This window comes from Dactylosporangium cerinum (assembly GCF_042653625.1).
In the GTDB taxonomy this organism is placed as follows: domain Bacteria; phylum Actinomycetota; class Actinomycetes; order Mycobacteriales; family Micromonosporaceae; genus Dactylosporangium; species Dactylosporangium cerinum.
In genome coordinates, this window is the sequence record NZ_JBHSIU010000013.1 from 341,544 (window position 1) to 394,217 (window position 52,674).

General features: G+C 70.3%; 47 protein-coding genes, 1 tRNA gene and 1 pseudogene (1 of these 49 cut by a window edge). 30 read left to right on the top strand and 19 right to left on the bottom strand.

What is annotated here, in order from left to right; all coding sequences use genetic code 11:
- Both ACFPIJ_RS13745 and ACFPIJ_RS13750 read left to right on the top strand, forming a co-directional pair.
- Positions 1–630, top strand: partial view of a TAXI family TRAP transporter solute-binding subunit gene (locus ACFPIJ_RS13745; protein ID WP_380115153.1) — the 3' portion only. Its footprint begins 342 nt before the window's first position; the window shows 630 of its 972 coding nt (coding positions 343–972); its start codon lies off the left edge, out of view; its stop codon occupies positions 628–630.
- Between the two features lie 73 nt (positions 631–703).
- Positions 704–1,663 (top strand): threonine ammonia-lyase, encoded by a 960-nt coding sequence (locus ACFPIJ_RS13750; RefSeq protein WP_380115155.1) that lies wholly within the window; start codon positions 704–706, stop codon positions 1,661–1,663.
- A 1,180-nt stretch (positions 1,664–2,843) separates the two neighbouring features.
- Here the strand turns inward: ACFPIJ_RS13750 and ACFPIJ_RS13755 are convergent.
- The gene (locus ACFPIJ_RS13755; protein WP_380115213.1) at positions 2,844–4,919 is read right to left on the bottom strand and encodes a S9 family peptidase; all 2,076 of its coding nucleotides are present in this window, start codon (positions 4,917–4,919) and stop codon (positions 2,844–2,846) included.
- Positions 4,920–5,109: 190 nt separating this feature from the next.
- Between ACFPIJ_RS13755 and ACFPIJ_RS13760 the strand changes: the two genes are divergently transcribed.
- Together ACFPIJ_RS13760 and ACFPIJ_RS13765 are read left to right on the top strand one after the other, a co-directional pair.
- Positions 5,110–6,087 (top strand): alpha/beta hydrolase family protein, encoded by a 978-nt coding sequence (locus tag ACFPIJ_RS13760; protein WP_380115156.1) that lies wholly within the window; start codon positions 5,110–5,112, stop codon positions 6,085–6,087.
- 224 nt (positions 6,088–6,311) lie between these two features.
- The gene (locus ACFPIJ_RS13765) at positions 6,312–7,532 is read left to right on the top strand and encodes an FAD-binding oxidoreductase (RefSeq protein WP_380115157.1); all 1,221 of its coding nucleotides are present in this window, start codon (positions 6,312–6,314) and stop codon (positions 7,530–7,532) included.
- Here ACFPIJ_RS13765 and ACFPIJ_RS13770 read toward each other — a convergent pair.
- A complete protein-coding gene (locus ACFPIJ_RS13770) occupies positions 7,529–8,020 on the bottom strand; it encodes a GNAT family N-acetyltransferase (protein WP_380115158.1) in 492 nt (163 codons plus the stop codon). The genes ACFPIJ_RS13765 and ACFPIJ_RS13770 overlap by 4 nt on opposite strands.
- Positions 8,021–8,137: 117 nt before the next feature.
- Here ACFPIJ_RS13770 and ACFPIJ_RS13775 point away from each other — a divergent pair, with 117 nt between their 5' ends.
- The 6 genes from ACFPIJ_RS13775 to ACFPIJ_RS13800 all read left to right on the top strand — a co-directional run bounded on the left by ACFPIJ_RS13775 (position 8,138) and on the right by ACFPIJ_RS13800 (position 14,263).
- Positions 8,138–8,383 carry an acyl carrier protein gene (locus ACFPIJ_RS13775; protein WP_380115159.1) on the top strand — a complete coding sequence of 82 codons (246 nt, stop codon included), beginning with the start codon at positions 8,138–8,140 and terminating at the stop codon, positions 8,381–8,383.
- Entirely contained in the window at positions 8,367–9,116 is a 750-nt protein-coding gene (locus ACFPIJ_RS13780) for an SDR family NAD(P)-dependent oxidoreductase (RefSeq protein ID WP_380115160.1), read from the top strand. The genes ACFPIJ_RS13775 and ACFPIJ_RS13780 overlap by 17 nt, the downstream gene beginning before the upstream one ends.
- Before the next feature lie 112 nt (positions 9,117–9,228).
- Positions 9,229–10,845: an AMP-binding protein gene (locus tag ACFPIJ_RS13785; RefSeq protein ID WP_380115161.1), complete on the top strand. Its 1,617-nt coding sequence runs from the start codon at positions 9,229–9,231 to the stop codon at positions 10,843–10,845.
- Entirely contained in the window at positions 10,842–11,888 is a 1,047-nt protein-coding gene (locus ACFPIJ_RS13790; RefSeq protein WP_380115163.1) for a LuxE/PaaK family acyltransferase, read from the top strand. The genes ACFPIJ_RS13785 and ACFPIJ_RS13790 overlap by 4 nt, the downstream gene beginning before the upstream one ends.
- Entirely contained in the window at positions 11,885–13,189 is a 1,305-nt protein-coding gene (locus ACFPIJ_RS13795; protein ID WP_380115164.1) for an acyl-CoA reductase, read from the top strand. Before ACFPIJ_RS13790 ends, ACFPIJ_RS13795 begins: the two co-directional genes overlap by 4 nt.
- A 99-nt stretch (positions 13,190–13,288) precedes the next feature.
- Entirely contained in the window at positions 13,289–14,263 is a 975-nt protein-coding gene (locus ACFPIJ_RS13800) for a glycosyltransferase family 2 protein (RefSeq protein ID WP_380115165.1), read from the top strand.
- Here the strand turns inward: ACFPIJ_RS13800 and ACFPIJ_RS13805 are convergent.
- The 5 genes from ACFPIJ_RS13805 to ACFPIJ_RS13825 are packed head-to-tail and all read right to left on the bottom strand — an operon-like array spanning position 14,235 to position 20,400.
- A complete protein-coding gene (locus ACFPIJ_RS13805; protein ID WP_380115166.1) occupies positions 14,235–14,684 on the bottom strand; it encodes a GtrA family protein in 450 nt (149 codons plus the stop codon). The two genes, ACFPIJ_RS13800 and ACFPIJ_RS13805, sit on opposite strands and share 29 nt — an antisense overlap.
- Positions 14,681–15,838: a dTDP-4-amino-4,6-dideoxygalactose transaminase gene (rffA, locus tag ACFPIJ_RS13810; protein WP_380115167.1), complete on the bottom strand. Its 1,158-nt coding sequence runs from the start codon at positions 15,836–15,838 to the stop codon at positions 14,681–14,683. Before rffA ends, ACFPIJ_RS13805 begins: the two co-directional genes overlap by 4 nt.
- Before the next feature lie 27 nt (positions 15,839–15,865).
- Positions 15,866–18,232: a hypothetical protein gene (locus ACFPIJ_RS13815; protein ID WP_380115169.1), complete on the bottom strand. Its 2,367-nt coding sequence runs from the start codon at positions 18,230–18,232 to the stop codon at positions 15,866–15,868.
- Between the two features lie 34 nt (positions 18,233–18,266).
- A complete protein-coding gene (locus ACFPIJ_RS13820; protein WP_380115170.1) occupies positions 18,267–19,085 on the bottom strand; it encodes a MaoC/PaaZ C-terminal domain-containing protein in 819 nt (272 codons plus the stop codon).
- Position 19,086: 1 nt separating this feature from the next.
- A complete protein-coding gene (locus ACFPIJ_RS13825; protein ID WP_380115172.1) occupies positions 19,087–20,400 on the bottom strand; it encodes a 3-oxoacyl-ACP reductase in 1,314 nt (437 codons plus the stop codon).
- 89 nt (positions 20,401–20,489) lie between these two features.
- Here ACFPIJ_RS13825 and ACFPIJ_RS13830 point away from each other — a divergent pair, with 89 nt between their 5' ends.
- The 7 genes from ACFPIJ_RS13830 to ACFPIJ_RS13860 all read left to right on the top strand — a co-directional run bounded on the left by ACFPIJ_RS13830 (position 20,490) and on the right by ACFPIJ_RS13860 (position 29,311).
- Positions 20,490–21,764 carry an acetyl-CoA C-acetyltransferase gene (locus tag ACFPIJ_RS13830; protein ID WP_380115174.1) on the top strand — a complete coding sequence of 425 codons (1,275 nt, stop codon included), beginning with the start codon at positions 20,490–20,492 and terminating at the stop codon, positions 21,762–21,764.
- A 33-nt stretch (positions 21,765–21,797) separates the two neighbouring features.
- Positions 21,798–23,402: a sugar ABC transporter permease gene (locus tag ACFPIJ_RS13835; protein ID WP_380115175.1), complete on the top strand. Its 1,605-nt coding sequence runs from the start codon at positions 21,798–21,800 to the stop codon at positions 23,400–23,402.
- 98 nt (positions 23,403–23,500) lie between these two features.
- Entirely contained in the window at positions 23,501–24,919 is a 1,419-nt protein-coding gene (purB, locus tag ACFPIJ_RS13840; protein WP_380115176.1) for an adenylosuccinate lyase, read from the top strand.
- A gap of 174 nt (positions 24,920–25,093) precedes the next feature.
- Entirely contained in the window at positions 25,094–25,354 is a 261-nt protein-coding gene (gene purS, locus ACFPIJ_RS13845; RefSeq protein ID WP_363514747.1) for a phosphoribosylformylglycinamidine synthase subunit PurS, read from the top strand.
- Positions 25,351–26,031 carry a phosphoribosylformylglycinamidine synthase subunit PurQ gene (gene purQ / locus ACFPIJ_RS13850; RefSeq protein WP_380115178.1) on the top strand — a complete coding sequence of 227 codons (681 nt, stop codon included), beginning with the start codon at positions 25,351–25,353 and terminating at the stop codon, positions 26,029–26,031. Before purS ends, purQ begins: the two co-directional genes overlap by 4 nt.
- On the top strand, positions 26,028–28,553 hold the full coding sequence (purL, locus tag ACFPIJ_RS13855) for a phosphoribosylformylglycinamidine synthase subunit PurL (protein ID WP_380115179.1): 2,526 nt from the start codon (positions 26,028–26,030) through the stop codon (positions 28,551–28,553). Before purQ ends, purL begins: the two co-directional genes overlap by 4 nt.
- Before the next feature lie 2 nt (positions 28,554–28,555).
- Entirely contained in the window at positions 28,556–29,311 is a 756-nt protein-coding gene (locus ACFPIJ_RS13860; RefSeq protein ID WP_380115180.1) for a 2-phosphosulfolactate phosphatase, read from the top strand.
- A 127-nt stretch (positions 29,312–29,438) separates the two neighbouring features.
- Here ACFPIJ_RS13860 and ACFPIJ_RS13865 read toward each other — a convergent pair whose 3' ends face one another.
- Positions 29,439–31,424, bottom strand: coding sequence for a carboxypeptidase regulatory-like domain-containing protein (locus tag ACFPIJ_RS13865; protein WP_380115181.1), 1,986 nt, complete (start codon positions 31,422–31,424; stop codon positions 29,439–29,441).
- Between the two features lie 300 nt (positions 31,425–31,724).
- Here ACFPIJ_RS13865 and ACFPIJ_RS13870 point away from each other — a divergent pair, with 300 nt between their 5' ends.
- The 5 genes and pseudogenes from ACFPIJ_RS13870 (at position 31,725) to amcA (ending at position 36,503) form a co-directional block, all read left to right on the top strand.
- Positions 31,725–32,078 carry a sterol carrier family protein gene (locus ACFPIJ_RS13870; protein ID WP_380115182.1) on the top strand — a complete coding sequence of 118 codons (354 nt, stop codon included), beginning with the start codon at positions 31,725–31,727 and terminating at the stop codon, positions 32,076–32,078.
- Between the two features lie 183 nt (positions 32,079–32,261).
- Positions 32,262–33,821 (top strand): amidophosphoribosyltransferase, encoded by a 1,560-nt coding sequence (purF, locus tag ACFPIJ_RS13875; RefSeq protein WP_380115183.1) that lies wholly within the window; start codon positions 32,262–32,264, stop codon positions 33,819–33,821.
- Positions 33,822–33,878: 57 nt separating this feature from the next.
- Complete coding sequence (gene purM / locus ACFPIJ_RS13880) at positions 33,879–35,033, top strand: phosphoribosylformylglycinamidine cyclo-ligase (protein WP_203849286.1); 1,155 nt, start codon at positions 33,879–33,881, stop codon at positions 35,031–35,033.
- A 197-nt stretch (positions 35,034–35,230) separates the two neighbouring features.
- Positions 35,231–36,332, top strand: a pseudogene (gene amcB / locus ACFPIJ_RS13885) (cyclophane-forming radical SAM peptide maturase AmcB); the annotation flags it as partial.
- Between the two features lie 33 nt (positions 36,333–36,365).
- Positions 36,366–36,503, top strand: a complete 138-nt coding sequence (gene amcA / locus ACFPIJ_RS13890) for a multiple cyclophane-containing RiPP AmcA (protein WP_380115214.1) — start codon at positions 36,366–36,368, stop codon at positions 36,501–36,503.
- 138 nt (positions 36,504–36,641) lie between these two features.
- On the opposite strand, the gene ACFPIJ_RS13895 is transcribed toward amcA, so the two are convergent.
- Positions 36,642–36,872, bottom strand: a complete 231-nt coding sequence (locus tag ACFPIJ_RS13895) for a DUF3073 domain-containing protein (protein WP_203849284.1) — start codon at positions 36,870–36,872, stop codon at positions 36,642–36,644.
- A 196-nt stretch (positions 36,873–37,068) separates the two neighbouring features.
- Positions 37,069–38,127, bottom strand: a complete 1,059-nt coding sequence (locus ACFPIJ_RS13900) for a Glu/Leu/Phe/Val dehydrogenase dimerization domain-containing protein (protein ID WP_380115184.1) — start codon at positions 38,125–38,127, stop codon at positions 37,069–37,071.
- Between the two features lie 97 nt (positions 38,128–38,224).
- On the opposite strand from ACFPIJ_RS13900, the gene ACFPIJ_RS13905 reads away from it, so the two are divergent.
- Positions 38,225–39,064, top strand: a complete 840-nt coding sequence (locus ACFPIJ_RS13905; RefSeq protein WP_380115186.1) for a DUF8083 family protein — start codon at positions 38,225–38,227, stop codon at positions 39,062–39,064.
- A gap of 665 nt (positions 39,065–39,729) precedes the next feature.
- Entirely contained in the window at positions 39,730–39,939 is a 210-nt protein-coding gene (locus tag ACFPIJ_RS13910) for a BldC family transcriptional regulator (protein WP_033365012.1), read from the top strand.
- Positions 39,940–40,058: 119 nt separating this feature from the next.
- Here the strand turns inward: ACFPIJ_RS13910 and ACFPIJ_RS13915 are convergent, their stop codons facing one another.
- A complete protein-coding gene (locus ACFPIJ_RS13915; RefSeq protein ID WP_203849281.1) occupies positions 40,059–40,439 on the bottom strand; it encodes a PPOX class F420-dependent oxidoreductase in 381 nt (126 codons plus the stop codon).
- Between the two features lie 102 nt (positions 40,440–40,541).
- Here ACFPIJ_RS13915 and ACFPIJ_RS13920 point away from each other — a divergent pair, with 102 nt between their 5' ends.
- Both ACFPIJ_RS13920 and soxR read left to right on the top strand, forming a co-directional pair.
- Positions 40,542–41,240 carry a glycosyltransferase family 2 protein gene (locus tag ACFPIJ_RS13920; protein WP_380115187.1) on the top strand — a complete coding sequence of 233 codons (699 nt, stop codon included), beginning with the start codon at positions 40,542–40,544 and terminating at the stop codon, positions 41,238–41,240.
- Positions 41,241–41,245: 5 nt separating this feature from the next.
- Positions 41,246–41,692 carry a redox-sensitive transcriptional activator SoxR gene (gene soxR / locus ACFPIJ_RS13925; protein WP_380115189.1) on the top strand — a complete coding sequence of 149 codons (447 nt, stop codon included), beginning with the start codon at positions 41,246–41,248 and terminating at the stop codon, positions 41,690–41,692.
- Here the strand turns inward: soxR and ACFPIJ_RS13930 are convergent.
- Together ACFPIJ_RS13930 and ACFPIJ_RS13935 are read right to left on the bottom strand one after the other, a co-directional pair.
- Positions 41,673–42,629, bottom strand: coding sequence for an NAD(P)H-quinone oxidoreductase (locus tag ACFPIJ_RS13930; protein WP_380115190.1), 957 nt, complete (start codon positions 42,627–42,629; stop codon positions 41,673–41,675). The genes soxR and ACFPIJ_RS13930 overlap by 20 nt on opposite strands.
- Positions 42,630–42,644: 15 nt before the next feature.
- On the bottom strand, positions 42,645–43,229 hold the full coding sequence (locus ACFPIJ_RS13935; protein WP_380115192.1) for a PT domain-containing protein: 585 nt from the start codon (positions 43,227–43,229) through the stop codon (positions 42,645–42,647).
- Between the two features lie 207 nt (positions 43,230–43,436).
- Between ACFPIJ_RS13935 and ACFPIJ_RS13940 the strand changes: the two genes are divergently transcribed.
- Positions 43,437–43,524, top strand: a tRNA-Ser gene (locus ACFPIJ_RS13940).
- A 776-nt stretch (positions 43,525–44,300) separates the two neighbouring features.
- Here the strand turns inward: ACFPIJ_RS13940 and ACFPIJ_RS13945 are convergent.
- The 5 genes from ACFPIJ_RS13945 to ACFPIJ_RS13965 form a co-directional block, all read right to left on the bottom strand.
- Positions 44,301–44,474 (bottom strand): hypothetical protein, encoded by a 174-nt coding sequence (locus ACFPIJ_RS13945; RefSeq protein WP_380115193.1) that lies wholly within the window; start codon positions 44,472–44,474, stop codon positions 44,301–44,303.
- Positions 44,475–44,637: 163 nt separating this feature from the next.
- Entirely contained in the window at positions 44,638–45,144 is a 507-nt protein-coding gene (locus ACFPIJ_RS13950) for an NUDIX domain-containing protein (protein WP_380115195.1), read from the bottom strand.
- 208 nt (positions 45,145–45,352) lie between these two features.
- Complete coding sequence (locus tag ACFPIJ_RS13955; protein ID WP_380115196.1) at positions 45,353–46,276, bottom strand: anti-sigma factor RsbA family regulatory protein; 924 nt, start codon at positions 46,274–46,276, stop codon at positions 45,353–45,355.
- Positions 46,273–47,145: an MEDS domain-containing protein gene (locus tag ACFPIJ_RS13960; RefSeq protein WP_380115198.1), complete on the bottom strand. Its 873-nt coding sequence runs from the start codon at positions 47,143–47,145 to the stop codon at positions 46,273–46,275. Before ACFPIJ_RS13960 ends, ACFPIJ_RS13955 begins: the two co-directional genes overlap by 4 nt.
- Before the next feature lie 26 nt (positions 47,146–47,171).
- A complete protein-coding gene (locus ACFPIJ_RS13965) occupies positions 47,172–47,999 on the bottom strand; it encodes an IucA/IucC family C-terminal-domain containing protein (RefSeq protein ID WP_380115199.1) in 828 nt (275 codons plus the stop codon).
- Between the two features lie 347 nt (positions 48,000–48,346).
- On the opposite strand from ACFPIJ_RS13965, the gene ACFPIJ_RS13970 reads away from it, so the two are divergent.
- Positions 48,347–49,900 carry a peptide deformylase gene (locus ACFPIJ_RS13970; RefSeq protein WP_380115201.1) on the top strand — a complete coding sequence of 518 codons (1,554 nt, stop codon included), beginning with the start codon at positions 48,347–48,349 and terminating at the stop codon, positions 49,898–49,900.
- Between the two features lie 13 nt (positions 49,901–49,913).
- On the opposite strand, the gene ACFPIJ_RS13975 is transcribed toward ACFPIJ_RS13970, so the two are convergent.
- Entirely contained in the window at positions 49,914–50,363 is a 450-nt protein-coding gene (locus ACFPIJ_RS13975; RefSeq protein ID WP_380115202.1) for a pyridoxamine 5'-phosphate oxidase family protein, read from the bottom strand.
- 247 nt (positions 50,364–50,610) lie between these two features.
- Between ACFPIJ_RS13975 and ACFPIJ_RS13980 the strand changes: the two genes are divergently transcribed.
- Complete coding sequence (locus ACFPIJ_RS13980) at positions 50,611–51,723, top strand: globin domain-containing protein (RefSeq protein ID WP_380115203.1); 1,113 nt, start codon at positions 50,611–50,613, stop codon at positions 51,721–51,723.
- Between the two features lie 55 nt (positions 51,724–51,778).
- Complete coding sequence (locus ACFPIJ_RS13985; protein WP_380115204.1) at positions 51,779–52,519, top strand: CPBP family intramembrane glutamic endopeptidase; 741 nt, start codon at positions 51,779–51,781, stop codon at positions 52,517–52,519.
- Positions 52,520–52,674 lie beyond the last annotated feature (155 nt).

Here is a 52,674-nt window from a genome sequence, read left to right on the forward strand (position 1 = left end):
GTCGTGGCCCTCGCCCGCCTGTATCGCAGCTACGCCCAGGTCGTGATCCGCAACAGCGCGCACATCACGAAGTTCGCCGACCTGCGCGGCAAGCGGATCTCCACTGGGTCCGCCGGTTCGGGCGCCGACGTCTTCGCCGGCCGGCTGCTCTTCGCCGGCGGGATCAACCCCGACACCGACATCGTCCGGCAGCGGCTGTCCCTGCCGGAGACGACCAAGGCCATGCAGGCCGGCGCCCTCGACGCGCTCGTCTTCACCGGCGGCCTGCCCACCCCCGGCATCGCCGACCTGCTGGCGAGCGCTCCCGGGCAGTACTCCCTGCTGCCGCTCGACGAACTGCTCAAGCCGCTCACGTTCCGGTACGGCGCCGTCTACGCGGCCGGCAAGCTGTCCAAGTCGGTCTACCAGACCGCCACCGACATCGACACGATCGTGATCGGCAACCTGCTGCTGGTGTCGCCGGACATGCCCGAACAGCTGGCCCACGACCTGACGAAGGTCCTGTTCGACTACCAGCTCGAGCTGAGCCGGGTGCACCCCGAAGGCGCCAACTATGACAAATCGGGTGCTTCGGGCACCGATCCGGTGCCGCTGCACCCCGGAGCCGCAAGGTTCTACAGCTCCGGCTGACCTGACGTTATGGATCTCTCATTCGCCGGATGCGAGGAGGGTGATCATGCCCGTGGACTGTCAAGATGACCCCGTGACCGCCACCCAGCAAGACCTCGTTCGCCTGGACGACATCCGCGACGCCGCCGCGCGGATCTCCGGTCTCGTGGTCCGCACCCCGCTGCTGCCGTGCTCCTGGGCCGACGAACTGTGGCTGAAGCCCGAGAGCCTCCAGCCGATCGGCGCGTTCAAGCTCCGCGGCGCGACGAACGCCCTGCACCGCCTCGACCTCGACCACCGCCGCGCCGGTGTGGTCACCCACTCCTCCGGCAACCACGGCCAGGCCCTCGCCTACGCCGGCCGCGCCCTCGGCATCCCCGTCACCGTCGTCATGCCCGACGTGTCCACCCCGCTGAAGATCGAGGCGACCCGAGGCTACGGCGCCGAGGTCATCCTCGTCCCGCAGGCCTCCCGCGAGACGGTGGCCAAGCAGTTCGTCACCGAGCGGGGCATGAGCCTGATCCCGCCCTACGACCACCCCGACATCATCGCCGGCCAGGGCACCGTCGGCCTGGAGATCTTCGAGGACCTCTCCAACGTCGACGTCGTCGTCGTCCCCGTCGGCGGCGGCGGCCTCTCCTCCGGCGTGGCCACCGCGATCAAGGCCCTCGCCCCGCACGTCGCCGTGATCGGCGTCGAGCCGGCCGTCGCCGCCGACGCGGCGGAGAGCCTCGCCGCCGGCGTCGTGCGCATCTGGCCCGAGCAACGCATGCTCAGCACCGTCGCCGATGGCCTACGGACCCCGCTGTCGGAGCTGACCCTCGCGCACCTCAGCGCCCACCTCGACGCGATCGTCACCGTCGCCGAGGACGAGATCCTCGACGCGGTGAAGGTCCTTGCCCGCCGCGGCCGCCTCATCGCCGAGCCGAGCGGCGCCGCCGCCACCGCCGCGGTCCTGCACCACCGCGACGAACTCCCCGCGGGCCGCACGGTCGCCGTCGTCAGTGGCGGCAACATCGACCCCCGCCTGGCCGCCACCCTTTTCACCGACTAGCAGTTATCCACAGGCTGTGGGTAACACCTGTGGGCATCGCCACCTTCTCCCGCTCACAGATCGACCCCTGTCCCCACCGTTTGCGTGACAACCAGGCAACACGCAGGTGGATCCCGGGCGTACTCCACGTGGTTATCCACAGGGGCGCCCGCGCTCATCCACAGGTTTCGGCGTTGTTATCCACAGCTGGGGACATCTCGCTGTGGACATCCGTCAGGCTTGTCCCCACCCCCAACCTCATCCCTCTCCGGGACGCCCGTCACGACTCGCCCGACATGCCCCGACCGCGCCGTTTCGCACCGGACACCACCGCCGAGGCCCAGAACTTTGATCACCAGGTGCGGCGGCTTTGACGGGTCCAACAAAGAGAACGAAACGGACCTGCACCTCCGAGCCAGCCGATGCGCCTCCGGAGATGCCGATGTGGGGATCTTGCGACATGCCGCCCAGTGCGGCACTCGTCAGGGCGCCGTCCTGTCCCCTTCGCGAGGCCTGTCTGGATGTCCGCCCCGCCGCAGCGTGATCGAGGTCGCGTGCCGGCCGTGTGGATAACCAGGATGCGACTTCGATCATCGACAAGATCCACTTCTGGAGCGGAACAGCGCGCGAAACGCCTGTCTTGCCGGCGTGCCGTCTGGCTCGAACGCTGCCAGGGTGTCGTTCCGTCCGCTTTGTCGGCTCTGTTTCGGCGTCCGTGCTGTCGTGACGTGATCGAAGTTGTGTGCTGGCTGCGTGGATGGCCAGGACGCGACTTCGATCACCGGAAGTATTCACTCCCGAAGCGGAGCAAGCGTGCAAAGACGCCTTTCCGGTCAGCGACAACGCCGATTCCGCCACACCAGCGAGCCGTGACACGGTGGCCCCGCCCACGATGCGGGCTCATCTGTGATGCCGGGCGTAGCGGCCGCCGAACCGCTGGTGTGCCGGGCTCGTCCGTAATGTCTGGCCTGCCCGTGGTGCCAGACCCGTGGTGCCGGGCCTGCCCGTGGAGCCGACCAGTGGCGCCGGGCGTGCTCGTGACGCCGGGCCCGTGACGCCGGGCCCGTGATGCCGGGCCCGTGATGCCGGGCCCGTGATGCCGGGCCCGTGATGCCGGGCGGGGCTGGGCCGCCGGCCCGCCGGTGTGGCGGGCTCGGCGGCGGCCGTGCTGGCGCTCAGTCAGGCTGAAGGGCGTGGCTGGTCAGGCGAGGCCGACCCGATCCAGGACCCAGGCCGTGATGAAGGCCTCCTCCCGCCAAGCGTCATACCGCCCGCTCGGCCCACCATGACCGGCCCCCATCTCCGTCTTCAGCAGCACGTCGGAGTTGGGGGAGAGGGTGCGCAGGCGGGCGACCCACTTGGCCGGCTCGTGATACAGGACCCGGGTGTCGTTGAGGCTGGTCACGGCCAGGATTGCCGGATATGGGCGGGCCGTGAGGTTCTCATAGGGCGTGTACGACTTCATGTACGCATACACCTCAGGGTCCTCGAGCGGGTTGCCCCACTCCTCCCATTCGGTGACGGTCAGCGGGAGGGACGGGTCGAGGATGGTGTTGAGCGCGTCGACGAAGGGGACCTGGGCGACGATGCCGGCGAAGGCCTCCGGGGCGAGGTTGGCCACAGCGCCCATGAGTAGGCCGCCGGCGGAGCCGCCGCGGGCGACGAGCTTGTCCGACGAGGTCCAGCCGGCCTTGACCAGGTGCTCGGCGGAGGCGACGAAGTCGGTGAACGTGTTCTTCTTGGCCAGGAGCTTGCCCTCGTCATACCAGCGGCGGCCCATCTCGCCGCCGCCGCGGATGTGGGCGACGGCGAAGACGACGCCGCGGTCGAGCAGCGACAGGCGGGCGATCGAGAACCAGGGGTCCATCGAGGCCTCGTAGGAGCCGTAGCCGTAGATGACGGCGGGGGCCGAGCCGTCGCGGGGGGTGCCGGCGCGGGCCACGATCGAGATCGGGACGCGGGTGCCGTCCTCGGCGAGGGCCCACTCGCGGTGCTGCTCGTAGCGGGCGGGGTCGAAGTCGCCGAGGACCGGCTTCTGCTTGCGCAGGGTCAGCTTGCCGCTGTCGAGGTTGCAGTCGAAGACCGAGTCGGGCGTGACGAGCGAGACGTAGTGCAGGCGGAAGGAGGTGGTGTCGTATTCGAGGTTGGCCTCGGGGCCGGCGGAGTAGATCGGCTCGGGGAAGGCGATGTCATACGGCGCGGCGCCGTGCAGCGGCACGACCCGGATGCCGGTGAGCCCGTCGCGGCGCAGCGAGACGACCAGGTGGCCGGAGAACGCGTCGACGCCGAGCAGGCGGGTGCCGGGCTCGTGCTCGATGAGCGTGATCCAGGCGCCGGGGGCGTCGGCGGAGGTGTAGGACAGCGCGAAGTCCTCGGCGCCGTCGTTGTGCAGGATCAGGAACCGGTGGCCGTGGTGCTCCACCGAATACTCGACGCCCTGCCGGCGGGGCGCGATCGACAGCGGCGGGCTGGTCGGGGCGTCGGCCGGGATGACCAGGACCTCGCTGGTGATCTTGCTGTGGATGTCGATGAGGATGAAGCGCTCGGAACGGGTCAGGTCGACGCCGACCCAGAACCGCTCGTCGGTCTCCTCGTGGACGATCACGTCCTCGCCGGTGGTGCCGAGGGCGTGCCGCCAGATCCGGTTGGGCCGCCACGCCTCGTCGACGGTGATGTAGAACAGCGTCGAGCCGTCGCCGGACCACGCGGAGCCGTAGAACGCGTCCTCGACCGTGTCGGGCAGCAGCTCGCCGGTCTCGAGGTCCTTCACCCGCAGCGTGAAGCGCTCGTCGCCGGCGAAGTCGGTGCTGTAGGCCAGGCGGCGGCCGTCTGGGCTGATGTCGAACGTGCCGAGCGCGAAGAACTCGGAGTCGCCGGCCAGCTCGTTGCCGTCGAGGAGGATCTGCTCGTCGGGCAGGGCACCGCCGTCGCCGAGCTCGGGCGGGGTGGTCTGGCCCGCGGCGGCCGGGACCCGGCAGTGGATCCCATACTGCTTGCCCTCTTCGGTGCGTGTGTAGTACCAGAAGCCGCCCTTGCGGGTCGGCACCGAGAGGTCGGTCTCCTTGGTGCGGGACTTGATCTCGTTGAACGCGGTCTCGCGCAGACTCGCCAGGTGCGCCGTCGCCGCGGTGGTGAACGCGTTCTCGGCCTCGAGATAGGCGACCGTGTCTGGGTCTTCCTTGTCCTGGAGCCAGAAGTATTCATCGACCACGGTGTCGCCGTGGTGCGTCCGCTCGTGCGGAACCTGCTTCGCCGTCGGCGGCTGAACGCCCGTCACACCTGAAGTCACGCTCAAGACGTTACCCGCACCCCCCGACACTTTCCGGCGCGTCCGTCCCCAGAAGACACCCCACGAAAAACAGAAACACGAGCAACCAAGGGGCGAACCCGGCGGTCTGTCCTGTAGGAGAAAGCGACACCGGTACCGTCATGGTCTCGAAGTTCGGGCGAGCCCATGGAGGAGTGCGGTGCGGCGTCGCGGGGTGTTGCACATCGGGGTGGCGGGACTGGCAGGAATGCTGGTCCAAGCGTGCGCCGGGGAGTCGAATGCACCTGACGTGAAGGGCGGCGCGGCGCCGGGCTCCTCCGGCGCGGTCCAACCGTCCTCCACGTTCGACCCCTCGGTGTACGTGCCCGTCCCCGTGCCGGTCGCCGAGCTCAAGAAGCTCTTCAACTACGACGCCAAGGCCACGCTCAATGCCCAGTTGACGGACAAGCGGACCGGCGACGGCGTGATCCTCGAGGACATCACGTACTCCGACACCAGGGGCCGCGAGGAGATCCCGGCCTACGTGGTCGGTCCCGAGAAGTTCACCGGCCGGCTGCCCGCCGTGGTCTACGCGCACGGCAGCGACGGCAACCGCGACACGCTGCTCAACGAGGCCATGGCGGTGGCGCGGCTGGGTGTGCTCGTGTTCGTGCCGGAGCTGCCGCTCAAGCCGTCGGGCGATCCGGTCGCGGACAGCAAGGTGGTCGCCGACTCGGTGGTTGCCCTGCGCCGCGGCTTCGACCTGCTGATCCGCCGCACGGACTGCGACGGATCGCGGGCTGGGTTCGCCGGGCACAGCTGGGGTGCCGTGCTGGGCGCCGTGCTGTACGGCGTGGACTCCCGCATCACGGCGAGCGTGCTCGCCTCCGGCACCAGCCGGATCTCCAGATGGATGGTCAGGCAGCCACCGGTCCCGGCGGACTGGCACGCCTACCTGGATGCATTGTCCAGATTCGATGCGACGCCATATGTCGCGGTGACCGGCCGCAAGCCGGTCCTGCTGCAGTTCGGCAAGCAGGACACGGTGATCCCGGAGGCCGAGCGCGCGGAACTCGCCAACGGCGTCGCCGGGCCGAAGGAGCGCAAGGACTACGACACCGGTCACGACCTCGTCGGGTTCGACGCGGCGAGCGCCGATCGGGTGGCATTCCTGCGGAAGCAGTTGCGGCTGAAGTAAGGACCGACTACGCTTTCGAACACATGTTCGATGTCGCTTGATGCACCATGTGCATCGTTCCGGCGCTCGATCATTGTTGAACGCGTCGTTGGGAAAGCCTGGAGCGTGCCCTCACCGGTCTGCCCTGGCTGCCGCGAATCCCGCCGGCGAGCACTTCCCCGTGTGGTCGTCTCGTCGGACGGTCCAGCTGGTGCTGGACCGTGAGCAGGGAAGCGTGGGCTGCGGTGAGCGTGATCGAAGTGCTGGCGGAGGCGTGCGGGCCGGAGCACGTGTGGGAGGCCGGCCCCGCCGACAGGGTGGACGGCGTTCCGGCCAGCTGGGTGGTGGCGCCCGGCACCGCCGAGGAGGTCTCCGGCGTGCTGCGCGCCGCGGCCGCGGCGGGGCTGTCGATCGTGCCGTCGGGCGCCGGCACCAAACTCGACTGGGGACTCCCGCCCGCGCACGTCGACGTCCTGGTGGACCTCGGCCGCCTGACCGGCGTGCTCGACCACGCGCCCGACGAGCTCGTTGTGACAGTCGCCGCCGGCACCCCGATGCGGGCGTTGCGGGCGTACCTGATGCGAGAGGGTCAACGGCTCCCGCTCGACGTCGCCTCGCCCGGCGCGACTCTCGGCGGAGTGCTCGCCACCAATGAGGCCGGCCCGCTGCGCCACCGGTTCGGCTCGCCCCGTGACCTCGTCGCCGGGGTGCGGGTCGCGCTGGACGAGGGCAGCCTGGAGCGCCAGGTCGACGGGCACGACCTGGCCCGGCAGATCTGCGGGTCGTTCGGCACGATGGGCGTGATCACCGAGGCGACCGTCCGGCTGGAGCCGCTGCCCGCGGCCAGGGCCTGGGTGGTGCGCCCGGTGTCGACCCCGCGCGAGGTGCAGCAACTGACCGAGGCGCTGGTCTCCTCGTCGCTCGGCGCCGCCGGCATCGAGGCCGACCTGCCCGGCGGCGCCGGCCGACCCGCCGAGATCGCCGCCCTGTTCGAAGGCAGCCGCGCCGGCGCCACCGCCCGCGCCGAGGCCGCCGCCCGGTTACTCGGGGGCGGCGCCGCCGTGGAACAGGCGCCGCCCGACTGGTGGGGGCGCTACCCGTTCGACGCCGACGACGTGACGTTGAAGATCTGGGGTCAGCCCAGCGAGCTGTTCGCCGTCGTGTACGCACTGCGCGACGCCGCCGGCATCCCGGTGCCCGTCCGCGGCTCGGTCGGGGCGGGCATCGCCCACGTGGCCCTGCCCGGCAGCATCGCGGCGGAGCGGCTCGCGGGGATGCTCACCGCCGCCCGGACCGTCCTGATGGCCCGCGGCGGCGGTGGTTGCACGTTGCTGCGCGCCCCGGCCGACCTGCGCGAACTCGTGGAGACCTACGGCCCGAGCCAGCTGTCGGACGCGACCGTCCGGCTGAAACTCGCCCTGGACCCCGAGGAGCGCATGGCCCCGGGAAGGCTGCCGGCGTGTTAGCGGGACCTCTCCGTCCAGACCACTAGCTGGTCGACCCCGTCGATCTCGGTGGTGTACCGCCGTGCGGGCACCTCGACGAAGCCGAAGCGCCGGTGCAGGGCGATGACCTGCTTGTTCCACGCGAGGGTACGGCCACCGACGGACGTGAGCTTCATCTCGTCGAAGGCGTACGCAACCGAGGCCTTCTCCAGCTCCATCCATGCGGGCAGCAGCTCGCCGCGCGCCTCCAGCCCGTCAACGTCGAGAAAGAACCCCCACTCGGCAGTGCCGGAGACCTCGTCGTGGTCGTTGAACGTCACGACACCGCAGTCATGGCCGTTGTACGAGAAGACGAGCACCCGGCGGGACGGGTCCGACTGGACCTTTGCCCACCACTGAGCGTGACCCTCTGGGGTGATGAATGCGGTGTGGATACTGGCACCGCGGGTCTTCGGGTGATTTCGCCAGCGGCGGATGATTTCGACGTCCGATTCGTCGGCTTCGCGCATCACCTGGAAACCTCCCATTGGGCGGCGTGAGTCATTAAAAGACCGGACAACGGTACAAACGGTACACTTGCCGCGGATGTCAGCCGTGCTTTCCCGATCGAACAGGACCCCGAGCTGATGAGCAATCTCGATCGACTTCGTGTCGCCTTCCGCACCGCGTTGGCGCTGCCCGAGGAGTATGACGTCGACAAGCTCGAATATCGTGGCATCGAGAAGTGGGACTCGCTGGCACACCTTTCCCTGGTCGGCGAGATCGAAGACGCGTTCGACGTCATGATTGACACCGATGAGGTGATCGACCTCAGTTCGTTCGACCGGGCCGTCGAGATTCTCGGAAAGCACGACGTTGCATTCTTCGACTGACGCCAGGGTCGCGCTCGTCACGGGATCCTCACGGGGGATCGGCCGGGCGGTGGCGCGGAAACTCACTACCGAGGGTTACCAGCTGGTCCTCCATGGCATGCGGGAGGGCTCGGCCAAGACCACGGCCGACGAACTGGCCGCCGACTTCGGCGCCGAGCCGCTCGTCGTGCACGGCGACGTCGGCGACGCCGCCGAGGTCAAGACGATGCTCCGGCTGGTCTTCGAACGGCACCGCCACCTCGACGCCGTGGTCGTCAACGCCGGCATGCACGAGGCCGGCCTGCTCGGCATGATGGGCGACGCCGCCATTGAGCGGCTGTTCGCGGTCAACGCCGTCGGCGCCGTCCACACCGTCAACGGCGCGATAAAACTGCTGCGCCGCGGCAAGGCGCCCGCCATTGTGCTGCTGTCCTCCGTCATGGGCACCGCCGGTGCCGCCGGTCAGGTCGTGTACGGCGCGACCAAGGCCGCCGTCGCCGGGTTCGCCCGCGCCGCGGCCAAGGAACTCGGCCCGGCCGGCATCCGGGTCAACGCGGTCGCGCCGGGATTCATCGCCACCGAGATGCTGGAGTCCCTCGATGAGGCCGGTCGCGCCGAGCGGGTAGCGTCGACAGCACTGCGCCGCCTCGGTGAGCCCGAGGACGTCGCCGACGTGATCGCGTTCCTGCTCTCCGACGCGGCGAGGTTCGTCACCGGCCAGGTGATCGGTGTAGACGGTGGCCTGGTCGTATGACACAACGTGATGGCGTCGTATACGGCATTTCGGACAGTTTTTTCGGATGCTGTACGGTGAGGAAAGTCCGTGTCCACCTCGACGACGCCAGTGCGTTTGTGGGGGTGACGGCATGACCTTGCTGCATCCCGATGCCAGGTTGATCGATGCCGCGACCGGCGCCGAGCTCAGTGGTGTGCCGTTGCGGGAAGCCGTCCACGCCGCCGTCGTCGGCTTCGCCGAGCTGGTCCCGGGCGTGGTGTTCCTGCGGACCCCGACGACCGTCCAGGCGATCGTCCGCTACATCGGCGCCTTCGAGGCGGGACGGCCCCTCGCGCTGCTCGACCCCGGCCTGCCCGCCGAAACCCTCGCCGACTTCGTGGACCGCTTCGAGCCCGCCGCCGTCTGCGGGCCGCCCCCGTCGGGCGAGGGCAGGGGCCCGTCGGGCGAGCGCACAGGCCCGGACGAGCGCAGGAGCCCGGACGAGCGCAGGAGCTCGTCGGGCGAACACGCGGGCCCGTTGGCTGAACACACGGGCCCATCGGACGAGCGTAGGAGCCCGGACGAGCGCACGGGCCCGTTGGATGAGCACAGGAACCCGTCGGGCGAGCTCAGGAGCCCGTCGGGCGAGCTCAGGAGCCCGTCGGGTGGGCACCGGGGGTACACCCGCCGCAATGACGAATTGTGGGAGCGGGACGAGCCGTCGAGCGTCGTCGCGCACCCCGGCCTCGCGACGCTGCTGGCGACGTCCGGCTCCACCGGCAACCCGAAGCTCGTCCGGCTCTCGCGGGCCGCGATCCTGGCCAACACCACGGCGATCATCGAGGCGCTCGGCATCACCGGTGCCGACGTCGCGGTCAGCAGCCTGCCGTTCTACTACAGCTTCGGCATGTCGGTGCTCAACACGCACCTCGCGGCCGGCGCGACCGTCGTGGTGGAGTCCGGGGGGCTGGTCGCCCGGTCGTTCTGGCCGGCGGTCACCGAGCACAAGGTGACCTCGCTGGCGCTGGTGCCGTCGCAGTACGAGATGCTGCGCCGCCTGCGCTTCGACCCGTGGCGCTACCCGAGCCTGCGCACCCTGACGCAGGCCGGCGGCCGGCTGCGGGCCGAGCTCGTCCGGGACTTCCACGACCGGATGGCATCCGCCGGCGGCCGGCTGTTCGTCATGTACGGGCAGACCGAGGCCGCCCCGCGGCTCACCACGCTGCCCGCCGACCGGCTCGCGGAGAAGCTCGGCTCGGTCGGGCCCGCGGTGCCCGGCGGCCGGCTCACCGTGCGGCTCGAGGACGGCACCGAGACCACCGAGCCCGGCGTCGTCGGCGAGGTCCTCTACCGGGGGCCCAACGTGATGATGGGCTACGCCGAGACCGCCGCCGACCTCGCCCGCGGCGACGAGCAGGGCGGCCTGCTCGAGACCGGCGACCTGGGCCACCTCGACGAGGAGGGGTACCTCTTCATCGACGGCCGGCTCAAGCGCTTCGGCAAGGTGTTCGGCGTGCGGCTCAACCTCGACGACATCGAGCGGCTCGCCGCCGCGGGGGGACCGGGCGCGGTCGCCGCGATCGCCGGCGATGACAAGGTCGTCGTCTTCGTCGAGGGGGCCACCGCCGAGGAGCTGGCCGCGCGGGTGAACGTGCTCGCGGACCGGCTGAAGCTGCACTGGTCGGGCCTCGAGCTGCGCGGCGTCCCCGCGCTGCCGCTGCTCAGCAACGGCAAGGTCGACTACCGAGCGTTGGAGTCCGCACGATGAGCGTGTTCACCCTGCCGCAGCCGGACCGCGAGGCGCAGCTGCTGCCCCGCCTGGTCGAGCTGACCGAGCGGCACCGGGCGCGGAGCGCGGCGTACGCCAACATCCTCGCCGCGACCGGCAACGGCCCCGGCCGCCACTATGCGCGGATCAGCGACCTGCCCTGGCTGCCGGTCCGGCTGTTCAAGACCCACGAGCTCAAGAGCATCCCCGACGACGAGGTGTTCAAGGTCCTGACCTCCAGTGGTACCACCGGCGACGTCAGCCGCATCCACCTGGACAGGGCGGCCGCGGCGGCGCAGACCAGGATGCTCGGCCAGACCCTGCAGTCGGTTCTCGGCCCGAAACGGCTGCCGATGCTCGTCGTCGACACCACCGCGATCATCAGGAACCGCCGTTCGTTCAGCGCCCGCGGCGCCGGCGTGCTCGGCATGATCACGTTTGGCCGGGACCACGTCTGGGCCCTCGACGAGGACGGTCGGCCCGACCTCGAGGCGGTCCGTGGCTTCCTCGCGAGGCACGGCGGCCGGCCGTTCCTGGTCTTCGGGTTCACGTTCATGGTGTGGCTGCACCTGTACGCACTCGCGCGCGCCAACTGCCTCGACCTGAGCAACGGGATCCTGGTCCACTCCGGCGGCTGGAAGAAGCTGGCCGATCAGCAGGTCGACAACGCCGAGTTCCGCCGTGCGTTCCGGGTCGACACCGGGCTGACCCGCATCCACAACTTCTACGGCATGGTCGAGCAGATCGGCGTCGTGTACCTCGAAGGCCCCGAGGGCACCTCGCTGTACTGCCCCGACTTCGCCGACGTCGTGATCCGCGACCCGCAGACATGGGAGCCGCTGCCGCCGGGCCGGCCGGGGCTCGTCGAGGTGATCAGCACGCTGCCGGAGTCGTACCCCGGCCACCTGCTGCTCACCGAGGACCTGGGCGTGATCGACGGCATCGACGACGGCGCCTGGCCCGGCAAACGCTTCTCCATCCTGGGCCGGCTGCCCCGCGCCGAGGCCCGGGGCTGCAGCGACACGTTGGTGGGTGCGTCGTGAAGAGCGTCTTCCCGATCGCCGCCGCCGACGATGTCGCCGCCGAGCGGCTCCTGGCCGAGATCACCGACGAGCCCGCCGGCGGCCGGCTGACCGTCGGCGACGAGCGGGTCCGCGACTTCCTGATCGCGTTCTCCCGGCGGCTGCTCAAGCCCGACCTCGCCCGCCGCCACCCGGAGCTCGGCTCGCTGGGCTTCTTCCTGCGCAAGGGTGAGCTGGCCCGGGCGGTGGAGCGCCTCGGCGACGGCGTCGCCGGCCAGCGCCGCGCGCCGCGTGGCCTCGTCCTGCATTTCCCGCCGGCGAACGTCGACACGATCTTCGTGTACTCGTGGGCGCTGTCCGCGCTCGCGGGCAACCACAACATCGTGCGGGTCTCGGCCCGCGCCGCCGGCGCCGCGCAGACCGTCCTCGAGGCGCTCAACGACGTCCTCGCCGTCGCCCACCCGGCGATCGCCCAGACCCAGCGCATGATCACGTACGACCGGGACGACGCGGTCACCGGTGCCCTGATCGGCGCCTGCGACCTGCGGGTGCTGTGGGGCGGCGACCAGTCCGTCAACGAGCTGCGCAGACACCCGATCCGGCCCCTGGCCAGGGACCTCGCGTTCCCGGACCGGTCGTCGTTCGCCGCGATCTGCGTCGCCGGCTGGCAGGCGTCCACGCAGGAGCAGCGGCGGGCGGCGGTCGACGGGTTCGCCAACGACCTGTACTGGTTCGACCAGGCCGCCTGCTCCTCGCCCCGGAACCTGTTCTGGATCAGCCCCGCCGCAGTGAAGCCCGACGCGGTGAAGCCAGACACGGCGACGGCAGACGCGGTGAAGCCAGACACGGCGACGGCAGACACGGTGACGGCCGCCCGTGCCGAGTTCGACGAGCTGCTCGCCGAGGTCGTCGCGCGGCGCGGCTGGGACGTCGACCCCGCAATGGCCGTCGAGAAGCACGTCGCCACATACGGCCTCGCCGCGTCCGGCGCCGCCACGAAAGTGCTGTTCAACGGCAACGCCGTCGCCAACGTGTCCCTGCGCGGCCTCGGCGACGTGCAACGGCGCTGGCTCGGCGCCGGCACCATCTGCCACGTCACCGTCGACTCTCTCGCCGAGCTCGCCCCGGCGATCCAGCGCAAGGATCAGACGCTCAGCCAGTACGGCTTCACCATGTCGGAGCTCGACGACTTCGTCACCACCCTGGCCGGCCGCGGCCTCGACCGGATCGTGCCGTTCGGTCAGGCGTTGACCTTCGCGGGCACCTGGGACGGCCTCGACCTGCTCCACGAGTTCACCCGCATCATCACGATCCAGGCCTGACGGAACGGTCCAGGCTGACGGAAACGGTCCCAGGCCTGACGGAAACGGTCCAGGCCGTCCGGATCACGCTCGTTGTACGTCTGTGAGGAGCTCAGCACCGTGTCACTGTCCGTCGTCGTTCCGTGCTATCGCTCCGCACGCATCCTTCCGACGCTGGTGGAGCGGCTCAACGGCGTGCTGCCCGGCATCACGCCGGATCACGAGGTGATCCTGGTCGTCGACAGCACCGACGACACCTGGGACGCCGCGAGCCAGCTCGCCGTCAAGTACGAGCACGTCCAGGCGATCCGCATGGCCCGCAACTACGGCCAGCACAACGCGCTCATCGCCGGCATCCGCGCCGCCTCGTTCGACCGCATCATCACCATGGACGACGACCTCCAGCACCCGCCGGAGGAGCTGCCCAAGCTCGTCGCCGCGCTCACCGACGACCTCGACGTCGTCTACGCGGTCTCCGAGCAGGAGGAGCACGGCGCCTTCCGCAACATCACGTCGTGGGGCGCGAAGAACCTGGTCCTGGGCGGCACGATGGGCATCCCCAACGCCGACGTGCTGGGTGCCCTGCGCATCTTCCGCACGTTCCTGCGCGCCGGCTTCGACCAGGTCAACGGCCCGCACGTCTCCGTCGACATCGTCCTGTCCTGGACCACGACCCGCGTCGGCTCGACGACGGTGCGCATGGACCAGCGCACCGACGGACGGTCGGGGTTCACGTTCCGGTCGTTGCTGAAGCACGCCGTGAACATGATCCTCGGGTACTCGACGAAGCCGCTGCGGCTGGTCACGTACCTGGGGTTCCTGATCGGCATCTGCGGTCTCGCGCTGACGAGCCGGCTGATCTACCTGTACTTCGTCGGCGACACGACGGTGGCCGGTTTCACGACGATCGCGTCGCTGGTGACGGTGTTCTCGTCGGCGCAGCTGATCGGGATCGGGGTGCTCGGCGAGTACCTGGGCCGGGTGCACGCGCACGGCATGGGGCGGCCGACGTACGTGATCCGCGAGCACGTGAACGGGGCGACCCGAATGCGGGAGCTGACCGACGTCAGCGGCGGAACGCCCAGAGCTTGCTGAGCTGGTAGTTGATCAGCGGGGCGGCCACGATCAGGATGAGCTGGGCGATCAGGACCGGCACGTGGCACACCTCGACGAGCAGGGGCAGCCCGAACATGGTGAACCCCAGCGCCCACAGGCAGATCACGTAGAACCGCAGGAACCCGGAGATGACCGGGCCCGTCGACTGGAACACGAACTGCCGTTGCAGCGGATACGTGACGACGGCGCAGACGAGGTTGGCGATGATCGTCAGGATCAGGTAGTGCACGTGATCGCGGGTCAGCAGGTACGCGCCGGCGAAGAACCCGTAGTAGGAGACCGCGGACACGCCGCCGACGGCGAGGTATCGCACCCGGCGGTCCTGGCAGAGCGTGACCGCGGTGCGCACCGGCCACGACCGGGTCGCCGGCGGGACGGCGGGGTCCAGGATCTTCGTCATCCGCGGGGGTGGAACGACTCGACGGCGCCGATGACCAGGTCGATGTCGGCGTCGGCCATGCCGCCGTAGAGCGGCAGCCGCAGCAGGCGGTCCGCGACGTCCTCGGTGACGGGGCAGCCCTCCGGGCCTGTGCGCCCGAACTTCATGCCGGCCGGCGAGAGGTGCAGCGGCTGGTAGTGGAACGTGCCGAGGACGCCGTGGCCGAGGAGGTGCTTGAGCATCCGCTGCCGGCTGTCGAGGTCGGGCAGGAGCAGGTAGTAGAGGTGCGCGGGATGCTCCCGGTCGTCGGGGACCGAGGGCTGGGCGACCCCCTGCTCGACGGCCCAGGTGGCGAGGCGCTGGTGGTAGCTGTTCCAGATGTGCTTGCGGCGGCGCTGGATGTCGGTGAAGTGCTCCAGCTGCGCGGTGAGGAACGCGGCGAGCAGGTCCGAGGGCAGGTACGACGAGCCGATGTCGATCCAGCGGTACTTGTCGACCATGCCGCGGAAGAACTGGCCGCGGTTGGTGCCCTTCTCGCGGATGATCTCGGCCCGCTCGAAGTAGGTGTCGTCGTTCAGGATGAGGGCACCGCCCTCGCCGCACTGGACGTTCTTCGTCTCGTGGAAGCTCTGGGTGGCCATCGCGCCGATGGAGCCGAGCTTGCGGCCGCGGTAGGTGCCGCCGATGCCGTGCGCGTTGTCCTCGATGACGACGAGGCCGTGCTTGCGGGCGATCGCCTCGATCGCGTCCATCTCGACCGCGACGCCGGCGTAGTGCACGACCACGATCGCCTTGGTGCGCCCGGTGACGGCGGCCTCGACCTGGCGTTCGTCGAGGTTGAGTGTGTCGGGGCGGCAGTCGACGAAGACCGGCACGGCGCCGCGCAGGGCGCAGGCGTTGGCGGTCGAGCAGAACGTGAACGACGGCACGATGACCTCGTCGCCCGGCTCGAGGTCGAGCAGCAGCGCGGTCATGTCCAGCGCGTGCGTGCAGGAGGTGGTCAGCAGCGAGTGCTTCGCCCCCAGGATCTGGGTGAGCAGGGCGCTCGCGCGCTTGGTGAACGGACCGTCCCCGGTGAGTGGCCCGCCTTTCATCGCCTGCTTCATGTAGCTGGTCTCGTTACCAGTGAGATAGGCCTTATTGAATGGAACGCTGAGCTGATTGGTTCGGGTCACTGCTGGAGCCTGCCTCGCGGTGAGCGGTCATGCCGACGGCAGTTCATACACCGCGGCGACCCCTGACCGATAACGCTCGGTAGCAAATTCCGGCAGCCGCGGCGAAACGTTGTCCTGACTCTCATCAACGAAAAGCCAGCGTATCCCGTAACGGTCCCGCAGCAGACCTACCCGCTGGGGTGATGGGTCACGGAACGCTGCGTCATTGTCGGCGAGGATCTCGTGGCGCCAGTAGGGCACGTGGCCGACCCAGGTGCCGAGCCGGGCCGCCTCGGCGTGCGCGGTTGTGGTGAAGCCCCAGCCTTCCACGAGCATGCGCCGTTCGCTGTACGCGGACATCGAGAAGTGCAGATTCGTGCACTCCTTGTTCCACCGCTGGCAGTGCGCATTGGTGGCGACGAGGTCGTCGGGGTCGGAGTGGTCGCGCAGCCATCGGCCGGCCTCCAGGACGCCGTCGGCGACGATCTCGTCGCCCTTGACCACGTTCTTCCAGCCGGCGTGCGTCGAGTCCCGCAGGATCGTGACGTAGTTCTGGAGGCTGGCGTTGCTGCCGTACCCCGCGAGCAGGGCCACGACCAGCGCCACCACCATGCCGCGCACGGCCGGCACGCGGCGCCGGGCGAGCATCAGCGCGGCGGTGACCGCGACCGCGACGGCGGCGAGCGCCGCGTAGGGCAGCACGACGGCGCGGGTCAGCGCCGCATACGAGCCGGTGTTGCCGACGGTGGGCAGGTGATCGCTGCCGCCGGCCTGGATCACCTGGGTGACCACCACGCCGAGCGCGACGAACCCGATCAGCGCCCACGCCCGCCGGGCGGTGAACCGGCCGGCGGGCAGCAGCGACCACAGTCCGACGATCGCCGCGACCGACAGGTAGGGCCGGGCCGCCTCGATGAAGAACCGCTGGCTGTCACCGGACTGGCCGGTCAGGAGGGTGGCGCCGGCACCGGCGACCCCGATGCCGATCATGGTCACCACGGCGGGCTCCGGCAGGCGGCGGCGCAGCAGGCCGGCCAGGCCGGCCCAGATGCACGCCCAGCAGCACAGCAGCAGCACGAGCAGCACGAGCAGCCGGCCGGTGACCTCGCCCGCGGCATAGCCGGTGCTGCCGCCCAGCCCCCCGGTGATGAGCGTGGTGAGCGGCTTGAACGCCGTGCCCTGGCTGGTGCCGCCGAACAGCACGACCTGCGAGAAGACCAGCCCGGCGGCGGTGATGCCGAGCCCGGTCAGGGCGCCGCGGTGCAGCGTGCGGTGCCGCAGCAGCTCGGCCCCGACGGCCAGCAGCAGGCCGCAGCCCAGCAGCGGCAGATAGGTGGCCTTGGCGCCCATGACGCCGGCGAGCAGGACCGCGAACAGCGCCCAGCCGCGGCCGTCGCGCCGCTCCCGGAGGCGGTCGATGAGCACGATCATCAGCGGCACCATGAGCAGCGCGCCGAAGGTCTGGGTCGGCCCGCTCCACACCGTGAGCCGCAGCGACGAGCCGTCCTCCAGGGCGCTGAACGCGAGGTTCGTGTAGAACTCCCCGGTGACCCACTGGTAGGGGTTGGGCGACAGCACGAACAGCGTCAGCGCGCTCGCCGCGACCCCGCTCCACCAGCCGCCGGTCACCTTGCGGGCCAGCACGGCCACGAGCACGGCGAACGCCATCAGCATCGGCAGCATCGACAGGCGCAGCAGCAGGACCTGCGGCTCGATCCCGGTCACCCAGCTGGACGCGGCGATCTCCGGGTAGACGAACCAGTGATACCAGAGCGGCTCGCCGGTGATCCACGGGACCATCATCGGCATGTGGTGCCTGGCCTCGCCGACGAGTGCGAGGTGGAAGGTCGAGTCGGTGTCGGGGGTCGAGTTGTACGGGTACCGCAACCCGTACAGCCGGTAGAACTTGAAGCTCCACAGCAGCGTCATCCCGGCGATCGCCGTCAGGGACCAGCGCCACAGCAGGGGTGGCACGGGCGCGTCGGCGGCGCCGCGCCAGTGCCGGCGCAGCGACGGGATCACCAGGAACGCCGCGACGGTCCCGACCGGCCAGGCGAGCACCAGCAGCGGCAGGCCGAGCAGCCGGGCGCCGACGTAGACGAAGACCTCGCCGATGTAGCCGAGCGCGAGCCCGGCCGCGACGTCGGCGACGAAGAACCCGCCGCCGCGGCCGAGGAACCGCCACCACAGCGTGCCCGGCAGCGCGACGCCGAGCGTCAGGTAGAGCGTGAACACGATCGTCGTGGTGGGCGGGACCTCGAAGAACCACAGCGCGGCGGTGGTCGCGACCCACAGCAGCCCCACGGGCAACCAGCCGGACCTCAGCCCGCGCCGCAGCGGGCCGCGGTGCGGCGCCACCCGCGCCGGGACGGTGTCCGTCACGTCGGGGTCGGCGGCTTCGGTCGGCGTCTGCACGGTCTTGCCTCCCGAAACGCCCGGCTGTGGCTGGTTACCTGACGAGCCCGGTCAGATGTGGTCTGCCGGAACGCTCATCATGCACCCCGAAATCCCAGCCACTACCCTGCGCCACAGCGCTGAAGCCCACCGTTGCGGGCAGCAGGACGGGCAGTTTGAAGGCCACATCGACGCTGTACGTGTCGGGCAGCCGGCCTTCGAGGGCCGCGAGGCAGCGGGCCTTCGTCCACATACCGTGCGCGATCGTGCGCGGGAAGCCGAACACCTTGGCGAGGACCCGCGACGTGTGGATCGGGTTGCGGTCCCCGGAGACCCGCGCGTAGTCGGTCCCGACCCGCCGCGGCACCCGCCACACCGCGTTCGGCGCCGGCGGATCGGGCAGGGCACCCTTCTCGGCCGGGGCGCCGGGACCGCGCCGCAGATACGTGGACGTGTCCCGCCACACGAGCGCCCCGTCGACCGTAGCCGTCGTGACCACGTCGAGCTGCGTGCCGCGGGGGTGCGGGCGCAGCGCCTCGGCCCGTACCCCGAACGCGAAGGACGCGGAGGACTGTAGCGGACCGAGGACCTCGATGCGGTTGGCCACGTGGATCAGGCCCAGCAGCGGAAACGGGAAGTCCCGCCCCGTCATCAGCGCCATGGCCAGGGGGAACGCCACGACGTGCGGATAGGTGGCGGGCAGTTCGTCGCGCAGGCGGAAGCCGCAGACCCGGCTGTAGCCGGCCAGGTGCGCCCGGTCGACGGTCACCCCGTCGACGGTCACCTCGCGCGACGGCAGCGCGGGGTCGGCCGCGACCCCGCGCCGCAGTGCCGCCGCCCGGTACAGCGGCCCCAGCCTGGGCATTTCTGACATGTCAGGCACCCAGCAGGCTCTGCCCGCAGACCCGCACGACGTTGCCGTTGACCCCGCCGGACGCCGGGTGGGCCAGCCACGCGATCGTCTCGGCCACGTCGACGGGCAGGCCGCCCTGCGAGAGGCTGTTCATGCGGCGGCCCGCCTCGCGGATGAGCATGGGCATCGTCGCGGTCATCTTCGTCTCGATGAAGCCGGGCGCGACCGCGTTCAGGGTCAAGCCGGCCGCGGCGAGCGCCGGGGCGTGGGCCTGGACGAGGCCGATGACGCCGGCCTTGGACGTGGCGTAGTTGGTCTGCCCGCGGTTGCCCGCGATGCCGGACACGGAGGAGACCGCGACGATCCGCCCGTTGCCGCCGAGGAGGTTCTCCGCGAGGAGCACGTCGTTGATCCGTTCCTGGCTGCCGAGGTTGACGTCGAGGACCGACTGCCACTGGTCGGCGTCCATCCGGGCCAGGGTCTTGTCCCGGGTGATCCCGGCGTTGTGGACGAAGATGTCGGCGTGCACGTGCCGGGTGGCGATGAAGTCGGCGAGCCGGCGCGGCGCGTCCTCGGTGGTCAGGTCGAGCTGCAGCGCGGTGCCCTTCAGGTCGTTGGCGACGCGGGTCAGGTCCTCGCCGGCGGCGGGCACGTCGAGGCAGACCACGTGCGCGCCGTCGCGGGTGAGCACGGCGGCGATGGCGGCGCCGATGCCGCGGGCCGCGCCGGTGACGATCGCGGTCCGGCCGACGAGCGGCTGGTCCCAGTCCTCGGGGACGTCGACGGCGGCCGGGCCGACCCGGACGACCTGCCCGGACACGTACGCCGAGCGCGCCGACAGCAGGAACCGCATCGTCGACTCGATCGCCTCCTCGGCGCCGGGCGCGACGTAGACCAGCTGCGCAGTGCCGCCCCGGCCGATCTCCTTGCCGACCGAGCGCACGAAGCCCTCCAGGGCCCGCTGGGCGGTGGCCTCACGGGCGGTCGCGCACAGCTCGGGCGGGCTGCCGAAGACGATCACCCGGCCGCTGGAGCGCAGGGTGCGGATCAGCGGGTGGAAGAAGTCGTACAGGGCGCGCAGGCCGTCGATATCAACGATGGCGGTGGCGTCGAACACGAGGGCGGCGGTAGGTCCCTCCAGTGGCGCGCCGAGTTTCTCCAGCAGTTTGCGGACCGGTTCGACCAGGCGCCCGCCGCCGTTGACGAGGACCTGTCCGTCGATGAGCGGTGTGTTCGGATCGTGCCGGCGCAGCTTCGGCGGGTCGGGCAGGCCGAGTCGTCTGATGAAGAACTTCCCGGCGCCCGAGTGGGCGAAGTTGGCGTAGCGATCGGTCATTGCAGTGCCTCCCCAGTCACAACAAACGCGCTAACCTACTCACGAGTAGGGTAGCGCCAGGCTGCCCTGTCGCACTGAAGGAGACTCCGATGGCCCCGGTACGAGTGGCGATCGTCGGCGGTAATCGCATCCCCTTCGCGCGCTCGGGCAGTGCCTACGCCACTGCATCAAACCAGGACATGCTGACGGCCGCTATAGATGGCTTGGTAGCACGATTTCGGCTGGCAGGGGAGCGACTCGGCGAGGTCGCGGCCGGTGCGGTGCTCAAACACAGCCGCGATTTCAACCTGACGCGTGAATCCGTGCTCGGGTCCCGCCTCGACCCACGGACTCCGGCGTACGACGTCCAGCAGGCCTGCGGAACCGGTCTCGAGGCCGCCATCCTCGTCGCCAACAAGATCGCCCTCGGGCAGATCGAGGCGGGCATCGCCGGCGGCGTCGACACCACCTCCGACGCGCCGCTCGGCGTCAACGAGGACATGCGGCGGGTGTTCATGGAGCTCAACCGGGCCCGGTCGCTCGGCGCCAGGCTCCGCGCCGTGAGCAAGCTGCGCCCCACCCAGCTCAAACCGGACATCCCGCGCAACTCGGAGCCCCGTACCGGGCTGTCGATGGGCGACTCGGCGGCGCTGACCGCCCTGGAGTTCGGCGTGACCAGGGCCGAGCAGGACGAGCTGGCGTTCGCCTCGCACCAGCACCTCGCCGCGGCGTACGAGCGTGGGTTCTTCGACGACCTGGTCACGCCGTACCTGGGCCTCCAGCGCGACCAGAACCTGCGGGCGGACACGTCCCTGGAGCGCCTCGCCGCGCTGAAACCCGTCTTCGGTCGCGGCCCGTCGGCGACCATGACCGCCGGCAACTCCTCACCCCTGACCGACGGCGCGGCGGTGGTGCTCCTGGCGTCCGAGTCGTGGGCCAGGTCGAGGAACCTGCCCGTGCTCGCCTGGTTCGACACGGCGCAGACCGCGGCGGTCGACTTCGTCCACGGTGGCGACGGCCTGCTCATGGCCCCGACGTACGCCGTGCCGGCGATGCTCGACCGGGCCGGCCTGAAGCTGCAGGACTTCGACTTCTACGAGATCCACGAGGCGTTCGCCTCGCAGGTCCTCGCCACCCTGAAGGCCTGGGAGGACCCGACGTTCTGCAAGGAGCGCCTCGGCCTCGACGAGCCGCTCGGCGCTATCGACCGCTCCCGGCTCAACGTCAACGGCTCGTCCCTTGCCGCCGGCCACCCGTTCGCCGCGACCGGCGGCCGGATCGTGGCCACCCTGGCGAAGCTGCTCGCCGAACGCGGCTCGGGCCGCGGCCTCATCTCCATCTGCGCCGCGGGTGGACAAGGGGTGACCGCGATCCTCTCCCGATAGGCGCGTGGCCGGATTTATCCATATCGTTGACGGATGACGATCCAGCCGACGATGCTCCGGCCCGCACCGCCCCGTCCCGGCTGGCAGGTCGCCGTCGGGCTGGTCCTCACCCTGCCCGCGCTGGTGCTCCTGCTCACCTCCTACGTCGAGCCGCTGTACTGGACGGTCACCTCCAGCTTCCGCAAGTTCAGCGGGATCCGGCTCACGGGCGGCGAGGGCGTCGGCTGGGACAACTACGACGCGGCGTACTCGCAGGGTCTCGCCGACGCGCACTGGTTCGCCCTCAGCCTCGCCGTCGTGCCGCTCCTGCTGGTCCTGCTGCTCGCGCCGGCCCTCGCCTGGGCCGCGCACGCCGGCGGCACCTGGGCCCGCTGGGTCGTCCGGATCGCCCTCGCGCTGCCGATCGCCGCGTTCGTGCCGGTCGCGATCGCGCTCAGCCTGCACGGGTCGTCCGTCCGGGTGGCGTACTGGCTGGGCACGTTCGGCCTGGTGATGGCCCTGGCCGCGACCGCGTACCTGGCCGCGCTGCGCCGCCGCACCCTGGACTCGACCCGCAGCCCGGTCCCCGCCGCGCTCGTCGTCGCCGGCCTGGCCGTCCTCACCGTCCTCGCGGCCACGCTGCAGGACTTCACGTACTCCTTCGTCGGCGGGTTCGGCTCCCGGGACGACGTCACGCCGGCCCGCATCATGTACGAGACCTCCTTCGCCATGATGCGCTTCGGCGTCGGCGCGGCGACCTCGATGACCCTCCTCGTGCCCCTGATCCTCCTCGGCGTGATCGCGACGCTCCTGGTGATCCTGCCCGGCACCCGCCTGGAGGTGGACCCGGCACCGCCGTCGTCCCCGCCGGCATCGAAGGGCGGCCCGCCGCTGGTCGCCTGGATCGTCGGCGGCGTCCTGCTGCTCGGCACGCTCGGCGCCGTCTGGTCCGGCCTGTCGCCGTGGCTGTCCAGCATCACCGACAGCGGCCGCGACGGCGTCCAGTCCACCTGGGTCAACACCTGGCTGCCGCCCGTGATCTCCACCCTGATCGGAGTCACCGTCGCCGCCCTGGCCGCATTCGGCATCAGCGGCCTGCGCCCCCTCGGCCGGCACAGCGAGTGGCTGCTGATGCCCTTCGGCCTCTTCCTGTTCGTCGGCGCCGCACCGCTCGCCCTGCGCAACTTCGCCGCCGGCGCCACCGCCGACCGGCTGAACTCCTTCCTCGGCCTGATCCCGCCGTCCCGGATCGCGATCCCGGCACTGTTCATCCTGGCGCTGCTCTTCCGCGGCCAGGCCCAGCGCCGCGAGGTGCTGCTGCAGGAGGGTCACCGCGCCCCGTGGACCGGCGTCCTGCTGCCGGCACTGCCGATGCTGGGTCTGGCGTACGTGGCGACGTGGCTGGTCCAGTCCCAGAACCTGATCTGGCCCCTGATCACCGGCAGCGGCGACCACTCGACCGCGCAGGGCGTGCTGCTGCAGGAGTACACCCGCCGGGCCTACAACCCGGCAACCGACAGCCTGCCATTCGCGCAACTGATGCCCGTGTGGCTGCTGATCCTGCTCGTCCTGGGCGTGATCGCCGCGCAGTTGCTCTATCTGGACCGCGTGGCCCTGCGGGTCGGCCTCCCGGAACGCGACCACCCCCCGCGCACCTGACCAACTTGCACACCTTGCAAGGCAATGTGCAGGGTGTGCAAGGAGGCCGGGGTGCGGCTGCTTTCACGGCCGGTGGGGCGCCGGGGGAGAATTGGTCCGTGATTCCTAATGTGCTTGCTGGTCGGTACGCGTCGCCTGAGCTCGTGGCGATCTGGTCGCCCGAGGAGAAGGTCCGGTTGGAGCGGCGGCTGTGGCTCGCCGTGCTCACCGCGCAGCGGGACCTCGGGGTGGCGGTGCCGGACGGGGTGGTCGAGGACTACCGGCGGGTGCTCGACGACGTGGACCTGGGCAGCATCGCCGAGCGGGAGCGGGTCACCCGGCACGACGTGAAGGCGCGGATCGAGGAGTTCTCCGCGCTCGCCGGGCACGAGCACATCCACAAGGGCATGACGTCGCGGGACCTGACGGAGAACGTCGAGCAGCTGCAGATCCGCAAGTCCCTCGAGCTGGTCCGGGACCGGATCGTCGCGGCGCTCGCCCGGCTCGCGGCGCGGGCGAAGCAGTATGACGACCTGGTCATGGTCGGGCGGTCGCACAACGTGCCGGCGCAGGCGACCACGCTCGGCAAGCGGTTCGCGAGCGCGGCGGAGGAGCTGCTCATCGCGTATCAGCGGCTGGAGAACCTCCTCGAGCGCTATCCGCTGCGCGGGATCAAGGGCCCGGTTGGCACCGCGGCGGACCAGCTGGACCTGCTCGGCGGCGACGAGAGCAAGGCCGCGGAGCTCGAGCGGCGGGTGGCGGAGCACCTCGGGTTCGGCAACGTGCTCATCAGCGTCGGCCAGGTGTACCCACGCTCGCTGGACTTCGACGTGGTGTCGGCCCTCGCCCAGGCCGTCGCGGGACCGTCGAGCCTGGCGACCACGATCCGGCTGATGGCGGGCTACGAGCTCGCCACGGAGGGCTTCAAGCCGGGGCAGGTCGGCTCGTCGGCGATGCCGCACAAGATGAACACGCGCTCCTGCGAGCGGGTCAACGGGCTCGCCGTGATCACCCGGGGATACCTGTCGATGGTCGGGGAGCTGGCGGGGGACCAGTGGAACGAGGGCGACGTGTCGTGCTCGGTGGTGCGCCGGGTGGCGTTGCCGGACGCGTTCTTCGCCGTCGACGGGCTGTTCGCGACGTTCCTCACGGTGCTGGACGAGTTCGGGGCATATCCGGCGGTCGTCGCCCGGGAGCTGGACCGCTACCTGCCGTTTCTTGCCACGACGCGGGTCCTGGTGGCCGCCGTCGGTAAGGGGGTCGGCCGTGAGGATGCTCACGAAGCGATCAAGGAGCACGCCGTCGCAGTGGCGCTCGCCATGCGCGAAAAGGGCATCCAGGACAACGACCTCCTGCAGCGGCTGGCCGGCGACGAGCGGTTGCGGCTGTCCCAGGGCGAGATCGACGTCCTGGTGGCGGACCCGCAGCAGTTCGTCGGGGCGGCATCCTCGCAGGTCAGCGCCATTGTCTCGGCCGTCGCCGAGATCACCGCGAAGCACCCGGAGGCAGGTGGCTACGTGCCGCCGCCCATCCTGTGAGCGGCGGATCTTGATCCCGGGGCGGGCGGCTAAGATGCGTGTCGGGCGATGTTTCAGGGCAGCGTTCAAGATCGGCTCCGGCGGCTCCATAGCCGGTGATCTGCGGCGTTGCCCCGCCCGGTAGGCTCGTGTCGCTCGCCCTCGAGCGCCCGACTCAACTGTCAGGAGTGCCCCGTGGCCCGCGTCGTGGTGGACGTCATGCTCAAACCGGAGATCCTGGACCCCCAGGGTCAGGCGGTCGCGAACGCGCTGCCACGTCTCGGCGTCGCCGACGTGGCATCCGTGCGCATCGGCAAGCGGATCGAGATCGAGTTCGACGGCGCCGCCGACCTCGACCGGGCCCGTGAGATCGCCGACAAGCTCCTCGCCAACCCGGTGATCGAAGACTTCACCCTGCGGGTCGAGGAGACGCCGGCCGAGAGCGGGGACCAGTGACCGCCCGGATCGGTGTCGTCACGTTCCCCGGGTCGCTCGACGACCGCGACGCCGCCCGTGCCGTGCACCTGACCGGCGCGGCGCCGATCTCACTCTGGCACGCCGACCCCGAGTTGTACGGGGTGGACGCCGTCATCCTGCCGGGTGGTTTCTCCTACGGGGACTACCTGCGCGCCGGCGCCATCGCCCGGTTCTCCGCGGTCATGGAGTCGATCATCAAGGCGGCCGGTGACGGCCTGCCCGTGCTCGGCATCTGCAACGGCTTCCAGGTGCTGTGCGAGGCCCACCTGCTGCCGGGTGCGCTGACCCGCAACCAGCACCTGCACTTCCGCAACCGGGACCAGGCGCTGCGCGTGGAGAGCACCACGACCGCGTGGACGGGCGGCTTCCAGCAGGGCCAGGAGATCGTCATCCCGGTCAAGAACGGCGAAGGCTGCTACATGGCCGACGAGCGCACGCTCGACGAGCTCGAAGGCGAGGGTCGGGTCGTCGCGCGGTACATCCGCGGCAACCCCAACGGCTCGCTGCACGACATCGCCGCGATCACCAACGCTGCCGGCAACGTCGTCGGGATCATGCCCCACCCGGAGCACGCCGTCGAGGTGCTGACCGGTCCGTCGATCGACGGGCTGGGCATCTTCACGTCCGTGCTCGCACACCTGGGAGCTCGTGTATGACCGCCACAACGGGTTTCGACACCGTCTCGCACGCCACCGAGACTCCTGACGAGGAGCAGCCCTACGAGGAGCTCGGCCTCCGCGAGGACGAATACGAGCGGATCAAGGAGATCCTCGGCCGCCGGCCGACCTCGTCCGAACTCGCCATGTACTCGATCATGTGGAGCGAGCACTGCTCGTACAAGAGCAGCAAGGTCCACCTGCGGCAGTTCAGCGAGAAGGCGCCCGCCTCGGACCTGATGCTGGCCGGGATCGGGGAGAACGCCGGGGTCATCCGGATCTCCGACGAGATCGCGGTCACGTTCAAGGTCGAGTCCCACAACCACCCCAGCTTCGTCGAGCCCTACCAGGGCGCGGCCACGGGCGTCGGCGGCATCGTCCGCGACATCCTCGCCATGGGTGCCCGCCCGGTCGCCGTGATGGACCCGCTGCGCTTCGGCGCCGCGGACCACGAGGACACCAAGCGGGTCCTGCCCGGCGTCGTCGCCGGCGTCGGCGGCTACGGCAACTGCCTCGGCCTGCCCAACATCGGCGGCGAGGTCGTCTTCGACCCCTGCTACCAGGGCAACCCGCTGGTCAACGCGCTGTGCGTCGGCGTGCTCCCGGTCAACCGGCTGCAGAACAAGGAGGCACACGGCCCCGGCAACGTGGTCGTGCTCCTGGGCGCCAAGACCGGCCGGGACGGCATCGGCGGCGTGTCGGTGCTGGCCAGCGCCACCTTCAACAGCGACGGCCCGGCCCGCCGGCCGTCGGTGCAGGTGGGTGACCCGTTCATCGAGAAGCTGCTCATCGAGAGCTGCCTGGAGCTGTACGAGCGGGAGCTCATCGTCGGTGTGCAGGACCTCGGCGGGGCCGGGCTCACCTGCGCGCTCACTGAGACCAGCGCGTCGGCCGGCACCGGCATGGACGTCAACCTGAACCTGGTGCCGCTGCGCGAGGCGTCGATGGACCCGCAGGAGGTCCTCGCCAGCGAGTCGCAGGAGCGCATGCTGCTCATCGTCGAGCCGGCCAAGCTCGACGAGGTGCTCCGGGTCGCCGAGCGCTGGGGCGTGATCGCCACCGCGATCGGCCGGGTCACCGACGGCGGCCGGCTGGTCATCAGCTGGCACGGCGAGGTCGTCGTGGACGTCCCGCCCGGCTCGCTCGTCGACGACGGCCCGGTCTACGCCCGGCCGATGCGGGAGCCCGCCGACCTGATCCTGCTGCAGGCCGACCGCGCGGAGACGCTGCCCCGCCCGCGGACGGGGGTGGAGCTGCGCGAGACGCTGCTGCGCCTGGCGGCCAGCCCCAACCTGTGCGACAAGAGCTGGGTCACCGAGCAGTACGACCGCTATGTGCAGGGCAACACGATCCTCGCTCAGCCGGAGAACTCCGGCGTCATCCGCATCGACGAGCAGAGCGGCCTCGGCATCGCGCTGTCCGTCGACGGCAACGCCCGGTTCGCGCGGCTCGACCCGTACAACGGCGCGAAGCTCGCCCTCGCGGAGTCCTACCGCAACGTGGCGGCCTCCGGCGCGACGCCCCTCGCGGTGACCAACTGCCTCAACTTCGGCTCGCCGGAGGACCCGCAGGTCATGTGGCAGTTCGCCGAGGCGGTCCGCGGACTCGCCGACGGCTGCCAGGAGCTGGGCATCCCGGTCACCGGCGGCAACGTCAGCTTCTACAACTCGACCGGCTCGCAGGCGATCCACCCGACCCCGGTCGTCGGCGTCCTCGGCGTGATCTCCAACGTCGGCGCCCGGGTCCCGATGGGCTTCGGCGGCGACAGCGACGTGATCATGCTGCTCGGCGAGACCGGCGAGGAACTGTCCGGCTCCGAGTGGGCCTGGGTGACGCACAACCACCTCGGTGGCCAGCCGCCCCGGGTCAACCTGGTCCGCGAGCGCATCCTCGCCTCCGTCCTCACCGAGGCGGGCGAGCGCGGCCACCTCTCCTCCGCGCACGACCTCTCCGACGGCGGCCTGGCCCAGGCCCTGGTCGAGACGACGCTGCGCTACGACAAGGGCGCCAACATCACGCTGCCGGAGGGGCTCAACCCGTTCGTCGCGCTGTTCTCCGAGTCGACCGCCCGCGCGCTGGTCTCGGTGCCGCGCGGCCACGAGAAGGCGTTCACCGCGCTGTGCGTCCAGCACGGCCTGCCGGCCGTGGTCCTCGGGAGCGTCGACGGGCGCAGCCGGGCCCTGGACGTGCGGGGACAGTTCACGATCTCGCTCGACGAGCTGCGGTCGGCCTGGAAGGGCACGCTGCCGGCGCTGTTCGGCGACGTCTCCACCGAGCCGCCGTCCTACGCGTCGACCGACGCCGCTGCTCCGTCGCCCGCCACCGCCGAAGACGCCGAGGGCACCGAAAACGACGGTGACGCCGACGCGCCGGTCTCCGGTGGCGGGATCTTCGACGCGGTCGACGCGCCGGAGGTGCCCGAGGTGCCGTCTGCGGCGTCGGTCTCCGGGCCGCCCGCCGTGGACATCTCCAAGGACACTGCAGCCTCCACGGATGCGCCGCCCCGCGATCCCGACGCCTGACGATGACCGAAGGCGTCTTCAGCCAGCCCGGCTCCGGCGCCCGCTTCGACTGGGGGCCGGCGGGCGCCGCTGAGCTGGCGCGCGTCTGCTCGGTCCTGGTCGTCGTCGACGTCCTGTCGTTCTCCACCGCGGTCGACATCGCCGTCGGCCGCGGCATGCGGGTCCACCCGTTCCCCTGGAGCGACCAGGCCCGCGCCTACGCCGACCGGATCGGTGCCGCGGTCGCCGTCGGCCGCCAGCAGATCTCCGACGCGTCGCCATGGTCACTCTCCCCGGCGGCGCTGCAGAGCGCACCCTTCGTCGCGGAGCTGGTCCTGCCCTCGCCCAACGGCGCGTCGATCTGCTCTGCCGCCGCTTCCACCGGGGTACCGGTGGTCGCGGCCTGCCTGCGTAACGCGCCCGCGGTCGCCCGCTGGCTGCACGGCCAGGGCCACGGCACCGCGACCAGCCCGATCGGGGTGGTCGCCGCCGGCGAGCTGTGGCCCGACGGCGCGCTGCGCCCGTGCGTCGAAGATCTGCTGGGTGCCGCGGCCGTCCTGGACGGGTTGTCGATGCTGGGGGTACCGCTGTCGGTCGAGGCCGCGGTCAGCCTGGCCGCGCTCGCCTCGGTCCGCAACGTGCCGGCCGCCGTCCGGCGGTGCGTCAGTGGCCAGGAGTTGATCCTGCGCGGCTTCACCGACGACGTCCGGCTCGCCGTCCAGACCGGCGTCTCGCACACCGTCCCGGTGCTGACCGGCCAGTCCTTCGCCCCCGCCTAGCCCGCCCTCATGATCCGGAAGACCTCGTGCATCCAGGAGTGCACGAGGTCTTCAGGATCATGAGACGGACGGCCCGCACACGAAAACGGCGCCCCGAGGGGCGCCGTTGTTCGTCGGGTGCGGTGGATCAGTCGTCGAGCCAGTCCAGCGACCGGCGGTTGTTGCCGGCCTGGCCGCGGGAACCGCCCTGCGGCTCGCCGTAGCCACCGCGCTGCTCGTAGTTGTTGTTGCCGCCCTCGTAGCCGTTGCCGGCCCTCGGCGGCTCCGGCACCCGCTCGTAGCCGTCGCGCTCGTAGCCGGCGGCCGGCTCGTAGCCGCCACGCTGCCCGGCGGCCGGTTCGTAGCCGCCGCGCTGCCCCGAGGCGGGTTCGTAGCCGCCACGTCCGGCGTACGGGCCGTCGTAGTCGCCCTGGCCGCCGCCGCCGTTGTAGCCGTTGCCGGCGCTCGGGCCGTAGCCGCCGCCACCGGCGCTCGGGTAGCCGTCACCGGCGCTCGGGTAACCGTCACCCGCGCCGCCGGCGTAGCCGCCCTGGCCGGCCGACGGGCCATAGCCACCCTGGCCGCCGCCGTTGTAGCCGCCCTGGTCCGCGCCGTACCCGTTGGCGCCGCCGCCGTTGTAGCCACCCTGACCGGCGCCGCCGTTGTAGCCGCCCTGGCCGGAGTCGGCGCCGTACCCGTTGGCGCCGCCGCCGTAACCGCCACCGTTGCTCTGGCCGCCGGCGTAGCCGTTGCCGGCCTCCGGCTCCCAGCGCTGGGTGGAGTCGGCGTACGCGCCGCCCTGAGCGCCACCCGCCGCGCCGTAGCCGCCGCCCTGGTCGTTGTAGCCGTTGCCGCCGCCGGCGCCGTAGTCCGGGCCGTAGGGGTCGACCGCCGGCCGCGACGACGGGCCGTAGCCCGCGCCGGCCGAGGGGGCACCCTGGGCGAAGCCGGCCTGGTCGTTGTAGCCGCCGCCGTTCGCGGCACCGTAGCCCGCACCCGCACCGGCGGCACCGTAGCCCGACCCGGCCCGCGGCAGCGGCGCGGCGTACGGGTCCGGCGGCACGTCGTAGTCGCTGACCCGGCCCGGCCGTACGATCGCGGTCGCGTCGTTGGCGGCGCCCCGGTTGATCATCGTGGGCGAACCGCCCATCGCGCCGACCATCGTCGGGTCGGCCTGCTGCTGCCGGTAGCCGGGGCGCTGGCCCCCGCCGCCACCGCGCCGCGGCGCTGGCTCCTCCTCGAGTTCCTCGTCGTCGTCGTCGTCGCCGCGACGGCGCAGGAGCAGCACGATCGCCACGATGCCGAAGATCACCAGGAGCGCGCCGAGCGCGATCAGGATGTACGACGAGAGGCCGCTGCCGCTGTCGTTCGAGGCATTGGTGGTCTTGTCCGCCCCGGGCGCCGCGGACTGCGAGTCGGCGCCGGCCGGCGCGCTCTCCTCGTCCATCGACGGCGCCACCGGCGTGGCCGTCGAACCGATCGGCACCACCGGGATGTTGACCTTGGTGTTGGCCTTGCCGGCCTGCCCGCCGATGTCCTTCGAGGCGGCGTCGTAGCCGTTCATCGTCACGGACAACTGGAGGTTGCCGGGTGCGATCGGGCTGGTCTCGGTGCCGAGGAAGCGGTACGAACCGGCGTCGTTGGTGGTCGCCTGCCGGCTCTTGCCCGCACCGTCCTCCAGGACGACCGTGGCGCCCTTGACGCCCTTACCGGTCGTCGAGTCGGTCACCGTGCCTGAGACCTCGGTCACCGTCTGCGACGCCGGCGCCGTCTGCGCGGCGGGACCCTTCGCCGTGATGGTGACCTTGCTGTTGCCCTGAGCGTTCGGCGACGTGACGCTGACCTCGGCCTGCTGGCTCGTGCCGGCCGGGATGTTGCCAGGGCTCTTGGCCGACACTTGGAACGAGACGTCCTTGGTGCCGTTGCCGGGCACCGTCACGGCCGCGCATTCGGCCGACGAGCCGCCGGAGTCGCAGCCGGTGACACCGGCGGAGGCAACTCCCTTGACGGACAGGTTGCCGTTGTTGACGCTGACGCCCACCTTGACCGTGTCGGGCTGCCCGTCACTGTTGGTCAGAGTGATGGTGACGTTCTTCGTCTCACCTGGGTTGATTTCGAACGATCCTGTGGACACGCTCGAGGTGACCGCTGCGAACGCTGGCGTCGCCGCCGTTGCGATCAGCGTTCCCGTCACCAGTACGGCCGCTGCCCCTGCACGGAGCAGCAAGGCTCGTCGGTGGGTAGTCACGTCCACACCCCTCCGGATCTTGACTTTTCACCCGAGCGTCTCTGCCGAGCATGTCTGTCGATGGTCCAACATGCGAGCGGGGCTCGCTTTGCATGGTGCGCCGCAGCAAACTATGCCTTGTCCACAGGGGTCGGCGAAAGGCGCAGGGTGTTGCGACCGGCCCACACCGGGTCGTATCGTCCCGTCATGTCCACTCCGCACCGATATTCCGACACGGTGCAAACCGTCCTTTCTGCGTTGAATGCCGGACTCGAACCGGACCGGCTCGCGCTGCGTGACGCCGTGCGCGAACTCCTGGCTGACCTGCGGGCCCGAGTTCCCGGCCGTTCGGTGGAGGTGCGGGTTCCTCCGTACGGTGCGATTCAATGTGTCGAGGGACCGCGCCATACGAGAGGTACGCCACCCAACGTCGTCGAGACCGACCCCGTCACCTGGCTCGAGATCGCCACGGGTCGGAAATCGTGGCACGAAGCAGTCACCACCGGGAAGATCCGCGCGAGCGGGGTTCGGGCTGATTTATCGCCCTATCTACCCTTGTGACTCCGCATCTCATGCGCGACACTGATTACGAACTGCGTGCGAACTGTGGCTGTGCGTCATGGCCAATTCCTCGCGTACACTTTGCCTCGCGAAGGCGACCGAATACCGGCGCCTATCAGGTCGGACTCCCCTCGACCCACACCGCCGACGAATCCCGGCAACTGCGACGACAGGAGCGGCAACGTGCCCCGAGGCGATGGCCGGCTGAGCCACGAGCTCGACCCCCAGCGTCCAGGTCCTCAGGACAAGTGCGGTGTGTTCGGTGTCTGGGCGCCGGGCGAAGAGGTCGCGAAGATGACCTACTACGGGCTGTATGCATTGCAGCACCGTGGTCAGGAAGCGGCCGGCATCGCGGTGTCCGATGGTTCCGGCGTGGTGGTGTATAAGGACCTGGGCCTCGTGTCCCAGGTCTTCGACGAGCCGACCCTGGCGAGCCTGCGCGGCCACATCGCGATCGGCCACGCGCGATACTCGACGACCGGTGGCTCCAACTGGGAGAACGCGCAGCCCACGCTGCGGTCGACCGCCGCCGGTGAGGACCGCGGCGGCACCACGATCGCCCTGGCGCACAACGGCAACCTGGTCAACACGGCCGAGCTGGCCCGTCGCGTCGCCGAGCTCGGCGAGCGCGACCAGATGAACTCCACGAACGACACCGCGCTGGTGACCGCGCTGCTCGCGGCCCGCCCCGACCTGTCCGTCGAGGCCGCCGCCCTGGACGTGCTGCCGACCCTGCGCGGCGCGTTCAGCTTCGTCTTCATGGACGAGGACACCCTGTATGCGGCCCGCGACGTCAACGGCGTCCGCCCGCTCGTCCTCGGCCGGCTCGAGCGCGGCTGGGTGGTGGCGAGCGAGACCGCCGCCCTCGACATCGTCGGCGCCAGCGTCGTGCGCGAGATCGAGCCCGGCGAGCTGATCGCCATCGACGAGCACGGCCTGCGCTCCAGCCGCTTCGGCACCCCGGACCCCAAGGGCTGCCTGTTCGAGTACGTCTACCTGGCCCGCCCCGACACCACCATCGTCGGGCGCAACGTCCACGCCGCGCGCGTGGCGATCGGCCGGACCCTGGCCAAGGAGCACCCGGTCGAGGCCGACATGGTCATCCCCGTGCCGGAGTCCGGCACGCCCGCCGCGATCGGCTACGCGACCGAGTCCGGCATCCCGTTCGGCCACGGCCTGGTCAAGAACGCCTACGTCGGGCGCACCTTCATCCAGCCGTCCCAGACGATCCGTCAGCTGGGCATCCGGCTCAAGCTCAACCCGCTGCGAGACAACGTGCGGGGCAAACGCCTCGTGGTTGTCGACGATTCCATCGTGCGCGGCAACACTCAACGTGCGATCGTGCGTATGTTGCGCGAAGCTGGTGCGGTGGAGGTGCACGTCCGCATCTCGTCGCCGCCGGTCAAGTGGCCGTGCTTCTACGGCATCGACTTCGCCACCAGGGCGGAGCTGCTCGCCAACGGGCTCGACCTGGAGGGGATCCGCCGGTCGATCGGCGCCGACTCGCTCGGCTACGTGTCGCTGCCCGGCCTGATCGCGGCAACGGAGCAGCCGGCCAACCGGCTGTGCAGCGCGTGCTTCGACGGTCAGTATCCGATCGAGCTGCCGACCGACAACGTGATCGGCAAGCACGTCCTGGAAGGTGTGGCGCGTGCGGCGGGGGCCGCTGCCACCACGACGGACGGTGGCGCGGTCAGCGTCGCCGCCAGTCCGGGCGGTTCGGGCGCACTGCTGCGCCCGTGACCCGCCCACCCATAGCAACATGCGGTGGCCGCCGCCGAGGCAATCAAAGGGGAGAAAGTGACGCACGTGGATGAGCGCGCCGACAAGGCCGGTGAGACCGGCCAGGGCAGCACCCCCGAGCGGCAGTTGTGGACCGCCGGCAACGGCAGGAGCCGCAGGCGCACCGTGACGTATGCGGACGCGGGCGTGTCGATCCACGCCGGCGAGAAGGCCGTCGAGCTGCTCCGCACCAAGGTGCACCGGACCCACCGGCCCGAGGTCATGGGTGACATCGGCGGGTTCGCCGGCCTGTTCCGGCTCGATCTCAAGAAGTACAAGAGCCCGATCCTCGCCTCGTCGACCGACGGCGTCGGCACGAAGCTCGCCATCGCCCAGGCCATGGGCATCCACGACACGGTCGGCATCGACCTCGTCGCGATGGTCGTCGACGACCTGGTGGCCTGCGGCGCCGAGCCGCTCTTCCTGCTCGACTACATCGCCTGCGGCGAGGTCGTGCCGGACCGGGTCGCGGAGATCGGCGCGGGCATCGCCGACGGCTGCCGCTACGCGGGCTGTGCCCTGCTCGGCGGCGAGACCGCGGAGCACCCGGGTGTGATGCGCCCCGATGAGTACGACATCTCCGGCACCGGCGTCGGTGTGGTGGAAGAGGACAAGATCCTCGGCCGCGACCGGGTCGAGGTCGGCGACGTCGTCATCGCCCTGCGCTCCACCGGGCTGCACTCCAACGGCTACTCGCTCGTCCGGCACGTGCTGCTCGGCGCCGGCCGGATGCGGCTGGACAGCGTGATCGACGAGTTCGGCTCGCAGCGCACCCTCGGTGAGGAGCTGCTCACGCCGACCCGGATCTACGCGAAGGACTGCCTCGACCTCATCACCGAGAGCGAGGTCCACGCGTATGCCCACGTGACCGGTGGTGGCATCCCCGGCAACCTGGTCCGGGTCCTGCCGGAGCACGTCGACGCGGTCGTCGACCGGTCGACCTGGCGCCCGCAGCCCATCTTCGAGCTCGTGCGCACCAAGGGGCGCATCGACGACATGGAGATGGAGAGCACCTTCAACATGGGCGTCGGCATGCTGACCGTCGTCTCCGCCGAGGACGCGGACCGCACGCTGGCGTTCCTGGCGGGCCGCGGTCTTGACGCCTGGCAGGTGGGCGAGGTCATCGAGGGCACCGGCCAGGTGCAGATGGTCGGCTCGCACACGCGGGGCTGACCAGAGACTCAGCGACAGGGCGCCGTCGGAAGTCGCTGCGACGGCGCCCTGGATCCGTTCCGCTGTCGGAATGTGCGGGATTGAGTAAATCGCACGTATGTGATCCCTCGGGTCTTACCGCAACGCGGCAAGAGACCTAGGCTGAAGCGACACGTCCCTACACCCAAAAGGAGGACGGGGCGGTGTCGTGGAACGGCATGCGGGGCATCTCGCCGATCCCAGGCTATGTCGTGCTGCAGCCCACGACGTTGTGCAACCTGGACTGCACGTACTGCTACCTGCCATTCCGGTCCCGCAACGACCGGATGAGCCCGGCGACGGCGGCGGCGGTCGCGGTGTCCGTCAACGAGTGGGCCGCGCGCAATGACCGTTTCTCAGTGGTCTGGCACGGCGGCGAGCCCCTTGCCGCGGGCCGCCCGGCGCTCGCCGAGCTGATGGCCCCCTTCGAGGGCGTCGAGCACCACGTGCAGACCAACGCCACGCTCATCGACGACGCCTGGTGCGAGTTCTTCACCGAGCACCAGATGCACGTCAGCGTGAGCGTCGACGGGCCACCGGACCTCAACGGTGAGCGGATCGACCGTGGGGGGTCTCCCGCGTACCCGCGAATCCTCCGCGGCATCGAGACGCTGCGCCGGCACGGGATCCCGTTCTCCGCACTGTGCGTCGTCGGCCGCCCGGCACCCGGCCTCGCCACCCGGCTCTACGACTACTTCCTCGACCTCGGCTGCGACGTCCTCGGGATCAACATCGAGGAGCAGGAGGGCGTCAACGCCCGCGCCAACGACTTCGGCGTCGCCCCGGTCCGCGCCTTCTGGGCCGAGCTCGTGGCGGCGTGGCGGCGCGACCCGCGCATCCACGTGCGGGAGATCGAGTGGACGCTCCGCTACGCCGGCGCGGTCCTGTCCGGCGGCGCTGACGACGTCCTGCCGGCCGCGCTCGACCCGATCCCGACGATCGCCGCGGACGGCCGGGTCTTCCTGCTCTCACCCGAGTTGGCGGGCTTCACCGACGCCCACTACGGCGACTTCTCGTCCGGCAACGTCCTGGAGACGTCGCTGGCCACCATCCTGGCCGGTGCGGCCAGCTCCGCGGGATGGGTGCCGGAGTACCTGCGCGGCGTCGAGGCGTGCCGCTCGACGTGCCCGTACTTCGGCTTCTGCGGCGGCGCCCACGCGGCGAACCGCTACTTCGAGCACGGCAGGTTCGACGGCACCGAGACGAATCACTGCCGCAACAGCAAGATTTGCCTTCTGGAGGGAGTGCTGGACCATGCCGGAGCACGCTGACCCGGTCACCGAGCGAGTCCACGGGGCCGCTGACGGCCTTCGTGTGCTGCTCGACGAGGCCGCTGTGGCAAGGGCCGCCCGAGCGGAGGCGAGTGGTGAGGACGGCGCGAGCGCCGTCTGCGCCTGGAACCACTTCGAGAACATCCCGACCTTCTACAACTGGAACAACCGTCCCCGTTGAGGGTCGCTCCAGAAGCATCAAGATGTGCCTGGACGCCCACGCGGTGCGCCGTCGAGAGAACGGCCACCGCGCGGGCGCCTCGGACACGACGCGGGCACGTGGGGTCGCCACGTGCCCGTCAGCCGGGTTAACCGATGATCAACGACTCCGTGAGCGCCAATCGCTGTCGCTGGAGGAGTCGTCGTAGTTACCGTCGTCCTCGTCGTCGGCCTCATCGTCGACTTGCTCGCCGGAACCGGCGTAGTCGTCGTAAGACTTCGGGCTGCCCGCGAGCTCGCGCTGCAACGCGTCGAGGTCGGTGTTGGGGGAGTGGTACTTCAACTCCCTGGCCACCCTAGTCTGCTTGGCCTTCGCACGGCCGCGCCCCATGGCTCGACCCCCTCGCACAGAATTACGGGGCAGCCATTACCGGCAGGCCCCGACAACGTCAGGCATCTCTCGTGGCTCTTACGGTACATGTCGAGGGCACCTTTCGGCATCTCGCCCCTGCCGACCAATTCGGTGGCGTTGCTTACCCGACCGGACCAGTTGGGTAAGCACCACCGTCGTACCGTGGTCGTCACGCTTACAAGAGGATCGTACGGAGCCTTCCGACGTCGGCCATCCGCCGTTCGGCGAGACGGTCCGCGGCGACCGCCGGCGGGACCCCCTCAGCCGCCGCGAGCTGCAGGATCTCCCGTGTGGTGTCGAAGATCCGACCGGCCCGCTGCTGTGCCCGGGCGAAGTTGAAACCGTCGATCTCGTCGGCCACCTGGATGACCCCGCCCGAGTTGACGACATAGTCCGGCGCATAGAGCACGTCGCGCTCGGCGAGCAGTTTCTCCACCCCCGGGTGAGCCAGCTGGTTGTTCGCGGCACCCGCGACGATCTTGGCGCGCAGCGCCGCCACGGTCTCGTCGTTGAGCGCCCCGCCGAGCGCGCACGGCGCATACACGTCGAGGTCCGCGGCGACCAGCTTGTCGGCGCCATCAACCAGGTCGACCTGCGGATATGTGGACTGGACCCACTCGACAGCACGCTCCGAGACATCGGTCGCGACGACCGCCGCGCCGTCGTCGATCAGGTGCTTGGTGAGGTGCTTGCCGACCTTGCCGAGGCCCGCGATGCCGACCCGCCGACCGGCCAGGGTCGGGCTGCCCCAGCGGTGCTCGGCGGCCGCCCGCATGCCCTGGAAGACCCCATAGGCGGTAAGGACCGACGAATCACCCGCGCCGCCGTGCGACTCGGAGCGTCCGGTGACGAACCGGGTCTCCTTCGCCACCGTGTCCATGTCCTGCACATACGTGCCCACATCGCACGCCGTGTAATACCGGCCACCGAGCGACTGGACGAACCGGCCATAGGCGCGCAGCAGCGCCTCGCTCTTGTCCTTGTCCGGGTCACCCCAGATCACGGCCTTGCCGCCGCCGAGGTCGAGCCCCGCCAGGGCGTTCTTGTAGGCCATCCCGCGCGACAGGTCCAGCACGTCGTGCAGGGCGTCGTCCTCCGACGCATACGGGTAGAAACGAGTCCCGCCCAACGCCGGTCCGAGCGCCGTCGAGTAGATGGCGATGATCGCGCGCAGGCCGGACGGCCGGTCGTGACAGTAGACGACCTGCTCGTGGCTGGTGGTGAAGACACCCATGGATGCTCCTGTGTCGGTGGGGCCGATCCTCGTGAGACGGCGCCTGTGTACCCGACCCTAATACCGACGGACGACAGTTTCGTGCGACGATCGGGCCGTGCCGTCGCTCTTCGCGTCATACCTGCGGGTATACGAGCCGCTGGCCGCCTTCGACCGCGACCACCAGTTGTACTGGCGTCGCTACGTGAAGGAGGGCCGGGCCGTTGCGCTGTCCGACGGGCCCGGCCGGCAGCGGACCGCGGTCATCGAGGCGCTCGGCGCCGGATGGACGCGCCTGCCGGACCTCCCCGACGAGGCCTATGTCCTGGAGGCCGACGACACCCTGCTCGTCTGCCCCTGGAACCTGCGCATCCGCGTCGCCGAGGCCGCGCTCACCGCCCGAGACGGCGTGCCGAGCGTGATCGCCGACGCCTTCGTCCCGCCGGTCCTCGCGGGCCTGGCCCAGACCATCGTCGACGACTGGCGCAGCGGCGACCACGTCCTGGAGCGCGGCCTGCCCCGCGTCCACGAGCAGGTCGCCACGTGGGGCGTGCCGCTGCGCTGGTTCGTCTTCGTCGACCTGGAGGAGCGGGAGCTCTCGCTGCGCCCCGGGCGCCGGGTCCTGCGCTACCGCACCGAGATCTCCAAGGCCCGCCGGCGGGCACACCGGGCCTACGCGGTGCTGCGCCGCGCCATCGGCGACGCGCCGATCACCGTCGCGGTCGAGGAGACCGCCCGGTGGCTGGAGGAGTTCCACTCCCGGTCGATCGTGGAGCTGGACTACGGCGGCCTGGTCGGTCTGCTCTCCGACGAGACCCTCGCCGAGGACGACTCGCCGGGCCTGGTGTCGGCGGGGCTGTCGAGCGTGGCCCGCGGTGATGCCGACGAGGCGACCGAGGTGTACGAGAAGCTGGTCGAGCGCTGGCGTGCCGTGCAACTGCTGGAGCGCTGCAACTGACCGCTCCCGCCGGTCCGCCCGGCACCGGTCCCACGTGGCCCGGGCATCCCACCATCCGCCACCGCTGACCCGCCGCCGCCACGATCAACGGTGCTGAGGACAAGCAGCACCGGAGTGCCGAGTCCTGGCCACCGGATTGCGCCATTGGTCCCGAAATTGTCGATTCGCGCCACCATCCGCCGGCCGCCTGGCGCACCGTCGCCCGGGCGATCACTGGCGGTGACCGATGGTGGAACGCGGCCTGTCGGCGGGCCGGTCAGGTCCGGGTAACCCCTTCGGGTGACATTGGCCGGAGGTTCGGATCTTTGCATCGGCAGTGGTAAATGCCCGGATTCCAACGGCCACGAACGGGTGTCACCCTTCGCAACCGAATCGCTCCTCAGGAGTGTCCGTTATGGGTTATTGGGAGGACTTTGTGGGCTACCGCTCACCCGGTTGGGTGAGCTAGATTCGTATCGGCTCACCCACACAGCGTCACATCCGGTCCCGCTTTATCCCATTTCGTGTCATCAAAATGGGAAAATTCACTTATTCATCATCCGTCCATACAGGGACCTTCAGCCGTTCGGCCCATGTCGGACATCGGGGACTAGCCGGACCATAGGAAACGCGTCGGCCGGCGGGACCCCGTCCGACGTTCCTGGGTACCTGTGGAGGAGTGACCGATGCCATCTCGCACGCATGAGCCTGAGCCGTTGCTAACGCCGGCTGAGGTCGCGTCGATGTTCCGCGTCGACCCGAAGACTGTCACCCGATGGGCGAAAGCGGGCAAGCTGAGCGCTATCCGCACCCTCGGTGGACACCGCCGCTATCGCGAATCCGAGGTGCGCGCCCTGCTCCAGGGACAGATCCCGCAGCAGCGCCAGGGCGACTGAGGCGCAACCCTACCTCGCGCCTCCCTCCGGTGCCAAAAACGACACGCTTCTTTCCGCAACGCGCTCGGATCGTCACCCCCCGGTGATCCGAGCGCGTTGCTTTGTGCGGCACCGACCGTTCAGTCCAGCGTGATCCGCACCCCGACCGTCGCGTCCGCGCCGCGCCGCCTGATGCTCATCCAGACGAAAAGGCGGCCGCGCAGGCCGTACTTTCGCTTGATGAGCTCCCGCGCGGTCCGGCCGCCGTCGGCGCCGAGGACCGTCGCGTGTCCCGGCACCGCTTCGCCGGTCGGCACGCCGCGCACCGTGCACGGGGCGACCGTCACCCGGCCGTCCCTGCGGATCCGTTTGACCTTGCCGGACTCACCGACGGTCCAGATCACCAACGCCTCGCCGTCCCCCGCGACCCACACCGGGGTGGACACCGGCGTCCCGTCGCGGCGGAACGTCGTCACCGCGATGTACGCTTCGTCGCCCAACTGCTTCGCTGCGCTCGTCATAGGCCACACCGTACGAGGTGTGCAACCCCAGGCGGGGACATCACACGCACGGGTGATGGGGGGCTAGTCTGATGGTCCCAGCCCGAACCTCCGGAGATCGTGATGAAGCTGTCGATCCTGATGCCGGTCTACAACGAGGAAGTGCGCGTCGCCGACGCCGTCAAGCAGGCGCTCGACGTGAACTACCCGACGGAGACCGAGCTCGTCATCGTCGACGACGGAAGTCGGGACCGCACCGCCGAGATCCTGAACGGACTGCACGACGAGCGCATCCGCGTCGTGCTGCACCCCAGGAACAAGGGCAAGGGCGCGGCCATCCGCACCGCGGTCGAGCACGCCACCGGTGACTACATGGTCATCCTGGACGCCGACCTCGAATACGACCCGCAGGACATCCCGAAGCTGCTCGAGCCGGTGCTCGACGGCCGCGCGACCGTGGTCTACGGCAATCGGACCTTCGGCAGCCACAGCTCGTTCTCCTTCTGGTATGTCATGGGCAACAAGGCGGTCACCACGGCCGCGAACATGCTGTACAACTGCTATCTCGGCGACCTCGAGACCTGTTTCAAGCTCATGCCCGTGGAGCTCTACCGGTCGCTGCAGATCCGCTCCGCCGGCTTCGGCATGGAGGCGGAGGTGACGGGCAAGCTGCTGCGCAACCGGCACCGGCCCTACGAGGTGCCGATCAGCTACCGCGCGCGCACCCGCGAAGAGGGCAAGAAGATCACCTGGAAGGACGGCGTCGAGGCGCTGTGGATCCTCTCCCGCGAGCGGGTCCGCAAGCCGTCGCACAAGCGCTGACCCGCATGGCCGAGCTCCTCACGATCGGCGAGCTCTCCGCGCGCAGCGGGGTCGCTCCGTCCGCACTGCGCTTCTACGAGAAGCTCGGCCTGATCCACTCGACCCGCACCGGCGGCAACCAGCGCCGTTACGAGCGCACCGAGCTGCGGCGCGTCTCGTTCATCAGGATCTCCGCGCAGGTCGGCATCCCCCTGGAAACGATCAAGGAGGCGCTGGCCTCCCTGCCCGCCAACCGCACGCCGACCCGGGCCGACTGGGCCCGGCTGTCCCGGAACTGGCGCGGGCATCTCGACGAGCAGATCGCGCTGCTGGAGCGGCTCCGGGACACGCTGACCGGCTGCATCGGGTGCGGCTGCCTGTCGTTGAGCCACTGCCAGCTCGCCAACGCGGCCGACCGTCTCGCCACCCGCGGTCCCGGCCCGGTGATCCTGTCTACGGCCTCGTCAGAATGATCTTGCCGAAGTGCTCGCTGGACTCCATCAGCCGGTGAGCCTCGGCGGCGTCCGGCAGCGGCACCCTGCTGTGCACGACCGGCCCGATCAGACCCTCGTCGATCAGGGGCCAGACTTCCTCCCGTACACCACGGATGATTGAAGCTTTTTGCGCCAGCGAACGCGAGCGCAACGCCGTCGCGAACACGCTGCCGCGCTTGGCCAGCAACGCACCCAGGTCGAGCTCCGCCTTCCGGCCGCCCTGCATCCCGATCACGACGAGCCGGCCACCCTCGTTGAGCGCCTTCACGTTGCCCGCCAGATACGCCCCGCCGATGATGTCGAGGATGACGTCCGCCTTGACCGTCGCGCTGAAGTCCTCAACCGTGTAGTCGATCACCCGGTCCGCGCCGAGCCGCGTCAACGCCTCGTGCTTGCCCTGCCGCGCCGTCGTCACCACCTGCGCGCCGAGCGCCTTGCCGAGCTGCACCGCGAACGTGCCGATCCCACTGCCGCCGCCGTGCACCAGCAGCGTCTCGCCCGGCCGGATCCCCGCCACGTCCACGACGTTGGAAAACACCGTAGCCGCCACCTCGGGCAGCGCGGCCGCGTCTTCCAGTGACACATTCCGCGGTACAGGCAGCAGCTGCCCGACCGGAGCCACCGCCAGCTCGGCGTACCCGCCGCCCGAGATCAGCGCACACACGTCCTGACCGACCTGCCAGTGGTGCGACCCACCCCCGACCGCCACGATCCGCCCCGACACCTCCATGCCCGGATACGGCGGCGCCCCAGCCGGCGGCGGGTAATGCCCCTGCCGCTGCAGCAGATCTGCCCGGTTGACCCCGGCCGCACACACCTCGATCAGCACCTCGTCGGGTGCCGGCACCGGATCGGGGACCTCCGTCCACCGCAGTGCCTCAGGACCGCCCGGCTGCTCGATCGTGATCGCGCGCATGCGGACCATTTTGCGCTACGGCTGCGCGGCGCCTGCCGTCGCGGCCTGACCCTGCTCCCACGGCCAGTGACCGTTGTCGTGCGGCCATTCGTGGGGTACGCCTGGATGCCAGCGGGTCGGTGCTGCTGTTGGTTCTGTCGTTGGTTCCTGGGTCGGCGCTGTGGTCGGTTCTGCGGTGGGTTCCGCGGTTGGTTCGGGGATCGTGGGCGGCTGGGTTGTGGGTGCTGCTGTGGCCGTTCTGGCTTTCTCGGCCTGCTTCGCCTTGGCCTTCGCGTTCGCGTTGGCCTTTGCCGGCTGCTGGGGCCTCGCCGGTGCCGCCGATGTCCTCGGCGGTGGGCCGAGGTCCAGGATCGGCTGCGGCGCGGCGGGCACCCCGTACAGGTTGATGTCCTGCACCGGATCGGGCATCGCCACCCCCTGATGCGCCGCCTGCGGTGCGGGCCTGCCCTGCTGTGGCGGCTCCCACCCCGCCGCACCGATCACCACACCCAGCGCCGCCACCCCGACCCCACCCGCAAGCAGCGCCATCAACGGATGCCGCACGATCCGCCGATGCCTGGTGACGTACGCGACCCGTGGATCGTTGAAGAACAGATGCATGCCGTCGGCCCCCCGCCCGTGATTTTTCGCTTGCGCCCTGAGTCTGCGCAGGTCAGGCTTATGCCACGCGGCATTTGAGACGGAGTGTCACGATGTCATCTGGTCGCGGTCGCCCAGTCCGCCATCACCCCCGGAACGTCCGGCGTCCCTCACACGGGTGACCGCCGACGCCCAGAGGCGATCTGGCAGACTGGTCGACGTTCCGCTGGAGGGCTCGCCTAGTGGCCGATGGCGCCGGTCTTGAAAACCGGTGAGGCGTTCCGCGTCTCCGTGGGTTCGAATCCCACGCCCTCCGCAAACTCCCTGCTGGGAGCGCTCGAACGTGTCGCACGTCATTGACTCGTCGATGGCGGCATGCTCCGGTTTGGCCGCATCCTGGCCGTGAGGGATCCGCCGGTCCGGTCCGTCGTTCCGAGGCCGCCTCGTCGCCCGGCTACCTGCCTATGGATACGGAACTACACCCCTGTAAAGGTGACCGAGTGCCGTGCCGCGAATTGCTGCCCCGCAACGTCATGACCGACGAATAACTCGCCGAACTCAAGAAGGTGCCGGATCCTGGGGTTCCCGCTGCTGCCGGATCGCTTCGGCGATCTCGTGCAGCCCCACGGTGATCGCCTTCGCGATCGCGGCATATCCGTTCTTGTGGATCTGGTGCAGATCCTCCGGCCTGGGAGGTGATCCAGGTTTCGGGGGGGGGTTGGCGGCAGGGATGTCCCGGAGGACTGGGGCTGCCGCGATGGGCCTGAGGGTGGGGGAGGTGTGGGTGGGAGATCCATGACCCACAGCGTTCCACGCCCGTCGACGCCCGTCGATCGGCTGTCTCAGGGCCAGCGCGCGCCAAGTGGCTCGGTGGGACTCATCGCCCCTGCAGTACGGCAGACGCCGTCGGCCCCGTCTACGGCTCGCGCGCTGCTCATGACCACGGAATGGCCGCGGATCGCTCACCACACGTGGGGACAGGCGAAGACGGAGTGGGACCTACGAATGCCCTGATCTGCCCAAACGCGATCGCCGGGGCGGTCTGATGGGTGTGGAGCACGACCGTCGGCATCGGTCTGGGTCGGACCGGACCTACGGCGCGACCGCCGTGGAGGACAGTGCGGCGGTGCGGCAGGCGGGGTCCAGGTCCAGGTCCAGGGTGATCGTTGTTGACGGGCGTGGGTGCGTCACCCGGAGCCAGCGCACCTTGCGCAGCACCTTGGCGGTGTGGCCGGGCTCCCGGTGGCGGGGCGCGTGGCCGATCATGCTGCTTCCTCAATGAACCGTGTCACGCCACAGAGTGTGCGCGGGTGGACGCTGGGTCGTCAGCACCCGAACAGTCCTGCTCCTGCGCTGGTCAGCAGGGGTGTGGAGCCGTCCGGGTTCCCCGTTCGGAGGCGAGTAGGCAGCGACGGAGCGTTGAGTAACGCTAGAGGTGGCGGTGGCCCATCTCGGCGTGGATCGGGGTGCCGGTGGTGAGTGCCGTCAATGCCAGCGACAGGCGGCGGTGCAGGGATGCGCGGATCTGGGCGCTGTCCAACGGGAGCCACTGGATGCCGGTGAGTTCGTCGGCGGCGGGGCGCAGAACGGTGGCTGGGTCGAGGATGCCGCCGTCGAAGACGAACTGGACCTGGTCGCTCCAGGGGCCGCGGCCCGGGGTCCAGTCGACGACCAGGAGGCGGCCGGTCGGGCGGTCGAGCCCCACTTCTTCCAGTACTTCACGGCGGCAGGCGGCGGACGGGGGCTCGCCGGGCTCGACGATGCCGCCGGGCAGGTCCAGGTAGGGCTTGTAGTTGGGCACCACGAACAGGATCCGGTCGGACGGATCCCTGATCAGGGCGCCGGCGGCGACCGTCTTGTGGGCCATGCGCCGGGCGATGCCGGGGTGGAACTCCGCCTCGGGCGGGCCTTCGGCTTCGAAGAAGGAGGCGGTCACGTGTCCATCCAATGGGGTACGCCGGTCTGCTGATGGTGAACGCATCTTGCGTAATGCAAAGGTAACTGGGCGTCAACCGAGGGGGGGAGGTGGTGGCCGGTCAACACGGTCCCACGCCGCAGGAATCCCGTGCGCTGGGGGTAGTTCACGGGACGCACGTCAGGCACGGTGTCCGCGCAGGGCACCGCCCCACAAAAGAAAAGAGAAACTAGAACGACCGCCGCATGTGCAACCGCACCGTCGTCCCGGAGGGGCCGGTCCGCATCTCCATCAGGTCGCAGATCTGCCGGGCGATCCACAGTCCGTGCCCCCGCTCCGAGTGCGGGCCGGCGCGCAGGAAACCCAGGAAGTTGCCGGTGGCGGTGCCGGTGTCGGTGACCTCGCAGACGACCCTGCGGTCCGTGGCCCAGATGCGGACCTCACCCTTGCCGCCGCCGTGGCGCAGGACGTTGGTGGCGATCTCGTTGACGGCCAGGATGTAGTCGTCGATCCGGTCGGCCGCGACGCCGAGCCGCGGGGCGTGATCGGCGATGAACTGCCGGACCGGGGCCAGGTCGGGGTGGACGGGGATCCATTCGACGCCGGTGGCGGGGTGCGGCGTCAACGGCGTGTCGCGGGCGGCGTAGTAGGACGCGGGCTCGGTGAAGTCGGCGCTGATCTCGCTGGCGGTGCCGACCGCGAGCCGGGGGTGGGTGCGGCGGGCGTCCTCGACGATGGTGCTGGCCAGGCTGCTGCTGTCGTAGCCGCAGACGACCCAGGCGCGGGAGTCGGCGAGCGCGACGTTCACCACGGACTCGTAGCGGCCCCATTCGGAGGTCTCGAGGTCGTCGCGGCCGGCCCAGACGGGCTCGCCGATGACCCGGAGGAAGGCACTCTCGGTGGCGAGGGCGTCGATGCGGCGGTGGTGGGCGTCGAGGGTGCGGCCGGGCGAGTCGAACCAGCCGGCCGGCTCGAGGAAGGTGACCTCGTCGGCGGCGCCGTTGAGCTGCTCGCGCAGGAGGCGGGTGTTGTCGGTGGAGGTGACCGCCAGGACGGTGTCGCCGCGGTCGACGCCCTCGACGATGAACGGCAGGGCGGCGGCGAGGAACTGTTCGGGCGAGTCGAACAGCAGCGCCTGGTGGATCAGTGTCATGAAGCGCCCCCCGAGGCGATGAGCAGACCTGGGGTGTTGTCCCAGCCGACGATCCGCAGCACGTTGCGCAGGGTCGGGGAGAGGTGGCGCACCTGCAGCGTCCGGTCCGGTGGGAGCGCCTCGGCGGCGCGCACGAGGGCGCGGATGCCGGCGACGTCGATGAACCGCAGGTCGGCGCAGTCGATGACGACGACCCGTTCGGGCCAGTCCGCCGTGTGGGCGAGCGCCTCGGCGAAGGGGGCGGCGGTCAGTTCGTCGACGGTGCCGTGCAGGCGCAGGCCGCGCGGTGAGTAGGTGGGCACGACCCGCAGCCGCCGGTCGTCGTGCAGCGGGTCGACGCTCACCAGGCCGGGGTGGAGGGCGACGAGACCGGTGAAGTCCGCCTTGTCGAAAAGGCGTTCGTCGTACTGGCAGATCGCGGCCAGACCGTCCGAGCCGGTGACGGTCGAGGCCACCCCCGACTCGTATTCGTGCAGGCGGACGGTGTCCGGCAGGGCCCAGCTCATCTCGCCGGTGAGGCGCAGGCCCTGGAAGCCGGCGGCGCGGGCGTCGCGCACCGCGTGCCGGATGCCGTCGACGAGGACGTCGGGGTCGAACTCGTCGTCCGCGGCCGGGCGCACCTCCAGCTGGCCGCGGGCGATCGCGAGGGCGCCGTCGACCCCGCGCGGGTCGAGCCACGCGTCGATGGCGCCGGGCGCGGTCCGGTCGGAGTAGTAGAGCACCCGCTCGCCGCGGACCAGGCCGTCGGCGATGTAGGCGGAGACCACCTCGCGCTGTTCAAGATCGCTCGCGAACGGCAGGCACAGGTGGTCGCCCAGGCGGACGTGCCCGGTGTGCTTGGTCGAGACGCTGTCGTTGATGGTCTTCAACTTACCCAGCGGCCCCGGAAATGAATCTACTGGCGGATGCAGCAGCCGGAGCAGACCTTCGGGGTGGGCAGGGTGAACGCCAGGCAGCAGGTGCGCCGCTTGATGTCCAGGCCGCCCTGCTCCCGCACGGCCAGGTCGACGAGGTCGTCGGCGCCGAGCGCGTCGAGCACCCGGTGGGTGGTGTCCAGGACCAGGTCGGGCGGCGCGACGAACCCGCGGGACATCGCGTAGGAGATCCCGGAGGCGACCGAGCCCCACAGCGTCCGCCGGCTGAGGCGGGCCTGTTTGCGCACCTCGTCGAGCATCGGGTCCAGGTGGGCGTCGACCAGCGAGCGGCGCAGGACGCCCAGCAGCTCGTCCTCGTCCTCGACGATGAGCAGGCCGGGGGTCTCGGAGGCGACGATCGGGTCGGTCGCGAGGACCGCGGTGACCGGACGGCGCAGCGCGAGCGTGAGGAAGGGCTGCCGCTCGCTGAAGCGGACCAGCACGTGGTCCGGCGTCATCAGCGGCACCCGGCGCGACGTCGCGAAGCCGATCACGGCCGGCAGGGCCAGCCAGTAGGAGTAGCACTTCCACGCCAGGGCGGCGGCCGCGTGCGGCTGGGCGCTCCAGCGTCCCGCGGCGGCGTCGAGCCAGTCCCGGACGCCCTCGGCGGTCAGCAGCTCGCCGGCGCTGCGCCAGCCGGGCGTCCGGCCGGCACCGTGCTGGGCCGCGCCCGTCGGGAGGTCACTGGTGACGAGTCCGGTCGACAGCCCCTGGAGTGATTCTTTTCCGTGCCGGATGCCCATCCGCGCGAGTGATGCGATCACCGGCGCGAGCGGGTCAGCGGTCGCGCGGCTGATGAGTGCGGTCACGTTGGGTCGCCGATCCCGCCGGGGGACACGCGGCGGGGGCGCCGCAGCGCGGCGCTCGTCGACTGCGTGTGTGCGGTGCTCACCACCGGTCGGTACCCCCAGACGTGCATGCCAAGCGCTCACGATACAGCGATTAGGTAAGCCTAACCACTCCAGGATTGTCCGCCATCCGTCGTAACTTTGTGTGACTTTGCACAAGCATGCTGCTGAACCGAGAAGGTTGATCAACGCCGATGGGGTGGTGTTGTCAACCCTTTTGTCGGCAAATTGTCCGCTTGACCTGTTCGACTGCGTACCCCAGGGACACTGATCGAGCAGGGGCCGTCTCCCTGCGGGCTGGGCCGGACATGACAACGAGCGACTCTCCCGTGCAGCGGGCGTCAGAGGCGTTCGTCGCGGAGTTCGCGCGGTGGCGCATCGAACGCGGCATGTCCAAGAAGCAGCTGGCCGCCGCGATGGGGTTCGACGCCTCCTACGTGAGCCATGTCGAGGCCCGCCGGCACCGCCCCACCGAGGACTTCGCCCGGCGCGCCGAGGCCATCCTGCAGAGCGGTGGCGCCGTCTGGCAGCGGTACAAGGAATACGACGAACTGCGAGCAACCGCCCGGAGCCGGGTCGGGCTGCCCGGCCGTGACCCGCCGGTGCCGGATCAGTGGCTGCCGCCCGGCACGGGACTGGTCGTCGAGCGGGAGACCGCCCGGCTGTCCTACGTCGACGGCAAATACCGGTGCACGGTCCGCCGTGCGCTGTACAACGCCGGCACCGAGCCGGTCACGCGCTACCTGGTGCGGATCTCCGTGGACCGCTACCCGGACGATCCCGCGCGCTCCAACCGCCATCACCGCGACCACCCCATGTCGTGGGACGAGCTGGCGATGGTCGCGTCGTGCGCGGGCGAGCCCATGGACTGGCGGTCCAAGACCGACCGGGACGCGCTCAAGGAGGCGTGGCTGCTGTTCGAGAACACGCAGGGGCGCTTCCCGCTGTACCCGGGGCAGCGGACCACCATCGCGTACTCGTGGCACATCAGCGTCGAGAAGTGGGGCCACTGGTTCCAGCGCACCGTCCGCCTGCCCACCCGGCAGCTCACCATCGAGGTCGAGTTCCCGGCGCGGATGCGGCCGGTCGTCTGGGGCGTGCAGACCTCACTGTCGGCGGAGGAGGTGCCGCTGCGCACCCCCATCACCCAGGAGCTGTCCGCCGACGGGCGGGCGGTCTTCTCGTGGCACACCGAGCAGGCGACCCTGCACGACCGCTACCGCCTCGAATGGCGCTTCCGGGGCACCCGGCCCGAAGGGGCGGTGGAGCAACCGGACGATTGGGAGGAGCCCCCTTTCGTGCAGCCGGCCTCGAGTGACGCCATGCGCGCGGCCGGTGTGATCCAGCGCGGCGACGCCGGCCTCGACCGGCCGGTCCGCCGGCTCGACCTGCCCGAGGAGTCGGCGCGGGCCGAGGACGTCATCGACCAGCTGTCCACGGCGCTGGACCGGATCGAGGTGCTGCACCCTTTCGTGAAGGGCGTGGGGCTCGCCGCCCCGCAACTCGGTCCGGGGCTGGCGGTGGCGGTCATCCGCCCGGCGGAGCCTGACGCGGAGCAGATCGTGCTGATCAACCCGCAGGTCGTGGCCGAGTCCGGCGACGCCGACGAGCAGTTCGAGGGCTGCCTGTCGTTCTTCGACGTCCGGGGGCTGGTGCGGCGCCCGCTGAAGATCACCGTGCAGAGCGAGCGCCTCGACGGCACGACGGTCACCACGGTGTTCGAGCGCGCCCTGGCCCGCCTGGTGGCCCACGAGATCGACCACCTCGACGGGCGCCTCTACCTGGACCGGATGGAGCACGACGCGCCACTGGTGCCGACGACGGAGTACCGCCAGACCGGCAAACCGTGGCATTACGCCTAAAACGCGAAAAGCGTCATATCTCGCCCGCGGCCGAGATGTAGGCGGACTCCACGTAGACGGTGATCCATCGGGACGGGCGGCGGTCCGCGACCAGGTCCAGGGTCGGGTCGAGGTTGAGGGCCCGGTACGCGCGTCGCATGGCGTCGTCGTCGAGGATCTTCGCCTTGCCGTTGACGTGCAGGCCGATCGCGCCCCGGGCGAAGTCGACGAAGAGCAGGCTGACCCGCGGGTCGCGTTCGATGTCGGAGATCGCGCCGGACAGGCAGGCGTCGTCGAACTCGGGCCACGCCAGCCGGTTCACCGACAGGACCCGCACGAAGCCGGCGCCGCCGGTCACGAAGGTGCAGTCTTGCCCGTCCTCCGGCTCGCCGGTCGCCACGAACAGCATCTCCCGGCGGCGGACGAAGTTCTGCATCCGGTCATCGAGTTCGGTACGGACCTCGTGGTCGGACAGTGTCGGCACGGTGCACCTCCGGGGAAACGATCGCCTGCGGCCAGCCAAACACCGGGCCGGCGAGACGGCCGGACAGTCAGTGCGACACGGCCGAACGGCCCCTGGGACACCCCCGTGTCCAGTGCCCGGCAGCGGCGCGTCGAGTGGAAAACCAGCGACCGACACGAGACGTCGCACAGTCAGTGCGATGCGTGGTCTTCCCTGGTAGCGACGCTGGCTCTCCTACGGCACCTACGTTTGACCGCGAAGGGCACCGATGAGCAATCTGTCGCGATTACTGAAGGAGAGTTGGACCCTCGTCGAGGAGCAGCAGGACAAGCTCGCCAGCTACTTCTACGCGCGGATGTTCCTGAACAATCCACAGCTCAGGGACCTTTTCCCGGTCCAGATGGACGTGCAGCGCTCCCGGCTCCTCGGCGCGATCGTCACTGCCGTGCAGACCGTCGACGACCCCGACGTGTTCGCCGAATACCTCCAGTCGCTCGGCCGGGACCACCGCAAGTTCCACGTCCAGCCCGAGCACTACGACGCCGTCGGCGGCGCGCTGATGGAAGCCCTGCGCACGTTCGGCGGAGACGAGTGGACGGTCGAGTTCGACCAGGCCTGGCGCGACGCGTACGCGGTGATAGCGGCCAAGATGATCGCCGGCGCCGAGGCCGACTCGACCAACCCGCCGTACTGGCACGCCGAGGTGCTGTACCACGAGCGGCGCAGCCAGGACATCGCCGTCCTCACCTGCCGGCCGCTGCAGCCCCTCGAGTATCGCGCCGGGCAGTACATCAGCGTCGAATGCAAGCATCAGCCCCGGCTGTGGCGCGTCTACTCCGCGGCGAACGCCCCGCGCAAGGACGGCTCGATCGACTTCCACGTGCGGGCCCTCGGCGCCGGTTGGGTGTCCTCGGCCCTGGTCCGGCGGGTCCAGCCGGGCGACATGATCCGCCTCGGCGCCCCGATGGGCTCCATGGTGATGGACCGGCGCTCGACCCGCGACATCGTCTGCGTCGCGGGCGGCACCGGGCTCGCCCCGATCAAGGCGCTGATCGAGGAGATGACCCGGGCCAACCGGACCCGCTGGGTGCACGTGTTCTTCGGCGCCAAGGACCGCGACGACCTGTACGACCTGGCCTGCCTCAACCGGCTCGCGGCCCGGTATCCGTGGCTGTCGGTGGTGGCCGCCACCAGCGACGACCCCGAGTTCCCCGGCGAGCACGGCAAGATCTCCGACGTGGTCGCCCGCTACGGCCCGTGGAACGACCACGACTTCTTCGTCTCCGGCTCGCCGCAGATGGTGCGTTCGACCCTGCGCACCCTCGCGGAGATGCAGGTCCCCGCAATCCGCATCAAGTACGACGCCTTCGGGGACTCGTAATACGGTGGGGGCGCCGTTCGTGCGGGCGGCGCCCCCACCGAACTACAGTTCGCACGTGATCGACAGACGCGCCGTCCGCATCGAGGTGCTCCTGCTGCTCGGCGTGTCACTCGGCAGGTCCGCGATCCTGTCGATCCTCGCGATCATCGACCGGCTCACCTACGTCAAGCCGCTGTCGGAGCAGACCGCCACGCTCAACCCGTCGATCACGCCGGACCGGCCGTGGCTCGACCTGGCCTACCAGTTGGTCTACACCGGGCTGGGCTTCGTCGCTCCGTTGCTGGCGGTGTACCTGCTGCGCCGCGACCACGAGAACTGGCGGCTGGACGTGCGCCCGGCCTCCGACCTCGGCTACGGCCTGGGCCTGGCCGCCCTGATCGGCCTGCCCGGTCTCGCCCTGGTGTGGGTGTCGAGGCTGCTGGGCATCAGCGCGCAGATCGTGCCCGAGGCGCTCGGCGAGCACTGGTGGTCGGTGCCGGTGCTGATCCTCTCCGCGCTGCAGAACGGCGTGCTGGAAGAGATCGTCATGATCGCCTACCTGCTGACCCGCCTGCGCGACCTGAACTGGCACCCGTGGACGGCGATCGTGACCAGCGCGGCCATTCGCGGGTCGTACCACCTCTACCAGGGCTTCGGTGCGGGCTTCCTGGGCAACTTCGTGATGGGGCTGATCTTCGGCTGGTTCTACCAGCGCACCAAGCGGGTCATGCCGCTCATCGTCGCTCACACCATCCTCGACATCGTCTCCTTCGTGGGGTACGCCCTGTTCGAGAAGTATTTGAAGTTCCTGAGATAGGGCAAATCGCCACAATTAGTCTGCGTATGTGGGCCGAATCCTTCTCGCCGTCACCCTCGTCGCCTCGTCCGCCTTCGCGGTGCCGGTTCCGGCCCGAGCGCAGGCCGACACCTCGCTGTACATCGTCCAGCCCGCGGGCCGCCTCCTGCCGGCCG

Excerpts from the sequence above, each read along its gene's own strand:
- soxR (WP_380115189.1), top strand. The coding sequence starts at position 41,246 with ATGGCCGAGCTCCTCACGATCGGCGAGCTCTCCGCGCGCAGCGGGGTC.
- ACFPIJ_RS13920 (WP_380115187.1), top strand. The coding sequence starts at position 40,542 with ATGAAGCTGTCGATCCTGATGCCGGTCTACAACGAGGAAGTGCGCGTC.
- ACFPIJ_RS13970 (WP_380115201.1), top strand. The coding sequence starts at position 48,347 with ATGACAACGAGCGACTCTCCCGTGCAGCGGGCGTCAGAGGCGTTCGTC.
- ACFPIJ_RS13775 (WP_380115159.1), top strand. The coding sequence starts at position 8,138 with ATGAGCAATCTCGATCGACTTCGTGTCGCCTTCCGCACCGCGTTGGCG.
- ACFPIJ_RS13935 (WP_380115192.1), bottom strand. The coding sequence starts at position 43,229 with ATGCATCTGTTCTTCAACGATCCACGGGTCGCGTACGTCACCAGGCAT.
- ACFPIJ_RS13915 (WP_203849281.1), bottom strand. The coding sequence starts at position 40,439 with ATGACGAGCGCAGCGAAGCAGTTGGGCGACGAAGCGTACATCGCGGTG.
- ACFPIJ_RS13930 (WP_380115190.1), bottom strand. The coding sequence starts at position 42,629 with ATGCGCGCGATCACGATCGAGCAGCCGGGCGGTCCTGAGGCACTGCGG.
- ACFPIJ_RS13835 (WP_380115175.1), top strand. The coding sequence starts at position 21,798 with ATGACGATCCAGCCGACGATGCTCCGGCCCGCACCGCCCCGTCCCGGC.
- ACFPIJ_RS13980 (WP_380115203.1), top strand. The coding sequence starts at position 50,611 with ATGAGCAATCTGTCGCGATTACTGAAGGAGAGTTGGACCCTCGTCGAG.
- ACFPIJ_RS13895 (WP_203849284.1), bottom strand. The coding sequence starts at position 36,872 with ATGGGGCGCGGCCGTGCGAAGGCCAAGCAGACTAGGGTGGCCAGGGAG.
- ACFPIJ_RS13870 (WP_380115182.1), top strand. The coding sequence starts at position 31,725 with ATGTCCACTCCGCACCGATATTCCGACACGGTGCAAACCGTCCTTTCT.
- ACFPIJ_RS13945 (WP_380115193.1), bottom strand. The coding sequence starts at position 44,474 with ATGATCGGCCACGCGCCCCGCCACCGGGAGCCCGGCCACACCGCCAAG.
- ACFPIJ_RS13825 (WP_380115172.1), bottom strand. The coding sequence starts at position 20,400 with ATGACCGATCGCTACGCCAACTTCGCCCACTCGGGCGCCGGGAAGTTC.
- ACFPIJ_RS13805 (WP_380115166.1), bottom strand. The coding sequence starts at position 14,684 with ATGACGAAGATCCTGGACCCCGCCGTCCCGCCGGCGACCCGGTCGTGG.
- ACFPIJ_RS13830 (WP_380115174.1), top strand. The coding sequence starts at position 20,490 with ATGGCCCCGGTACGAGTGGCGATCGTCGGCGGTAATCGCATCCCCTTC.
- ACFPIJ_RS13860 (WP_380115180.1), top strand. The coding sequence starts at position 28,556 with ATGACCGAAGGCGTCTTCAGCCAGCCCGGCTCCGGCGCCCGCTTCGAC.
- ACFPIJ_RS13900 (WP_380115184.1), bottom strand. The coding sequence starts at position 38,127 with ATGGGTGTCTTCACCACCAGCCACGAGCAGGTCGTCTACTGTCACGAC.
- ACFPIJ_RS13790 (WP_380115163.1), top strand. The coding sequence starts at position 10,842 with ATGAGCGTGTTCACCCTGCCGCAGCCGGACCGCGAGGCGCAGCTGCTG.
- ACFPIJ_RS13770 (WP_380115158.1), bottom strand. The coding sequence starts at position 8,020 with ATGCGCGAAGCCGACGAATCGGACGTCGAAATCATCCGCCGCTGGCGA.
- ACFPIJ_RS13785 (WP_380115161.1), top strand. The coding sequence starts at position 9,229 with ATGACCTTGCTGCATCCCGATGCCAGGTTGATCGATGCCGCGACCGGC.
- ACFPIJ_RS13910 (WP_033365012.1), top strand. The coding sequence starts at position 39,730 with ATGCCATCTCGCACGCATGAGCCTGAGCCGTTGCTAACGCCGGCTGAG.
- ACFPIJ_RS13820 (WP_380115170.1), bottom strand. The coding sequence starts at position 19,085 with ATGTCAGAAATGCCCAGGCTGGGGCCGCTGTACCGGGCGGCGGCACTG.
- purL (WP_380115179.1), top strand. The coding sequence starts at position 26,028 with ATGACCGCCACAACGGGTTTCGACACCGTCTCGCACGCCACCGAGACT.
- ACFPIJ_RS13955 (WP_380115196.1), bottom strand. The coding sequence starts at position 46,276 with ATGACACTGATCCACCAGGCGCTGCTGTTCGACTCGCCCGAACAGTTC.